The organism is Bradyrhizobium sp. LTSP885 (genome assembly GCF_000938305.1).
Classification (GTDB): domain Bacteria; phylum Pseudomonadota; class Alphaproteobacteria; order Rhizobiales; family Xanthobacteraceae; genus Bradyrhizobium.
In genome coordinates, this window is the sequence record NZ_JYMT01000042.1 from 109850 (window position 1) to 167520 (window position 57671).

General features: G+C 64.5%; 44 protein-coding genes. 25 read left to right on the forward strand and 19 right to left on the reverse strand.

The annotated features are described in order from the left end of the window. The first annotated feature begins 220 nt into the window (after positions 1-220). The 3 genes from UP09_RS29580 (at position 221) to UP09_RS29590 (ending at position 3483) form a co-directional block, all read left to right on the forward strand. A complete protein-coding gene (locus UP09_RS29580) occupies positions 221-1408 on the forward strand; it encodes a pyridoxal phosphate-dependent aminotransferase (RefSeq protein WP_044541895.1) in 1188 nt (395 codons plus the stop codon). 93 nt (positions 1409-1501) lie between these two features. Continuing rightward, positions 1502-2062: a biotin transporter BioY gene (locus UP09_RS29585; protein WP_245302323.1), complete on the forward strand. Its 561-nt coding sequence runs from the start codon at positions 1502-1504 to the stop codon at positions 2060-2062. Between the two features lie 86 nt (positions 2063-2148). Then, positions 2149-3483, forward strand: coding sequence for a dicarboxylate/amino acid:cation symporter (locus UP09_RS29590; RefSeq protein ID WP_044541896.1), 1335 nt, complete (start codon positions 2149-2151; stop codon positions 3481-3483). 12 nt (positions 3484-3495) lie between these two features. On the opposite strand, the gene UP09_RS29595 is transcribed toward UP09_RS29590, so the two are convergent. Genes UP09_RS29595 through UP09_RS29605 form a run of 3 tightly spaced genes read right to left on the reverse strand, consistent with a single transcriptional unit; the run spans position 3496 to position 7516 of the window. Next, positions 3496-4728 carry an NAD(P)/FAD-dependent oxidoreductase gene (locus tag UP09_RS29595; protein ID WP_044541897.1) on the reverse strand — a complete coding sequence of 411 codons (1233 nt, stop codon included), beginning with the start codon at positions 4726-4728 and terminating at the stop codon, positions 3496-3498. Between the two features lie 16 nt (positions 4729-4744). Then, positions 4745-5965 carry an MFS transporter gene (locus UP09_RS29600; protein ID WP_082070394.1) on the reverse strand — a complete coding sequence of 407 codons (1221 nt, stop codon included), beginning with the start codon at positions 5963-5965 and terminating at the stop codon, positions 4745-4747. A gap of 54 nt (positions 5966-6019) precedes the next feature. Then, positions 6020-7516 (reverse strand): amidase, encoded by a 1497-nt coding sequence (locus UP09_RS29605; RefSeq protein ID WP_156164838.1) that lies wholly within the window; start codon positions 7514-7516, stop codon positions 6020-6022. Between the two features lie 215 nt (positions 7517-7731). Between UP09_RS29605 and UP09_RS29610 the strand changes: the two genes are divergently transcribed. Next, on the forward strand, positions 7732-8400 hold the full coding sequence (locus UP09_RS29610) for a helix-turn-helix domain-containing protein (protein ID WP_044541898.1): 669 nt from the start codon (positions 7732-7734) through the stop codon (positions 8398-8400). Between the two features lie 172 nt (positions 8401-8572). Here UP09_RS29610 and UP09_RS29615 read toward each other — a convergent pair whose 3' ends face one another. Beyond that, entirely contained in the window at positions 8573-11686 is a 3114-nt protein-coding gene (locus UP09_RS29615; RefSeq protein WP_044542636.1) for an Rne/Rng family ribonuclease, read from the reverse strand. Between the two features lie 707 nt (positions 11687-12393). Between UP09_RS29615 and UP09_RS29620 the strand changes: the two genes are divergently transcribed. From UP09_RS29620 to UP09_RS29640, 5 genes are all read left to right on the forward strand, one after another. Beyond that, positions 12394-13740, forward strand: coding sequence for an N-acetylmuramoyl-L-alanine amidase (locus UP09_RS29620; protein ID WP_044542637.1), 1347 nt, complete (start codon positions 12394-12396; stop codon positions 13738-13740). Between the two features lie 240 nt (positions 13741-13980). Further along, positions 13981-16464 carry a penicillin-binding protein 1A gene (locus tag UP09_RS29625; protein ID WP_044541899.1) on the forward strand — a complete coding sequence of 828 codons (2484 nt, stop codon included), beginning with the start codon at positions 13981-13983 and terminating at the stop codon, positions 16462-16464. Between the two features lie 118 nt (positions 16465-16582). After that, positions 16583-17714 (forward strand): peptide chain release factor 2 gene (gene prfB / locus UP09_RS29630; RefSeq protein ID WP_156164839.1). Its coding sequence is split into 2 segments (ribosomal slippage): positions 16583-16651 and positions 16653-17714, totalling 1131 coding nucleotides; the frame shifts between segments, so codons are not numbered across the junction. Between the two features lie 3 nt (positions 17715-17717). Beyond that, a complete protein-coding gene (locus UP09_RS29635) occupies positions 17718-18587 on the forward strand; it encodes an NAD(P)-dependent oxidoreductase (protein ID WP_044541902.1) in 870 nt (289 codons plus the stop codon). Positions 18588-18668: 81 nt separating this feature from the next. Then, positions 18669-19604 (forward strand): DMT family transporter, encoded by a 936-nt coding sequence (locus UP09_RS29640; protein ID WP_044541903.1) that lies wholly within the window; start codon positions 18669-18671, stop codon positions 19602-19604. On the opposite strand, the gene UP09_RS29645 is transcribed toward UP09_RS29640, so the two are convergent. Continuing rightward, a complete protein-coding gene (locus tag UP09_RS29645) occupies positions 19564-21717 on the reverse strand; it encodes a carbamoyltransferase C-terminal domain-containing protein (protein ID WP_044541904.1) in 2154 nt (717 codons plus the stop codon). The genes UP09_RS29640 and UP09_RS29645 overlap by 41 nt on opposite strands. A 160-nt stretch (positions 21718-21877) precedes the next feature. Between UP09_RS29645 and UP09_RS29650 the strand changes: the two genes are divergently transcribed. After that, on the forward strand, positions 21878-23113 hold the full coding sequence (locus UP09_RS29650) for an ABC transporter substrate-binding protein (protein ID WP_044542638.1): 1236 nt from the start codon (positions 21878-21880) through the stop codon (positions 23111-23113). 696 nt (positions 23114-23809) lie between these two features. Here the strand turns inward: UP09_RS29650 and UP09_RS29655 are convergent. The 6 genes from UP09_RS29655 to UP09_RS29680 form a co-directional block, all read right to left on the reverse strand. Beyond that, complete coding sequence (locus tag UP09_RS29655) at positions 23810-25210, reverse strand: O-antigen ligase family protein (protein WP_082070338.1); 1401 nt, start codon at positions 25208-25210, stop codon at positions 23810-23812. Between the two features lie 10 nt (positions 25211-25220). Further along, positions 25221-26645: a glycosyltransferase family 4 protein gene (locus tag UP09_RS29660; RefSeq protein WP_044541905.1), complete on the reverse strand. Its 1425-nt coding sequence runs from the start codon at positions 26643-26645 to the stop codon at positions 25221-25223. Beyond that, positions 26642-27382 carry an ABC transporter ATP-binding protein gene (locus UP09_RS29665; RefSeq protein WP_044541906.1) on the reverse strand — a complete coding sequence of 247 codons (741 nt, stop codon included), beginning with the start codon at positions 27380-27382 and terminating at the stop codon, positions 26642-26644. Before UP09_RS29665 ends, UP09_RS29660 begins: the two co-directional genes overlap by 4 nt. Positions 27383-27385: 3 nt before the next feature. Beyond that, positions 27386-29332, reverse strand: coding sequence for a glycosyltransferase (locus UP09_RS29670; RefSeq protein ID WP_044541907.1), 1947 nt, complete (start codon positions 29330-29332; stop codon positions 27386-27388). Positions 29333-29349: 17 nt separating this feature from the next. Continuing rightward, entirely contained in the window at positions 29350-29520 is a 171-nt protein-coding gene (locus tag UP09_RS29675; RefSeq protein ID WP_156164840.1) for a hypothetical protein, read from the reverse strand. A gap of 195 nt (positions 29521-29715) precedes the next feature. Further along, the gene (locus UP09_RS29680; protein ID WP_044541909.1) at positions 29716-30150 is read right to left on the reverse strand and encodes a hypothetical protein; all 435 of its coding nucleotides are present in this window, start codon (positions 30148-30150) and stop codon (positions 29716-29718) included. Between the two features lie 181 nt (positions 30151-30331). On the opposite strand from UP09_RS29680, the gene UP09_RS29685 reads away from it, so the two are divergent. Beyond that, positions 30332-31207, forward strand: coding sequence for a DUF6502 family protein (locus tag UP09_RS29685; protein ID WP_044541910.1), 876 nt, complete (start codon positions 30332-30334; stop codon positions 31205-31207). Beyond that, on the forward strand, positions 31204-32397 hold the full coding sequence (locus tag UP09_RS29690) for a DUF5666 domain-containing protein (RefSeq protein ID WP_044541911.1): 1194 nt from the start codon (positions 31204-31206) through the stop codon (positions 32395-32397). Before UP09_RS29685 ends, UP09_RS29690 begins: the two co-directional genes overlap by 4 nt. A gap of 81 nt (positions 32398-32478) precedes the next feature. Here the strand turns inward: UP09_RS29690 and UP09_RS29695 are convergent, their stop codons facing one another. Both UP09_RS29695 and UP09_RS37190 read right to left on the reverse strand, forming a co-directional pair. Beyond that, the gene (locus UP09_RS29695) at positions 32479-33834 is read right to left on the reverse strand and encodes a M23 family metallopeptidase (RefSeq protein ID WP_052833251.1); all 1356 of its coding nucleotides are present in this window, start codon (positions 33832-33834) and stop codon (positions 32479-32481) included. A 100-nt stretch (positions 33835-33934) separates the two neighbouring features. Then, entirely contained in the window at positions 33935-34627 is a 693-nt protein-coding gene (locus tag UP09_RS37190) for a peroxiredoxin (RefSeq protein WP_082070339.1), read from the reverse strand. Between the two features lie 228 nt (positions 34628-34855). Here UP09_RS37190 and UP09_RS29705 point away from each other — a divergent pair, with 228 nt between their 5' ends. After that, positions 34856-38539 (forward strand): YhdP family protein, encoded by a 3684-nt coding sequence (locus tag UP09_RS29705; RefSeq protein WP_044541912.1) that lies wholly within the window; start codon positions 34856-34858, stop codon positions 38537-38539. 427 nt (positions 38540-38966) lie between these two features. Next, complete coding sequence (locus UP09_RS29710) at positions 38967-39815, forward strand: amino acid ABC transporter substrate-binding protein (protein ID WP_245302327.1); 849 nt, start codon at positions 38967-38969, stop codon at positions 39813-39815. Between the two features lie 247 nt (positions 39816-40062). Here the strand turns inward: UP09_RS29710 and UP09_RS29715 are convergent, their stop codons facing one another. After that, complete coding sequence (locus tag UP09_RS29715; RefSeq protein WP_044541914.1) at positions 40063-41310, reverse strand: MFS transporter; 1248 nt, start codon at positions 41308-41310, stop codon at positions 40063-40065. A gap of 113 nt (positions 41311-41423) precedes the next feature. Then, positions 41424-42689, reverse strand: coding sequence for a tyrosine--tRNA ligase (gene tyrS / locus UP09_RS29720; protein WP_044541915.1), 1266 nt, complete (start codon positions 42687-42689; stop codon positions 41424-41426). Between the two features lie 151 nt (positions 42690-42840). On the opposite strand from tyrS, the gene UP09_RS29725 reads away from it, so the two are divergent. Together UP09_RS29725 and UP09_RS29730 are read left to right on the forward strand one after the other, a co-directional pair. Further along, positions 42841-43944, forward strand: a complete 1104-nt coding sequence (locus tag UP09_RS29725) for an anhydro-N-acetylmuramic acid kinase (RefSeq protein WP_044541916.1) — start codon at positions 42841-42843, stop codon at positions 43942-43944. Between the two features lie 82 nt (positions 43945-44026). Beyond that, positions 44027-44704, forward strand: coding sequence for a glutathione S-transferase family protein (locus UP09_RS29730; protein WP_044541917.1), 678 nt, complete (start codon positions 44027-44029; stop codon positions 44702-44704). Between the two features lie 104 nt (positions 44705-44808). On the opposite strand, the gene UP09_RS29735 is transcribed toward UP09_RS29730, so the two are convergent. Next, on the reverse strand, positions 44809-45456 hold the full coding sequence (locus UP09_RS29735; protein WP_016843213.1) for an alpha/beta hydrolase: 648 nt from the start codon (positions 45454-45456) through the stop codon (positions 44809-44811). 298 nt (positions 45457-45754) lie between these two features. On the opposite strand from UP09_RS29735, the gene UP09_RS29740 reads away from it, so the two are divergent. The 9 genes from UP09_RS29740 (at position 45755) to UP09_RS29780 (ending at position 53610) form a co-directional block, all read left to right on the forward strand. Next, positions 45755-46153 carry an acyltransferase family protein gene (locus UP09_RS29740; RefSeq protein ID WP_156164841.1) on the forward strand — a complete coding sequence of 133 codons (399 nt, stop codon included), beginning with the start codon at positions 45755-45757 and terminating at the stop codon, positions 46151-46153. 34 nt (positions 46154-46187) lie between these two features. After that, a complete protein-coding gene (locus UP09_RS29745) occupies positions 46188-47345 on the forward strand; it encodes a cysteine desulfurase family protein (protein ID WP_044541919.1) in 1158 nt (385 codons plus the stop codon). A gap of 92 nt (positions 47346-47437) precedes the next feature. Next, on the forward strand, positions 47438-48919 hold the full coding sequence (gene sufB / locus UP09_RS29750) for a Fe-S cluster assembly protein SufB (protein WP_044541920.1): 1482 nt from the start codon (positions 47438-47440) through the stop codon (positions 48917-48919). Between the two features lie 59 nt (positions 48920-48978). Next, positions 48979-49731, forward strand: coding sequence for a Fe-S cluster assembly ATPase SufC (gene sufC / locus UP09_RS29755; RefSeq protein WP_044542643.1), 753 nt, complete (start codon positions 48979-48981; stop codon positions 49729-49731). Positions 49732-49748: 17 nt separating this feature from the next. Then, positions 49749-51071 (forward strand): Fe-S cluster assembly protein SufD, encoded by a 1323-nt coding sequence (gene sufD, locus UP09_RS29760; RefSeq protein ID WP_044541921.1) that lies wholly within the window; start codon positions 49749-49751, stop codon positions 51069-51071. Further along, a complete protein-coding gene (locus UP09_RS29765; protein ID WP_156164842.1) occupies positions 51068-52315 on the forward strand; it encodes a cysteine desulfurase in 1248 nt (415 codons plus the stop codon). The genes sufD and UP09_RS29765 overlap by 4 nt, the downstream gene beginning before the upstream one ends. Then, the gene (locus UP09_RS29770; protein ID WP_044541922.1) at positions 52312-52683 is read left to right on the forward strand and encodes an SUF system Fe-S cluster assembly protein; all 372 of its coding nucleotides are present in this window, start codon (positions 52312-52314) and stop codon (positions 52681-52683) included. Before UP09_RS29765 ends, UP09_RS29770 begins: the two co-directional genes overlap by 4 nt. A 77-nt stretch (positions 52684-52760) precedes the next feature. Next, complete coding sequence (locus tag UP09_RS29775; RefSeq protein WP_044542645.1) at positions 52761-53153, forward strand: HesB/IscA family protein; 393 nt, start codon at positions 52761-52763, stop codon at positions 53151-53153. Positions 53154-53190: 37 nt separating this feature from the next. After that, a complete protein-coding gene (locus UP09_RS29780) occupies positions 53191-53610 on the forward strand; it encodes a TfoX/Sxy family protein (RefSeq protein WP_044541923.1) in 420 nt (139 codons plus the stop codon). A 121-nt stretch (positions 53611-53731) separates the two neighbouring features. On the opposite strand, the gene UP09_RS29785 is transcribed toward UP09_RS29780, so the two are convergent. The 3 genes from UP09_RS29785 to UP09_RS29795 form a co-directional block, all read right to left on the reverse strand. Further along, entirely contained in the window at positions 53732-54799 is a 1068-nt protein-coding gene (locus tag UP09_RS29785; protein WP_044541924.1) for a GGDEF domain-containing protein, read from the reverse strand. A 408-nt stretch (positions 54800-55207) separates the two neighbouring features. Next, a complete protein-coding gene (locus tag UP09_RS29790) occupies positions 55208-56695 on the reverse strand; it encodes a DEAD/DEAH box helicase (protein WP_044541925.1) in 1488 nt (495 codons plus the stop codon). A 249-nt stretch (positions 56696-56944) separates the two neighbouring features. Next, positions 56945-57556 (reverse strand): helix-turn-helix transcriptional regulator, encoded by a 612-nt coding sequence (locus tag UP09_RS29795; RefSeq protein ID WP_245302267.1) that lies wholly within the window; start codon positions 57554-57556, stop codon positions 56945-56947. Positions 57557-57671: the final 115 nt, after the last annotated feature.

Consider the following 57671-nt stretch of genomic DNA (forward strand, 5'->3'; position numbering starts at 1 on the left):
CTACTGGCAGTGGCGGGCCCGCGAAAAGGCAAAACCCGATTCCGGCCCTGATTAGATCAGAAGCGCGGCTCCGTCTGTTGTTTTTGCGGTCTTTTGTCACGCGAACCGGTATTCACTCAGTCTGAAAACGCTATAAGAAGCTACCGAATACGGCCAGTCTTGGGCGGTAACCGGTGCGGGAACCCCAATTCGGCTGCGGCCGCCCAAATAGCAGATATCCATGCTCGATGCGACAGTGAGAGACCGTGTAGCCAGCCTGTTGACGGCATCCACGCGGAGCAACGTTCCGCCGTTCATGGTGATGGACGTGATGGCCGCAGCGGCTCGAATCGAGGCCACCGGCGGCCGCGTCATCCACATGGAGGTCGGTCAGCCTGCCGCGTCGGCACCGAAACCGGCGATCGCGGCTGCCCAGGCCGCACTGCAGGACGGGCGGATCGACTATACGTCAGCGCTCGGAATTCCGACCCTGCGCGCGCGCATCGCCCGTCATTACCGCGACACGTATGGCTGCGCGGTGGAGCCTGACAGGATCATCGTGACCACGGGCTCGTCGGGCGGCTTCATCCTGGCGTTCCTGGCGATGTTCGAGCCGGGTGACCGGGTGGCGGTCACCGTTCCCGGCTATCCGCCTTACCGGCACATCCTGACCGCGCTCGGCTGCGAACCGGTGCTGATCGAAACCTCACATGAGACGCGCCATGCGCTGACCGGCGAGGCGCTGCTCGCGGCCCATCGCAAGGCGCCGCTGAAGGGCGTGCTGGTCGGCAGCCCAGCCAACCCGACCGGCACGATGATGTCGCGCGAGGCACTGTCGAGCCTGATGGCCGCCGCCGACGGCGCCGGTATCCGCTTCATCTCCGACGAAATCTATCACGGGCTCGACTACGCATTCCCGGCAGTGACCGCGGCCGAGCTGTCGCCGCAGGCGCTCGTGATCAACTCGTTCTCGAAATACTTCTGCATGACCGGCTGGCGCGTCGGCTGGATGGTGGTGCCGGACGTGCTGGTGCGGCCGATCGAGCGGCTGCAGCAGAATCTCTCGATCTCGGTGCCGACGCTGTCGCAGATCGCGGCTGAAGCCGCATTCGACGGCCGTGACGAGATGGAAGCGATCAAGCGCGGCTATCGGGAGAACCGCCGCATCCTGATCGAGGGCTTGCCGAAGGCGGGCCTGACAAAATTCCTGCCGGCGGATGGCGCATTCTATCTCTACGCCGACGTATCCGATTTCACCGCCGACAGCTTCGCGTTCGCCAGCCAGATGCTCGAGAAGACGCATGTCGCGGCGACCCCGGGCGTCGATTTCGATCCGATCCACGGCCGTGCCTTCATCCGCTTTTCCTATGCGCGCTCGGCAGCCGAGATGCAGGAAGCGGTTGCGCGGATCGCGCATTGGCTTAAATAGCCCGCAATCTTCAAGAGCCATCCCGGAGTTTCCCCCTTGTCAGTCAAATCGGTTTCGCAGCCCGCCGTCGCGCGGCATTTCCCACTCGCGTCGGTGCTGTGGCCTGCGCAGGCCGGAGATGGGTCCGGGATCGCACGCGCGGTCGTGCTGGTGCTGCTGGGCACTGCGCTGCTCGCCCTGTCGGCGAAGGTCAATCTGCCGCTGCCCTACGTGCCGATGACGCTGCAGACGCTGGTCGTGCTGATGATCGGTGCGACCTATGGATGGCGCCTGGGGAGCGCGACGATGGTTGCGTATCTCGCCGAGGGCGCGATCGGGATGCCGGTCTTTGCCGGCCCTGTCGGCGGCCTCGTGCCGCTGCTCGGCCCGACCGCCGGATACCTGTTCGGATTCGTTGCAGCGGCGTTCGTGACCGGCTTGCTGAGCGAGCGGGGCTGGGATCAGAGCGTGATCTGGCTGTTTGCGGCGATGGCGATCGGCCATGTCGTCATCCTCGCCACGGGCTTCTGCTGGCTCGCCTTCGGCGCCGGGCTCGGCGTTGAGAAGGCATGGCTGGTCGGCATCGTGCCGTTCATTGCCGCGACATTGGTCAAGAATGCGTTGGGGGCTGCACTGGTGCCGGCCGCGCGGCGCGTGGCAGATCGCCGCGGATAAGACCGCAAGGCGCGACCGGTTCCATTTGACTCGACCGGCCAAGTTGTTCTTGGCTGGCACTGCCGTCTCTGAGGGGGGAACGACATATGGCAACGACAAACGTTGCCACGGGCGCGCCGGCGACTGCCGGCACCAAGCCGTGGTATAAGATTCTCTATGTCCAGGTTCTGATCGCGATCGTGCTCGGCGCAATCGTGGGGGCGATATGGCCTCAGCTTGCGACCAACGACTGGATCAAGGCGCTCGGCGACGGCTTCATCAAGCTGATCAAGATGGTGATCGCGCCGATCATATTCTGCACCGTCGTCTCCGGCATCGCGCACATCCAGGATGCCAAGAAGGTCGGCCGCATCGGCATCAAGGCGCTGGTCTATTTCGAGATCGTCTCGACCTTTGCGCTGGTGATCGGGCTCGTCGTCGGCAATGTGCTCCGTCCCGGCGCCGGCTTCGGTGGCGCCGCGGCGAACGCCCAGGCGGTCGCCGGCTACGCCAAGCAGGCCGAGGCGCAAAAGAGCGTCGACTTCTTCCTGCACATTATTCCGGATACCGTGGTCGGCGCGTTCGCGCAGGGCGAGATCCTGCAGGTGCTGCTGTTCTCGGTGCTGTTCGGCTTTGCCATCATGGGCCTCGGCGAGCGCGGCCACACCATCCGAAACTTCATCGACGATGCCGCGCATGCGGTGTTCGGCGTGATCTCCATCGTGATGCGCGCGGCGCCGATTGGCGCCTTCGGCGCGATGGCCTACACGATCGGCAAGTTCGGCACTGGCGCGATCCTCAATCTGGTGGGCCTGATCGCGACGTTCTACCTGACCGCGGCGCTGTTCGTGCTCGTGGTGCTGGGCATCATCGCGCGGATCGCGGGGTTCTCGATCTTCAAGTTCCTGGCTTATATCAAGGACGAATTGCTGATCGTGCTCGGCACCTCGTCCTCCGAGAGCGCGCTGCCATCCCTGATGGAGAAGCTCGAACGGCTCGGCTGCTCGAAATCGGTGGTCGGCCTCGTGGTGCCCACCGGCTATTCGTTCAACCTGGACGGCACCAACATCTATATGACGCTGGCGACGCTGTTCATCGCCCAGGCGCTCAACTTCGATCTCTCCTTCAGCCAGCAGCTCACGATCCTGGTCGTGGCGATGCTGACCTCGAAGGGCGCATCGGGCATCACCGGCGCGGGCTTCATCACGCTGGCGGCGACGCTTGCAGTGGTCGATCCGCGGCTGGTGCCCGGGATGGCGATCGTGCTCGGCATCGACAAGTTCATGAGCGAATGCCGCGCGCTGACCAATCTCTGCGGCAACGGCGTCGCCTGCGTGATCGTCGCCTGGTGGGAGGGCGAGCTCGATCGCGACAAGCTCAACGCCAATCTCGCGCGGCAGATCGATCCGACCGACATGGAGACCGCCGTCACGACCGATTAATCGCGTCCGGGGTCAGAACCGATCCGGCCGATACGGCGAGGCGTCCACGGAGGGCGCCTCGCCGTTCATCATTTCGGCGAGCAGCCGCGCTGTGGCGGGGCCGAGCGTGAAGCCTTGATGGCCATGGCCGAAATTGGTCCATAGCCCGCGATGGCGTGGCGCAGGCCCGAGCACCGGCAGCATGTCGGGCGTGCAGGGGCGCGTGCCGAACCACGGCTCGGGTTCGACCCTGGTCCCGATCTCGAGCAGGCCTCGCGCGGCGGCTTCTGCATGGCCGAGTTGAATCGGCGTCGCGGGAGCGTCGGGGCTGGTTAGTTCCGCACCGGTGGTGATGCGGATTCCCTTGGCCATCGGCGCCATCGCATAGCCCATCGCGGTGTCGACCAACGGCAGATCGAGCGAGCGGCCGCCCTGATAATGCATGTGGTAGCCACGCTTGCGCACCAGCGGAATCCGGTAGCCGAACTTACGCAGCAATTGGGGCGACCAGGGCCCGAGCGCGACCACCACGTTGGCGGCGTCGATGCGGCCTGCGGCGGTATCGAGCGACCAGCCGGATGAGGTCTCCGTCAGCGTCTGCGCGTCGCCGCGCGAGAGCGTGCCGCCGAGGCGCTCGAACAGGCCGGCATAGGCCGAGACGAGCCCACCGGGATCCGACACGGTCCAGGGTTCGAGCCAGTGGATGGCGCCGGGCAGGTCGTCACGCAGGATCGGTTCGGCCCTGGCGAGCTCGGTGCCATCAAGGACGCGAAACGTCACGCCATAGTCGCGCTGGTTCTCCTCCGCGGCAGCAATCGCTTGCTCCAGCGCTGCGGGATCGCGGTGAAGGATGCGAAAGCCGGCGCGACGGATCAGATTGTCGGCGTGGGCCTCGCGGATCAGCGTGTCGTGCTCCGCCGTGGCGTGGGCGATCAGGCGCGCCCAGGCGACGGTGGCCTTGCGGTGCCGCTCGGGCGTGGAGTGCCACCAATAGCGCAGCAGCGGGCCGGCGTGTTGCGGCAGCGAGGCGAGCCGATAACGCACGTCATTGGTGCGGCCCATCGCGATCCTTGCAAGCGTCGCGAGATCGCGCGGCATCGGATAGGGCCGGACCGCCTCGCTCTGGATGATCCCGGCATTGCCGTAGCTGGTCTCCCGGCCGGGCTCTTTGCGGTCGACAAGCGTGACCGACCAGCCGCGGCGCTGCAAATGCAGCGCCGTACTGACGCCGACCATGCCGCCGCCAAGAACGATCGCACTTTTCATTGATACCTGTTCTCCGTCAGGCGGGGCTCGACACAAGCCGGGGCCGGGTCGTGCCGATGGTTGAAGCGACGACGACGGACATCGCCGTCATGACGATGAGGAAGCCGAAGGCTGCGTCAAAGGATCCCGTGCCGCTCACGATGAAACCCATCACAGCGGGGGCGACGAAGCCCGCGCTCTGGCCGCCGAGATTGACCATGCCGACACCCGATCCGATCTGGTCGTCCCGGAGCAGTTTTGTGGGAAGCGCTATCACCGAGGCCAGCACGAAGCTTTTGAAGAAGTAGACCAGCGACTGGTACACGATCAACGCCGTGATCGTCTCCGACTTGTACATCGCGTAGAGGAAAACGCCAGTCAGGGCGGAGCTGCCGATCAGGAGGTATTTCTCGCGCTCGTCAAAGAAGGTCGTCATGACCCAGCCGCCGATCGCGGTCGCGATCGTCGCCAGCACGAATGGAATCGGCGTCAGCATGCCGACGGCCTTCAGATCGAGCCCGCGCTGCTGCAGCAAATAAAGCGGCATCCAGGAATCCAGCCCCTTGTTGACGCAGCTCAGGCCGAACCACACCACCATCAACTGCCAGAGCAGCGGATTTTTCATCAGCTCGCGCATCGGCGTGCGGCTGGCGGTTGACTTTGTCACACCGGTATCGGCAGCGCGGCCGATATGAGGCACGACGACGAAATAGACCAGCGCAAACAGGATGCCGGCGAAGCCGATCGCGTTGAAGGCATGGCGCCAGCCGAGCCAGAGGATGAGCGGCGCCATGATCAGCGGTGCGATCATGCTGCCGGCATAGTTCGATGACAGCAGCAGTGCCGACATCTTCGGCCGGCTGTCGCGCTTGAACAGCTCGGCGACAGCCCGGATGCTGGCCGGCGGAAAGCCGCCCTCGGCGATGCCGAAGATGAAACGGATCGCCAGCAGCGAGCCGAGCGACCACGCGATGCTCGTGAAGGCGGTGAACAGCGACCACATCGCGATCGTGATGATGACCACGTATTTCGAGCCGAAGCGATCGGACAGCCAGCCGCCCGGGACCTGCATCACCGCGTAGCCCAGGAAGAACGCGCTGATGACGATGCCGAGATCGGCGGCCTGCAGATCGAAGTCCTTGCCGATCTGCGCCAGTGCCAGCGAGATCGCCGCGCGGTCGATGTAGGAAATGCAGAACGCGAGGTAGAGCAGGACGAACCCGACGACACCAGTGTTCCGCTTCGGCAGGGCAGGCATCATCATCTCCGATCACGCACCGCGCGCCGCGGTGCAGCTAGCGTTGGTGTCGGTCTAGTCCCATGCGAGGAAGCCTGGTGCCGCCGACAGCGGCGGCGCCGCGGCGAGCCGCGCGAGATCGGGGACCGGGCGGCGCAGGTCGGGAGTAGCCGCGAAGGCGGCCTCGAGCGCGGCCGCGACCGCCAGCACGATGGCGTCGCCGCCGCGTGGACCGACAATCTGCAGGCCGAACGGCATGCCGGCCTCGTCGATTCCGACCGGCAGACTTAAGGCCGGGTGTCCCGCGAGCGTTACGCCATAGGCAAGCGCAAGCCAGTGGAAATAGGACTTCGTGGGTTCGCCGTCGATCTCGGTGGGGTAGAGTTCGGACCAGGGACGCGGACTGAGCGTGATCGTCGGGCTGATCAGGACATCGCACCGTTCGAAGAAGGCCTGAAACGCACGGTAGATCCGCGTCTGCGTGGCTGCGGCACGCGCATAGTCCTGGAGATCGTAGCCGAGGCCTTCTTCGATATTGGCCCGTACATTCGGGCCGAGCATTTTAGGGCGTTCCTGGTAGGTCTTGCCATGCGTCGCCAGGAACAGCGCCGCGCGCAGCACGGCAAAAGCGTCGTCGGCGCCGGAGCAATCCGGCGTGGCCTCACGGCATTCGGCAACCATCGGCGCAAGTTGCGCGACGCGATGACGGAAGACGCGCCGGATCGCGCGCTCGGTCGGCGCAAAGTCGAAATCTTCGGTGAAGGTGACGCGCAGCTTGGCGAGCTCCGAAGGGCGGGGTGTGTTCCAGCGCTCGGGACGTCCGCGCAAGGGCTCACCCGGCAGCGTGTAGGCGAGGGGGTCGCGCACATCGTCGCTCGCCATCACTGACAGCATCAGCGCGACGTCGGCGACATTGCGCGCCATCGGGCCGTCGGTCGACAAATTGGACCAGCCGAACGCGCGCCGCTCGCTGGCCACGAGGCCGTAGGAGGGGCGCATGCCGACGATGCCGGCATACGCTGCGGGGTTGCGCAGGCTGCCGCCGGTGTCGGAGCCGGAGGCGAGCGGGGACATCCCGCATGCCAGCGCCACGGCGGAGCCGCCCGACGAGCCCGCGGCCGAACGCAACGGATCGAACGGATTGCCGGTGGCGCCGTGCACGGGATTGCGGGTGTTGCCGCCGGCCGCCCATTCCGGCGTGTTGGTCTTGCCGATGATGATCGCGCCCGCCGCGCGCAGCCGTGCGACCGAGGCCTGGTCGGTGGCCGGAACATGATTGGCGAACAGCGGGCTGCCATAGGTCGTGCGCAGCCCGGCGGTGTCCTGGGTATCCTTGATGAGCAGCGGAAGCCCGTGCAGCGCACCGACATCGTCACCGCGGAGGATCGCGGCCGCGGCCGACTTGGCGGCCGCGCGCGCACCCGCCTCATCGAGGGTCACGACGGCGTTGACCGCGGGGTTCGTTGCAGCGATGCGCGCCAGGCAGCCGTCGAGCAGCTCGACAGGCGAGACTTCGCGCTTGGCCATCAGCCGTGTCAGCTCGACGGCGCTCGAATCGCAGAGTTCTGCCAAGTGTGATCCCTTTCCGTTTGTGAAAATTATTTAGCACATCGGAAATTAAACTCGAGGCTTCAATATTGGCCAGGACGGCCATTTTTGTGCATATTTGATAGGAATTCTGCTTGAACGATCGTCATCTGCCTTCCAACCGACGATCCGGAGCCCAGAAGAATTAGACCGATCGAACAACAATTTTTCTGGCCGCTGATACGTGATGGAGATCGAACATGAGCGACATCACCACGCCCGAGGGGACCAACTCCCAGCTCGGCCAGTGCCTGAAGGCCGCCCGCCAGGTGCGGGGCCTGACGCTGAAGCAGGTTGCTGAGCGGACCGGAATGGCGTTGTCGACCTTGTCGAAGGTCGAGAATGGGCTGATGTCGCTGACCTACGACAAGCTGCTGCAACTCACCTCGGGCCTGCAGATGGAGATCGCCGAGCTATTCAATCCCGCGGCCGGCCGGCCCGGGCGGGATCGACCCGTTACGGCCCGCCGCAGCATCAGCCGGGCCGGGCAGGGGCAGGTGATCACCACCAAATTTTATACCTACAGCTATCAATGCACCGACCTGATCGGCAAACGCATGGTGCCGATCATGGCCGAGGTGCGGGCCCGCTCGCTGGAGGAGTTCGGCCCGCTGCTGCGCCACGCCGGCGAGGAGTATTTTCTGGTGACGAGCGGGCGGGTCGCGGTTCACACCGAATTCTATGCCCCAGAAATCCTGAACGCGGGCGATGGCATCTATCTCGACAGCACGATGGGGCACGCCTACCTCAACGCCGGCGACGAGCCGGCCACGGGTGTCTGCCTGTGCACGAGCGAGGCGCCGGATCTCTATGATCAGCTACGCCAGATCGCGACCCGCGACGCGGCTTCGCTCAACGAAGGCGGCTGACGTTCGGCGCGCCTGTCCCAATAAAAAACGCCCGGTTTGAACCGGGCGTTTTCGTTTGCGATGGGTCCTACTAGAGCGTTTTCAAGCGAAGTGGATACCGGTTCGCGTGAAGAAAACGCGTCAAAACAAGAATCTAGAGCCCCGTTCCGATTCCATCGGAACGGAAAAGGCTCTAGTCGCCGCCGCCGAAGCGCCGCGACCACCATCCCTTGCGGGTCGGAGCCTCGGTGGTGGCAGCCGGTCCGGCCTCTGCAGCGGGGGCAGAGTGCGACGATTCCGCGGGGCTCTGGACCAGCTCGGGCGCTTGAGCTTCCTGCGCCGGACTCGAGGCGAAGCTGACCTTTTCACGCACGGTCGAACGTCGCCGTGCGGCACGCTCGGCCTCGGCCGGGTTTTCGTCGGGTACGACGGACGCCTCGGCAGGTGCCGGCTCGGTCGGCTGGAACTCCGGCGGAGGTGCAATCGGCTCGGGCTCGACCAGCGATGGGGCGGGCTCGGTCGAATGGCCATCGAAGTCAGCGACCGCGTCAGTGACTTCCGGTGCCGACGTCGGGCCCAGCTCGTCGGCGATCGATCCCGCGAGACCGTCTTCCGGACCACCGGTGCCACGCCGGCGGCGGCCGCCACGACGTCCACGGCGGCGCGGGCGGCGCTCGCCATTGGCGCCCTGATCGCCGCGCGCAAAACCCGGTTGCTCCTCGCCTTCCTCCTCGTCGCCTTCGGCATCCTCGGCCGCGACCGCTTCAGTGGCCTCAGGCGCCACATGCATGAGGGCGTCAGCGTCCTCGCGCGGCGCCGGGCCGCCCTCGCGCGTTTCGCCGCTGGCGCGACCGCGCCGCCGGCGACGCCGCTTGTTGCGGCGCTGACCATCACCTTCGCCCTCGGCACTGGCTTCCTCGCCGGCTGCCGGGTCGTCGGCAAGGCTCTCGGTCTCTTCGGTTTCGACCTCGACCTCGGCCTCGTATTCAAACGGTTCCTCGTCGTCATCGGCCTCTTCAGGCTGCCCCGGCGTTGCAGCGGCCTGCGCCACCAGCAGCGCCTTGGCCGCTTCGAGCGTATGCACCTGTTCGCCGCGATCGATGATGTAGGACTGCTGGGCGCTCACCGTGGCGTCGGCGACCACCGCCAGCGACACCTTGAAGGCGTTCTCGAGATCGCGCAGATGGCCACGCTTGTGGTTGAGCACATAGAGCGCGACGTCGGTGCGGGTGCGCACCACCAGATTGTGGGTTGCGCCCTTCATCAGGATTTCTTCGATGCCGCGCAACAGCTGCAGCGCCACCGACGAGACCGAGCGGACGTGACCCGAACCGCCGCATTGCGGGCAGGGCTCGGTCGAACTCTCCAGCACGCTGGCGCGGATGCGTTGGCGCGACATCTCCAGCAGGCCGAAATGCGAGATCCGGCCGACCTGGATCCGTGCACGGTCTTGCCGCAGGCAATCGGACATCTTGCGCTCGACCGAACGGTTGTTGCGCTTCTCGTCCATGTCGATGAAATCGATGACGATCAAGCCGGCGAGGTCGCGCAAGCGCAGCTGCCGCGCGACTTCCTCTGCCGCCTCCAGATTGGTCTTGAGCGCAGTGTCCTCGATGTGGTGCTCGCGCGTCGCCCGTCCCGAGTTGACGTCGATCGAGACCAGCGCCTCGGTCTGGTTGATGACGATGTAGCCGCCTGAGCGCAACTGCACGGTCGGCGAGAACATCGCATCCAACTGGCTCTCGACGCCCATGCGCGAGAACAGCGGCTGGCCGTCGCCGTACAGCTTCACCGCGCGCACATTCGCCGGCATCAGCATCTTCATGAAATCACGCGCTTCGCGGTAGCCGGGTTCGCCCGCCACCTGGATCTCGTCGATCTCCTTGTTGTAGAGGTCGCGCAGCGAGCGCTTGATCAGCGAGCCTTCCTCGTAGACGAGGCTTGGGGCCTGCGACTTCAGCGTCAGGTCGCGCACGGTCTCCCACATCCGGATCAGATATTCGAAGTCGCGCTTGATCTCCGGCTTGCTGCGGGCAGCGCCGGCGGTGCGCAGGATGATGCCCATGCCCTCGGGCACGTCGAGGTCCTGGACCACTTCCTTCAGCCGCGAGCGGTCCTGGGCCGAGGTGATCTTGCGGCTGATTCCGCCGCCACGTGCGGTGTTGGGCATCAGCACGGCGTAGCGGCCGGCGAGCGACAAATAGGTGGTGAGCGCGGCGCCCTTGTTGCCACGTTCTTCCTTGACGACCTGGACCAGCATCACCTGGCGGCGCTTGATGACTTCCTGGATCTTGTACTGGCGGCGCGGCCGGAACGCGCGTTCCGGAACTTCCTCGAGCACGTCGTCGCCGCCGACGGACTCGACGACTTCCTCTTCCTCGCCGTCTTCGTCGTCGTCCTCATCGTCGTTGGCTTCGTCGGCATGCTCGCCCTGGGATGCGGCAGCGTCGCCGCCATGCTCGGCTGCGACGTGGTCGTCGCCGGTCGCATGAATCTCGTCACCATGGGGCGCGTCGTCAGCGTGGGCCGCGTTTTCCTCGGCCTGCTCCTCATGCGCCCGCTCAGGCTCATGATTGTTTTCGACGACGGTGTCCGGCACCGCTGACGCAGCGGATGCCTCGACCACGGCAGCGACGGGATCGGGCTGCGCGTCACCAGCCAGCGCCTCGCTCACCGTGGGGGCGTGGTCGTGCTCATGCGCGTGGTGATGATCGTGGTCGTGATGATGGTCATGGTCGTGATGGTCGTGATCATGATGATCATGGCCGTGATCGTCATGGCCGTGGTCGTGTGCCTCGTGCTCATGACCTTCGTGGGCAACCACGTCGTGCTCATGATGTTCGGCATCGACGGGATGTTCGTGCCCGTCGTGGGGCTGCGGCGCCTGCGGATCGACAGCGGCGCCTTCGATCACCTCGCTCTGCACGCGATCGCCATGGCCGCGGCGGCGGGCGTTGCGATGGCGCGACTTGCGGCGGTGGTGGCCGCGGTTCTCGTGCTCTTCCTCGGCCTCGCGGTGGGCGCGCTCGTCGGCCTCGATCAGCGCCAGACGGTCGGCGACCGGGATTTGGTAGTAGTCGGGATGGATTTCGCTGAAGGCAAGGAAGCCGTGACGATTGCCGCCATACTCGATGAAGGCGGCCTGCAGCGACGGCTCTACGCGTGTGACCTTGGCGAGGTATATATTGCCGCGCAGTTGTTTGCGCTGGGCAGTCTCGAAATCAAACTCTTCGACGCGATTGCCACGGACTACGACGACCCGGGTTTCTTCCGGGTGGGTGGCATCGATCAACATCTTGTTGGGCATTTTGGGGCTCTTGACGGCGGCGGGCGCGGTGCATGGCGCGCGCAAGCTGCGCGGCCCGGTGACGCGACGGTCCACCTGATTCGGGGGTGAGGGGAAGGCCAAAACGCGTCTTGAGGCGCAGAGCCGATCGGGAGCCCACCGTTACGATGCGACGGGCGGAGCTTTCGCCTCGCGTCAACGCGATCGTCTCGGGGATCCTGGTCGGCAATACAGTCTGGCGCATTAAGCGTCGGCCCGTCTAAACATGGTGGCGGCGAGAAATACCGCCGTATCTTTTGCTGAAAGCCCAGCGCGGCGCCGAAGCGCCTGCCGGCCATCGCATATCGAGGCCCCGTGAGGAGCCGGATAATCAGTTGTGCCGTGTCTCAAAACCGTCCCTCTGGCGAGAGTGTGCCTGGGACCGGACGCCGCTCGGGCTCGAAACCGCCCCTCCTTGTCAGCCGCGCGCTGCGCTGGCTGCGGAGGGGATCGGAAAAACACGTTAGACCTTTCGGGACCGAAAGTTCCACCGCTGCACCGGGAGGCTGAACGCGACACAACCGGGAGTACTAGCCGTCAGCATTCCGTACATACGTGGATTGGCAGTCAGGCGCAAGAGAAGCGTCGCGGCAGGGCAACACTCGATCCTTTTCGCTCTGGCGTCATTAAGGCACGATTAACCGTGTGGTTTTAATCGGGTAAGACGCTGCTTGGGAGGCACCGAGTCGGTGGCGAACCGCGCAAATCACCTTGTTTTGCTGGGATGCGGGCTGTTGTGCGCCGCAGCATTGGTGTGTGCCGAGCCGACCGGTCCGAGCGCCGCCGAGGGGCCGAAGGCCATCGAAGCTACTCCGGTCAAAGCTACTGCCGCCAAAGCCGCTCCTGTCGAGGCTACCCCAAGCTTCCCAATCGCGTCCGACGCGCGACTCGCCGGCGACGGCAAGCAGACCCGCTTCATCCTCGACCTCGACCGGAAAGTCGAGTTTCGCGCCTTTCCGCTGGCCGACCCCTATCGGGTGGTGGTCGACGTCCCGCAGGTCACCTTCCAGCTTGCGGCCGGCACCGGCGCTGCCGGCCGGGGGCTGGTGAAGGCATTCCGCTACGGCCTGGTAATGCCCGGCGGATCCCGAATCGTGTTCGACCTCACGGGGCCGGCGAAGATCGCCAATTCTTATGTGCTCGACGCCGCCAACGGCCAGCCGCCGCGACTGGTGCTGGAGTTCGAAGAGGTCGACCGCACCACCTTCGTGCAGTCGCTCGCCCCGGAGAACCGGCCCGATCTCAAGCCCGCGATCTCCGACGCCAATGCCAATGCCGCGGTCGTCCCTCCGGCCACGACGGCGGCGCTGACGCCGGCCGCGATACCGGACGCGCGCCCGCTGATCGTGATCGATCCTGGCCATGGCGGCATCGACAACGGCACCCAGTCCGGTGGCGAGATGGAGAAGACCCTGGTCCTGGGATTCGGCCTCGCTTTGCGCGACCGGATCGAGAAGTCGGGCAAGTACCGGGTCGTCATGACCCGGACCGACGACACGTTCATTCCGCTCAATGACCGCGTCAAGGTCGCGCGCACCCAGTCGGCCGCGCTGTTCGTGTCGATCCACGCCGACGCCTTGCCGCGCCGCGAGGGCGATGCCCAGGGCGCCACGATCTATACCCTGTCGGACAAGGCCTCCGACGTCGAAGCCGAGCGGCTGGCTGACGCCGAGAACAAGGCCGACTCCATCGGCGGCGTGAACCTGACCGATGAGCCGACCGAGGTCGCCGACATCCTGATCGACCTCGCGCAGCGGGAAACCAAGACCTTCTCCAACCGCTTTGCCCATCTCCTGATGACCGAGATGAAGACCACGGCAAGGATGCACAAAAATCCGCTCAAATCGGCGGGTTTCCGGGTGCTCAAGGCGCCCGATGTTCCGTCCGTTCTGGTCGAACTGGGCTATGTCTCCAACAAGGATGATCTTGAGCACCTGGTCTCGGAGAGTTGGCGGAACAAGACCGTCGGCTCGATGGCCCAGGCGATCGACGCGTTTTTCGCCAAACGGCTGGCAACTGCCGGACCGGCCAAATGAAATCAGCTGCGTGAAAAGGCCGTTGCGCAACAGAAGCCCTAGTTTGGCCACAGCCGCGACGGTATAGAAAACGGACCGCAGAGCCGTCAGAATCGACCATATTGTCTGACGGCTCTTGTATATTGGCCATGCGCAACGATCGTTTGTTGCGCCCAGGCTTCGCCGCGTGAGACGCTTTCGCACGTTAGGACCGGCGCTTCCGAGAACCGAGCGCCGACGGGTAGGGACGGAACTTCGATAATGCGCCTGCTTGTGCGGTTCATGGGATTCTTGTTCGCCGCCGGAACCGTCGTGTTCCTGGTCGGCATCGCCGCCGTCGCCGGTGCGATCTGGCATTTCTCCAAGGACCTGCCGGACTATTCGCAGCTGCAGGATTATGAGCCGCCGGTGATGACGCGGGTGCATGCCGCTGACGGCGCGCTGCTCGGCGAATACTCCAAGGAGCGGCGGCTCTATCTGCCGATCCAGGCGGTGCCGAAGCTCGTGATCAACGCGTTCCTCGCCGCCGAAGACAAGAACTTCTACGAGCACGGCGGCATCGACTATTCCGGCATGGCACGCGCCGCGATCCTCTATGCACAGAACTACGGCTCCAACCGCCGTCCGCAGGGGGCCTCGACGATCACCCAGCAGGTTGCGAAGAACTTCCTGTTGACCAACGAAGTCTCGTTCGCGCGCAAGATCAAGGAAGCCTTGCTCGCGATGCGCATCGAGCGCGCCTATTCCAAGGACCGAATCCTCGAGCTTTATCTGAACGAAATCTATCTCGGGCTCGGCGCCTACGGAATCGCAGCCGCGTCGCTGGTCTACTTCGACAAGTCGGTCAACGAGCTGACGATCGCGGAGGCGTCCTATCTCGCGTCGCTGCCGAAGGCGCCCGCGGCGCTGCATCCGGTGCGCAACCGCGACCGCGCGATCGAGCGGCGCAACTATGTGATCGACCGTCTCCTGGAAAACGGCTGGATCAAGCAGGCCGACGCCGACAAGGCACGCAAGGATCCCCTCGTCGTCACCAGCCGCAGCAACGGTGCTCACATATTCGCCGGCGAATATTTTGCCGAGGAAGTCCGTCGCGACATCTTCGAACGCTATGGCGAAAAGAAACTCTATGAGGGCGGCCTGTCGGTCCGCACCACGCTCGATCCGAAAATCCAGGTGATGGCGCGCAAGACCATGGCGGCCGGTCTCGTCAACTATGACGAGGCGCAGGGCTGGCGCGGCGCGATGCAGAAGCTCGACATTTCCGGTGATTGGGGTGTCAAGCTCGCCGACGTCAAATCGCTCTCCGACGTCGCGCCGTGGCGGTTGGCTGTTGTGCTTGATACCAGCGACCAGTCGGCCCGGATCGGCTTCCAGCCGGGCCGTGAGCTCGGCGGCGCAGTCAGCAAGGAACGGCAGACCGGCATCATCACGATGGATGGTGCGCGTTGGGCGCGGAGCAAGGGCAAGACGCCGACGGCCGTCTCGCAGGTGCTGCAGCCCGGCGACGTCATCTATGCCGATCCGCTGGTGAACAAGGACGGCAACGCGGTCGAAGGCCAGTATCGCCTGCGGCAACTGCCGGAGATCTCCGGCGCCATGGTTGCGATGGATCCATGGACCGGCCGCGTGGTTGCGATGGTCGGCGGCTTCTCGTTCGATCAGAGCCAGTTCAACCGGGCGACCCAGGCCTACCGGCAGCCCGGTTCGTCGTTCAAGCCGATCGTGTATTCCTCGGCGCTGGACAATGGCTACACGCCGTCGAGCATCGTGGTCGACGGGCCGATCGAGATCGACCAGGGGCAGGGGGGCGGCGTCTGGCGTCCGGAAAATTTCTCGACCGGTCACTATTACGGCCCGACCACGCTGCGCAACGCGCTGACGCATTCGCTCAACACGGTGACGGTGCGGCTTGCACAGGATGTCGGCATGCCGCTGATCGGCGAATATGCCAAGCGCTTCGGCGTCTATGACGAACTGCCGAATTTCCTTTCTTATGCGCTCGGCGCCGGCGAAACCACCGTGATGCGAATGGTCACGGCCTATTCGATGTTCGCCAATGGCGGCCGCCGCGTGAAGCCGACCTTGATCGACCGCATTCAGGATCGCTACGGCCACACCATCTTCAAGCACGATGCCCGCGAATGCCGCGGCTGCGACGCGCCTGGTGGCTGGAAGAACCAGCCTGAGCCGCAATTGATCGACCGCCGCGAACAGGTGCTCGATCCGATGACGGCCTATCAGATCACCTCGATGATGGAGGGCGTGGTTCAGCGCGGCACCGCGATGGTCATGCGCGACGTCGGCAAGCCAATCGCCGGCAAGACCGGCACCACCAACGACGCCAAGGACCTCTGGTTCGTCGGCTTTTCCCCGGACCTCGTGATCGGTCTCTATCTGGGCTACGACAAGCCGCGCTCCCTCGGCCGGAACGCGCAAGCGGGTCATACCGCGGCACCGATCGCCCGCGATTTCATGAAGCTCGCGCTCGCCGACAAGCCGGCGACGCCGTTCAAGATCCCGGCCGGCATCAAGCTGATACGCGTCGATTCCAAGACCGGCACGCGGGCCGGTCCGGGTGGCGGTGGCAATACCATTCTGGAGGCGTTCAAGCCCGGGACGGCGCCGCCTGAGGGGTATTCCCCCAGCGTTGCCGACGCCGACGGCCGCGCGCCTCAGCCGTCGCAGGGGCAGCAGCCTGATACGGGTCTGTTCATGCGCCCGGGAACCGGCGGGCTGTATTAGCGCGCCTTCAGGGCAAATCACCGGGCAAATCACCGGGACAGCGCGGCCAAGCCGATTGCGCTTTGCCGCGCCGCTCGCTACATCCCTCGGAGCTATTGCACCGAACAGTCGAAGAGCCATGCGCGCCGAAATCGAACGCCTTGTTGAAGAGATCAAGCAGTCAGTCGGGCTGCTGAGGAGGCATCTTTGACGTCGATCAATCGACGGCACGCCTCGCTGAGCTGAACAAGCTCGCTGAAGATCCCAATCTCTGGAACGATCCCCAGAAGGCCCAGAAGCTGATGCAGGAGCGTACCTCATTGGAGGACGCGCTTTCCGGTATCGGCAAGGTCGAGCGCGAACTCGACGACAATGTCGGGATGATCGAGCTCGGCGATGCCGAGAACGATTTGGGCGTGGTGGCGGAAGCCGAGGCCGCGCTCAAGGCGCTCAAGAAGGAAGTCGCCCGCCGCGAGCTCGAGGCGCTGCTGTCGGGCGAGGCCGACCGGTTCGATTCCTATCTCGAGGTTCACGCCGGCGCCGGCGGCACCGAAAGCCAGGATTGGGCCGAGATGCTGCTGCGCATGTACACGCGCTGGGCCGAGAAGCACGGTTTCAAGATCGAATACCTTGAAGAGACCCAGGGCGAAGAAGCCGGCATCAAATCCGCGACCATCCAGATCAGCGGCCACAACGCCTATGGCTGGTTGAAGACGGAGGCCGGCGTGCACCGCCTGGTGCGGATCTCGCCGTATGATTCCAACGCGCGCCGGCACACGTCGTTTTCCAGCGTGGCGATCTTCCCCGTGGTCGACAACAGTATCAAGATTGATATCGCCGAGTCCGACGTCCGCACCGACACCATGCGTTCGGGCGGCGCCGGCGGCCAGCACGTCAACAAGACCGAGTCGGCAGTGCGGCTGACGCATATTCCGACCGGCGTGGCGGTGGTCTGCCAGGCCGGGCGCTCGCAGCACAAGAACAAGGCCCAAGCGTGGGACATGTTGCGTGCGCGGCTCTACGAAATCGAGTTGAAGAAACGCGAAGAGCAGGCCGCCGCCGACCAGGCCGCCAAGACCGACATCGGCTGGGGCCACCAGATCCGCTCCTACGTGCTGCAGCCCTATCAGATGGTCAAGGATTTGCGCACCGGCGTGCAGACGTCTGATACGTCGGGCGTGCTCGACGGCGATCTCGACGAATTCATGGCCGCGACGCTGGCGCAGCGCGCCTTCGGCACTGGGCCCGGCGCGGTCGAGGATGTGGATTAGCCCATGCAACGCGTTGCCTTCATCGGGTTGGGACGGATGGGCCACGGAATGGCCGGGCGCTACCTCGATGCCGGCTTCACGGTCTCCGTGTGGAATCGCAGCAAGGCCAAGGCGGAAGACCTGATCGCGCGCGGCGCGCTCTGGGCGACCTCGCCGGAGGATGCCGCGATCGACGCCGATGCTGTTGTCACCATGGTGGCCGACGACGACGCCTCGCGTGCGGTGTGGCTGACCAAAGACGGCGCCGCCGCGACCATGAAGGCGGGCACGCTTGCGATCGAGTGCTCCACGGTGTCGTATCAGCACACGCTCGACATGGCGCATGAGCTGCGCGGCCGGGGGCTGGTCTACATCGATTGCCCGGTCACCGGCCTCCCCGAGGCGGCCGCCGCGGGCAAGCTGACGCTTTTGGTCGGCGCTGATCCTGCCGATCTCGACAAGGCGCGGCCGTATCTGGCGCCGATCGGCAGCACCGTCCGTCATTTCGGCGCGGTCGGCACCGGCACGGTGTTCAAGCTGATCAACAATCTGATCGGCGCGGTGCAGATCGCAAGCCTCGCCGAGGGCGTTGCGATGGCCGAGCAGGCCGGTCTCAACATGCAACTGGTGGCCGAGGCACTCGGAACCGGCGCGATCGCCAGCCCGCAGGTGATCCGGCATTCCAAGCGGATGGTCGCCCGCGACTTCTCCGGCGCCTCCTTCACCGCGGCGCTGCGCCACAAGGATGCCGCCTACGCGGTCCGGCTTGCCGAGACGTTGTTGCCCGATGTCCCCGTCAGCCGCGCGGCGCTCGCTGCCTACGACCGCGCGAAGGCCCACGCGCCCGACGCCGACGAAGGCCAGATGATCGAGATCGTGTCGCGGCCGAAATAGCTCGGCCGGCGGTTGTCGGAAATCGGGTGGGAATATCAGCTGCGACTGACTAGTCATCTGCAGCGCAGATGAGAGCCGGACATGCCTTCCACTGACAACAGGATCGACAGCCGCGACTGGGTGCTGCTTGGCGTGCTCTCGGTGCTGTGGGGCGGCTCGTTCTTCTTCAACGGCGTCATCGTGCGGGAATTGCCGCCGCTGACCCTGGTGCTGCTGCGGGTGGCGCTGGGGTCCGCGATCCTGCTGCCGCTGCTGCGATTCCGTAAGATCGACTTTCCGAGCGGCTGGTCGGGATGGGCGCCGTTCTTCGCGATGGGCCTGTTCAACAACGTCCTGCCGTTCTCGCTGATCGTGTTCGGGCAGACCTATATTTCGAGCGGGCTGGCCTCCATCCTCAATGCCACAACGCCGCTGTTTGCCGTGGTCGTGATGGCGGTGGCCGGTGAAGAGAGGTTGCAGGCGCGCCGCGTTGCCGGTGTCGTCGCGGGCCTGATCGGGGTCGCGATCCTGCATGGCGATGCGCTTGGCTTCGAGACCAGGCAGGGCATCGGCATCCTGCTGTGCCTGGCGGGCGCCTTCAGCTACGGCCTCGCGGCGCTGGTGGCGCGGCGGCTGCCATCGCGGGTGCCGCCGCTGGGAACGGCGACGTTCCAGATGCTGGCCTCGGCCGCGATGATGGTTGTCGTCGCCGGCATCGTGGACCGGCCCTGGCAATTGCCGATGCCTCATATGACGACGTGGCTGGCGGTGCTTGGTCTTGCAACATTGTCGACGGCACTGGCCTATATCGTGTTCTTTCAAATCCTGCAGCGCTCCGGGGCGACCAATGTGATGCTTGTGACGCTGCTCGTTCCCGTCACCGCGATCCTGCTCGGCTATCTCGTGCTCGGCGAGCCGATCTCGCTCCGCGAGGTGATCGGCGCGCTTGTGATATCAAGCGCGCTGCTGCTGATCGACGGGCGTGTGTTGACATGGATCAGCCGCGCGCCTTCTTCCACGCCTCATACCACCCCGTGAAACGTCCGCTGTCGCGCGCGCCGCCGTGCCAGGCGGCGGTGGCGGTGCCATCGTCGGCGACCAGCACCACCGCATCGAGCCCCTTGGAGCGGCGCAGCGTGTCCATCGCCTGATCAGGTGTCTGCGCGATCGGCCCTGCGACATTGAACGATGTGTTGACCGACATCTCGACGCCGATGTGGCGTCCCAGCGCCTTCAGATAGGCGTAGGTGAGGGGGTCGTCCTTGGCGCGCACGATCTGGATCCGGCCGGTGCCGTCGGCATGCACCACCGCCGGAATTTTTTCGCGCGCCTGCGGCTTCGAATGTGCCGTCAGCACCATGTAATTATAGGCATTGTAGCCGTCGTCGGACGCACCGTCCTCCAACACGAAATAATCGCGCGCGGCTTCCAGTGTCGCCATCGGCGCCAGCGGGCGAATTGCTTCGCGGTATTTGACGCGCTCATTGAGCCGCTCGCGCACATCGGGATCGCATGGGTTTGCCAGGATCGAGCGGTGCCCGAGCGCACGCGGACCGGTTTCCGCGGCGCCCTGATAGATCGCGATCACGCCGCCTTGCGCGACCATGAAGGCCATCAGGTCGGCGATCGCGTCGCGCCCGTCAGGCGTCGCGACACTGCCGATCTCGGTGGACGCGACATCGTCGGCTTGCAACGCCGCTGTGATATCGGCATGCGACGGCGGCAGGCCGCAATAGAATGCGTGCGACAGCGGCGCGCCGCGCGCAGCACCGGCCATATGCGCGAACAGCCACGCGGCGCCGATCGGCACGCCGGGATCGCCGGGCACCGGCGGCACCCACAGATGCAGCCGCGTCTTGCGCTGTTGCGCCTGCGAAAACCAGGCCTCGTTGAAATGCTCGAGCAGCCGCATGTTGGCGAGCGCATTGAGCGCCACGCCGCCGGTCAGCACCAGGCGGTCGGTGCCGGTGATGCGCAGCAGATGATCGACAACGTGGATCATCGCGTCCTCGAACACCATTTGCGTTGCGGCGGCCTTGTCGAGCCGATCCTTGGTGTCGGGACGGTGATGGATGTCCTCCACCCGCAGCATCGCGTCGGGATTCCAGAGCTGGTCCGATCGCAGCGGCGGCCCGAGGATATCGATCAGCGACGCCTTGTAGGGATTGTCGACCGGATCGCTATACCAGTTTGCCATCGCTCGATTGAGGCGCACCTCGCCGTCAGGACCGAGCTGCAGCACTTCTTTCAGCCGCTGGTAATACGGATTGGTGGCGCGATTCATGTCGCCCCAGGCGGCGGCGCCCATGTAGCGTCCTTCGCTGGACAGCCAGGTCCAGCCGCCCTGGCTCGACGAGATCACGCTGTAGAAAGCGCCGAGCGAGTCGAACAGGCTGTCGTTGCAATAGAGCTGCTTCATCTCGCCGTTCTCGGCGACGTAGAGCGAGATCGAGCCGGCATCGCCGGTGCCGTCGAGCACGGCGATCGCGACCGGCTCGTGGTGGTCGGCGAACGGCGAGGCCGCGAACGAGAACCAGGCGTGGTTGTCGTGATGCGGCATGCAGATCAGCGGCAAGGGTTCCGCCAGCCCGAGTTTGCGGCCGAGCTTGGGCGACAGGCGCCGCACCTGGTCCAACTGGCGCAGGTTGATCGCAGCCGCGAAGGGCGTGCGCAGCAGCTTCAGGCTGGCGGGCGCCTCCTCGAACGAGGTGCGAACCAGCATCGACGTCAGCGCCGGGTAATCCCACGTCGTGACAAAGGCCGCGATATCGCCGATGTCGCGGCCCATCCGCCGCAGTACCTCGCGCATGTCGTCCAGCGCGGCTTCGGGATATTCGGTGGTGTGCTTGTTGCCGGAGAAGCGCTCTTCCTCGTTGTTGACGATCAGGCGCGGCCCGCCGCTCTGCGTGACCTCGACCAGCGCGACACCGGTGTTGTGTGTCCCGGGACAGGCCAGCCCCGCGATGTACACAGTTTCGCCACGTTGCAGCCTTTCCCGGATCGAGGCGAGGGTGCGTTTGGCGGTGTCGCTGTTTGCCTTGTGCAGGCCGAGCCGCGCCATCGCCGGCTCGCTGATCCGGCGCGTCAGTTCGTAGCCGGCCGCCGCGAGGCGCGGATGGCGCGGACCGATACGTATTTTCGGCTTAGGCAATCAGACCGCCCCGACTTGTGAGTCCCCGATAAATCTTCAAACACAAATAGCACCACGCAACAACGCCGTTTCGTCCGGCGAAAAAACCGGGTGCTTGCAAGCACATGCACGACTTGCGAGACTTGCCCTCAAAGCCAACGACAGAAATCGGGAGGACATGATGCCGGCTCGTCCTGGATATAGTGTTGCGATTGCGGCCTTCGCAAGTGCGGCATTGATCGCGACCGCCGCGTTCGCGCAGAAGACATATGATCCCGGCGCGACCGACACGGAGATCAAGATCGGCAACATCATGCCGTATAGCGGCCCGGCGTCGTCCTACGGCGTGATCGACAAGACCGAGGCCGCGTTCTTTGCGATGATCAACGACCAGGGCGGGATCAACGGCCGCAAGATCAACTTCATCAGCTACGACGATTCCTATTCGCCGCCGAAGGCGATCGAGCAGGCGCGCAAGCTCGTCGAGGGCGACGAGGTGCTCTTGATCTTCCAGTCGCTGGGCACGCCGTCGAACGCGGCGATCATGAAATACATGAATGCCAGGAAGGTGCCGCAGCTGTTCGTCGCTTCCGGCGGCACCAAGTTCGGCGACCCGAAGAACTTCCCGTGGACGATGGGCTTCCAGCCCAATTACCAGAGCGAAGGGCGGATCTACGCCAAGTACATCAGAGACAATTTCCCCAACAGCAAGATCGCGGTGTTCTGGCAGAACGACGACGCTGGCAAGGATCAGTTCAAGGGTCTGAAGGACGGGCTCGGCGACAAGGCAAATATGATCATCGCCGACAAATCCTATGAGGTCAGCGATCCCTCGATCGACTCCCAGATCGTCGCGCTGCACGATTCCGGCGCCGACATCTTCTTCTCCTGGGCCGCGCCGAAGGGTTCGGCGCAGGCGATCCGCAAGGTCGGCGAGCTCGGCTGGAAACCAAAGTTCTTCCTCGCCAACACAGCGACCTCGGTCGCCTCGGTGCTGAAGCCGGCGGGGCTCGAATATTCCAAGGGCATCATCTCAACGGCGTATCTGAAGGACCCGACCGATCCGACCTGGGACAAGGATCCGCCGGTGCAGCACTGGCGCGTCTTCATGGACAAGTATTATCCCGACGGCGACAAGACCAATGCCAACAATCTCTATGGTTACGTGCAGGCGGAGGCGATGGTGCAGGTGCTGAAGCAGTGCGGCGACAATCTCACGCGCGAGAACGTCATGAAGCAGGCGGCCAATCTGAAGAATTTCCACTCAGACCTGATGCTGCCTGGCGTCATGGTCAATACCGGGCCGGACGACTACTATCCGATCGAGCAGATGCAGCTCCAGAGATTCAATGGTGAGGCATGGGAGCTGTTCGGCGATGTGATCACGGGCGAGGTCGGGCATGAGGCGACAAGGTAGGTGTTTGCCAGTCATGCGAGCCCGGCTCGCGCCAACTCACCGCGGTCGTCCCGGCGAAGGCCGGGACCCATAACCACCGAATTGGGTTATGAGAGAAGCCGACGCCGCTTGTGCCCTTTCCGCGGGCGGCGGCGTATGGGTCCCGGCCTTCGCCGGGACGACAGGGAGTTTGTTGCGCGGCGTGTGAATCATACGTCCGCATTCTCGCGACATGAATTGTCCGAGCTTTGCATTTCGTTCGCCCTCTTCTTGAGTAGAGGGCGCAGGGAAAGCCGGGTGCCGATCGCACCCATGGGCCCCGTGCAACAAAAAGCACGGGGGTAGGACCACAGGTGTAACCGGGAACTCCGGCTTTCCCTGCGCGATGGTTTACGGCTTATACGTGCTCTCCCCGGCGAAACCGGGCTTTTTTGTCACCGTCGCCAGTAAGAAGCGGGTGCCTCAAACTGACTTTCAACCTACCACTGGGGCTCGGGACCACACGATTTCACCGTCCGCTTCACGCGCTCTCGTCAGTCGCACGCTCGGCGTCCACCGCATCCCACCGCGCGTTCGTGACGTGCGCTCGCCCCTCATTCGGGTGGGACGGGCATATCTATACACTGAGTTACGATTCGGATAAAGCGAAATATTTTTGCACGGAGGGCTTGCGCCGTCGGGCAACTCAGTGCCAGGGGCGATGCCTGTCCTTTGCCATCACACCCATGGTTCCCGCGTAATGATGGGCGTCCGAGGCAGGATCACGGGTGAATCCGAGTCTGAAACAGTGTGATCCTTCACGCGGATGCGCGAGGGCTCGGCCGCGGCGAGCCCTGTGAGCATCTTCTCGGGCCGGCGGTTGCGCAGCGCCATGCCGCCGGCGACGCCGACGCCGATCACGTAGATCCAGCCCTCGTGAAAATCTGTGAGATGCGAGTTGAGCAGCGAGCTCGTGATGTTCTGCACGACCACGACGAGCCCGATCCAGGCCACCAGATCGCGGCCAGCGAACAGCCTGACATGGCTGATCCACATCGCGTAGAGCAGAAAGACGCCGATGAGCCCCCATTGAATGGCGACATTCAGGGTCTGGTTGTGCGGGTTGTTGACCACTTCGGCCTGTAGCCCGGTCTGCCCGGCCGCATCGCGCGTGAACAAATACTTGATCGAACCGGTACCGTGCCCGAGGATCGGCGCCTCGGCGATGAACTTCAGCGACTTCTGCCAATAGGTCAGCCGCTGCGCCGTCGAGGCGATCCCCGAAATATCCTGCGCGTGATATTCAACGGTGACGTCCGCGATGCGCTGGCGGAGGTAGGGCGACGTGGTCCAGATCACGAGGCTTACCAGCGCAACGCCGGCGAACAGCGCCCTTGTGGCCTGCCTGCTGAGATGCAGCGACGCGAACAGGATCAGCAGCACCGGCATGTAGACCAGCGCGGTTCGGGCCGAGACGACATAGAGCATGTTGGCGACGAACAGCAGGATCAGCGCCAGATAGAAGGTTGCCGCCGCCCATTGCCGTGCCCGCAGCGCCGTCAGCGCGGGCAGTGCCAGCGCGAAGGCGCACAGCGCGAACTCCTGGCTCTGGTCGAGATAGTTCTTCACCGGGACGCCGGCAGACGCCGTGTGGGCGAGCTTGAGCTGCGGCAGCGCCAGCACGATCCAGGACAGGATCATCATCAGCGTGCACGAGATCAGGAAAGCGGCAAACACCCATAGCCCGCGCTGCGAACGCTGGAAGTATGCCAGCAGGAACGGCAGCGCGAGAAGCTTGCCGAGCGGCTTGATGCCGTGCAGCCGCTCGGCCCAGCTCGCTTCCGACCACACCATGCCGACAAGCGCGAGCGCGACGAGTGCAAGCGTCAGCGCGCAGGCCGGGGTGGCGAGATCGAGGACGAACTGCTCCCAGTCGATGGTCGGGATGACAGCGACAAGCCAGAGCACCATGAAGATGGCCGGCGCCGAGGTCGACCACGGCAGGGAGGCCGCGGCGAGCGCAATCAGGGCGTCGGTCGTGCGGGCATAGGCGGCCGAGCGGCACAGGTCCCGGCATCGCTCCCGCAACGACGGCTCGGGTTCGGGGTCGAAGTCGACAATATCGAGGTCGGTGGTCACGATCGGGGCCTTACGTGCCGTGCGTCGCGAGACTGTCGAAGGCGGGTGCCGCAGGAGAGGCGAGTGCAGCGGGGATCACAGTTGCGGCGACCACACGATGGGACAGCAGGTCGCGCGCCTGGGTCTGATGGCCGAAGCGCTCGGCGAGTTCGGTCCGGCGCTCCCGGATGCTGTCGCGCAATGCGTCCTGCCGCGCCATCACGCGGGTGACCGAGGCCCTGATATCGTCGATCGAGAACGGATCGAAATAGTCGGCGAGCTCGCCGGCGACCTCGCGGAACACCGGGATGTCGGAGCACAGCACCGGCGTATTCGCCGCCAGCGCCTCGATGATCGGCACGCCGAATCCTTCGGCGAGGCTCGGCATGATCAGCCCGTGCGCTTCGGCGATCAGCGCTGCCTTCTCGGCTTCATCGACGTAACCGGAGAATTTGACGTTCGGCGGCAGGTTGCGCGAAAGGCTGGGGTCACCGGTATAGCCGATCACGATGAGGTCGGCCTGGGGCAGCTTGCGGAAGGCGCGGATCACGGCGGCGAGGTTCTTGCGCGGCTCGGCCGAGACGATCACGACGAAGGACGGCCGGACGGTCCGCGCGGCCGCTGGTACAGGCAGATTCGGCACCGCGAAGCGCGTGCGCGGGTAAACCACGCGCGCCGGCAGGTTTGCAAACTGCGGCAGCAGGGCACGGAAGCGGTTCATGCTGTAGTTCGAGACGAACGCCAACTCGTCGGCCTGCTGCAGGCTGGTGAACAGGCGGGACAGGAATAGTCTTGTGGCGACGTCAGAGAGCTTGAGGTCGGTGAGCGGCAGCAAATCGTGCACCACGCAGATCACCTTGGCGCCGCGATCGCGCCGGATCGCGACCCGCGTCGGGGTGTCGACGAGAATGACGTCGTAGCCGCGCGCGTCGATCCGCGGCGGCGGCAGTCGCAGCAGTGCCGAGGTGTCCTGATAGGTGTAGAATCCGGATTCGAGCTGGAACTCACCGAACAGCTGCAGGTGCCGCAGGTCGGTCGGGATGTATTCGAGCCCGGCCGCGCGGTTCTCGATCAGCTTGACGCTCGTTGGCAACAGGCGGACCGCGCGCAGGAAGCTGACGGCGAATTCCAGCGAGGTCGCGGCGCGGAGTTTGTTGCGGAGCCAGTCGACGGTGCGGCGCAGACCGCCGCTGCGCATCATCGGCGCGTTCATGTCGGCCTCGTCGAGGAAGCGATAGAGCGCGAGCAGTTCGATCAGCCGTGAATCGTCGGGCAGCAGCCGGGCCCGCTGCTGGCGGCGGCGCAGCTTGCGATAGCGGCGCGTCGTCTCGACCAAGAGCGTCAGCTCGTGGCCGTCGGCGGCCAGCGAGCGGACCAGCTCGCGGGTGAAGTGGAAGATGCCGCGCTTGTGGTTGGGCTCACCGAGCGCCTCGCTGACGACCAGGATCTTGTTCATGCGCGCTTTTCTCTGAGCTCGAGGGGATGCAGGCTGGGCGCATCCAGCGAAACCGTGCTGGCGATGCGGCCATGGTCGAGATTGATGATGGTGTTGCAGGTGCGGCGCAGCAGCCCGTGATCGTGCGAGGCGATGATCACGATTGCCGCGGTCTCGACCATCTTCTGCAGGCGCTGCTCCGCCTTGGCGGAGAAATTCTCGTCGACCACGCTGAGCCATTCGTCGAGCAGCAGGATGTCGGCCGGGAACGCGGTCGCGGTGGCGAACAGCACCCGCATCAGCATGCCCGAGGAGAACATCCGCAGCGGCAGCCGCTGCATGCGCTCCTCGAGCTCGGTGAACGCCCAGATATCGTCCAGCATCGCCTGCGTCGGCTTCCGCCCGCTGATCCGCAGCAGCAGGCTGATGTTGTCGGCGGCCGTGAAATCCAGGTTGGCGCCGGCGCCGAGGCCGAGCAGCGGCACGATATTGCCGGAAATCTCGAGCTCGCCGCTGGTCGCCGGGAAGACGCCGGCGATCAGCCGCAGCAGGGTTGACTTGCCGGAGCCGTTCGGTCCGGCAAGCCCGATGCGCGCCCCGGGCTTCGCATCGATCGTGATGCTGTCGACCGCGCGGATGGTGCGCATCTCGCCCGGCTGGCGGAACAGCCGCCCGAGCAGTCGGCGCTTCAGCGAGAAGTCGTAGGCGCCATAGAGCGGATAATCGAGACAGACGTCGCGGAGCTGAATGCTGGCCATGCCCTAGATCCAGAACGCGGCTTTGCGCAGATGGGCGACGGTCACGACCGAGGCGACCGCGAGCGCGGCGAGGCAGGTCAGCACGTAGGCGACGCTGCCCATCGGGACATGGCCGGTGGCGAGCGGGTCGCGCCAGATCGCGAACAGATGCGTCAGCGGATTGAACCGCATCACCCTTGAGCCGCGGTCGATCATCTCCGGCGTCCAGATGATCGGCGAGGAGAGGAAGGCCAGCGTCAGCGAGGACTCGATGATCGGCTTGATGTCGCGGTAGCGCGTCGCCAGCGCGCCGAGCACGAGGCTGAGCGCGAGCGTGCAGACGATGAAGAGGACGAGCCCGGGAAGGGCGACGAGTGCGCCGCTGATGTCCCGTGGCGTCAACGCGAGCCACAGGATCAGCGGCACGACCGCGTTGTGAAGCGCGAACAGCGCCTGGCGGAACGTGCATTGCAGCAGGAAGATCACCGGCGGCAGCGCGCGATCCTTGATCAGGCTGGCCGAGTTCTGCAGCGCCGTGGTGGCGTCGAGCACCACGCTGTTGAGGAAGGTCCAGGCGGTGAGGCTCGCAGCCAACATCGGCAGCCGCGCCACCGCGCTGGCGTTGGAGAAATGACCGATCACGGAGCCGAGCACGGCGACCATGATCGCCATCTGGATCGACATCCAGAAGGGTCCAAGGAGGGAGCGGACGTAGCGGTGACGCATGTCTGACCAGGCCAGCGCCGCCGCAATTTGGATCGCGCTGACGAGACCCCCCGCCGTGTGGGGACGCGAGGCTGGGGCTGGTGAACCAGCGTCCTTCGCGGCTATGGCTTCTTCAGCAACGACCATACGATACACCGTCTCGACTCTCTCCTTGAAAGCTGTGGTTGAGTATTTCGTCATGGCGCGGTGGCGCCCGGCCTGTCCCATGCGCTGGCGCCGTTCCGGATCGTCGATCAGGGTCTCGATCGCCTCGGCCAGCGCGTTGGGATCGCCTGCTGGCACCGTGATCGCCTCGATCCCGTTGCGCGCGACATAGGGCACGCCGGTGTCGAGCGCGGTGTTGATGACGGGGCGGCCTGCGGCCATCGCCTCGAGCTGCACCAGCCCGAAGGTCTCCGCATTGGTCACCGACGGCATCACGAAGACGTCGGCGATCCGCATCAGCTTGACGCGCTCGCTCTCGGGGACCGAGCCGAGCAGGCGGACGCGGTCCTGCAGGCCGTAGTCGCGGATCAGCTGTTCGAGCTGGTCGCGCTCGCGGCCCTCGCCGACGATCCAGACCTCGAAATTCCTGCTATGGGCGGCGCGGATCAGGACGTCGAAGCCCTTGTAGGGCACCAGCCGACCGCAGGCGAGGACGAGACGGCCGCGGCTGTTGACGTCGGCTGGCCGGAGCACCGGCCGGTCATACTTCGCAACGTCGACCCCGAACGGAACGGCGTGGCACTTGTCGGCGAATTCGCGCAGCAGCGGCGTATTCTCGACCAGCACCGGATCCGAGACGATGATCGCGGCGGCGCGCCGCAACGTTCGCCGCATCATCGGCTCGACGAACCAGCGCAAGGCCGCATGCGAGACGATGTCGGCGTGCCAGTGCACGACCAGCGGACGTCTGCGGCCGAACCCGAACGCGAACACCAGGTCGGCAAGCGGAAATGGCGCATGCAGCGCCAGCAGATCGTGCTCGGCGATGCGGCGCCACAGCCGCCATGGATAGGTTGGCGCCGCCGGCAGCGACAGCACATCGCCGAACGAGTGCACGCGCTCGACCGCGACGTCGTTGACGACGATCCGTCGCTCACCGCCGGACTGCGAGCAGACCAGGACCGCAGCGGCGAAGCTGTCCTTCAGCCCGACGCAGATGTCGCGAATCACCGACAGCGTGCCGCCGAACAAATCGGGGTAGTAGACCTTGAAGATGTGGAGCACCGACGGACGGCGCGCCAGCTCGTTGACCATGGTCATGGGCTGATCGGCTCCGCTCAGGCCGCGAACAGCGCGACGACGAACGGCATCGCCAGCGCAGCGAAGAACACCACCGAGCGCAACAGCGCCGGCAGAACGGGCTCGATCGGGCCGCAGGCGCTGCGCGGCGGGAAACGAAGTGTGGGAGCGCCGAACCGTCCGGGGGCGCGGACCGAATGAAGAGACATGGCGTCGAATCCCTTGCTCAATGGATGTCAAATACGTGGGAAAATTTCACACGTCAATTGAGTGGGACTAAAATGTGGGATTATGTCCCACGTATGGCGGTGATGATTTTAGTTGGGCCCGGGGAAATACGGATGCTGACGGCACGGCCACGCGCGGCGTTCGCGGAGAGGCGATTCGGGAGAGGCTGGAAGGTGTCAGGCCGGCTCGGCGGTCCTGCCTTCGATCGATCGCTGCAGCAATTGCCTGATGGCGCCGATGTCGAACTGGATTTTCTCAGGCAGCTTGGCCGGCGGCGGCAGCGATGATTCCTGTTCGACCACGACGCGCTTGCCGCCATCCGCCGTCAGCGCAATCGAGACCGATTCGGCCTGCGCCTGCGATTTCAACACGGCATGCGCGCGGCAGGCATACTCACCGGCGCGCAAGGCCCCGAAGCCGAAGGCGAGGAGGCGGCCATAGATGTACAGCGCAAGCAGGTCGGTGTCGTCGAAGCGGCGGGAGGAGCCGGGCGCGACGCCCGGCAGGCAGGGATAGCTTCCCGCCATGACCGTCGACACGAAATCCTCGTACGGGACCTGCGCGGTCTTGCAGGCTTCCGCGATCTCAAGGTCGAATCGGATGGACGTCATGTGGCTTTCCGTGCCCGGCGCGCACCATCGCGGGAGACCGGGAGAATCGGCAGCCCGCCGCAAGCGTACTATGTTTCCAATCGTGACTTTGTTTCTTATAAGTGGGAAAAGTTCACACGTCAATGGCCGTCGGTCAAGAGGTGGGATTGTATCCCACGGCATCTGCGGTTAAAATTTGGGCATGAATGCCAAAGTCCCGAAACCGAAGCCGGCATCGGCGCCGCCGATCGCCGCGGCGAAGCTGCATTCGCCACTGGCGCGGATGCTGCGGCCGCTGGTCCGGCTTTGCATTCGCGGCGGCATGACGTTTCCGGCTCTGACCCAGCTGTTGCGCGAACTCTACGTCAACGTTGCCGAGCATGATTTTGCGCTCGAAGGCAAGGAGCAGACCGACAGCCGCGTCAGCCTCCTGACCGGCATCCATCGCAAGGAGGTCGCACGGCTGCGCGGCGCCGGCGCGCCGGTCAACGAGGTGCCGGCAACGCTATCGCGGACCAGCGCGATCATTGCGCGCTGGCTGGCCGCGCCGGAATTCACCGATGCGAAGGGCGACCCGCTGCCGCTGCCGCGCACCGCCGAGCGCGCCGCGCCGTCGTTCGAGGCGCTGGTCGAATCGATCACCAAGGATGTGCGGCCGCGCGCGGTGCTGGACGAATGGCTCGACCGCAAGCTCGTCACCATCAATGCCGACGACGAGATCGTGCTGGTCGAGGAAGCCTTCGTGCCGCATGGCGACGACGATCGCAAATGGCACTATCTCGGCCGCAATCTGCATGACCATGTCGCGGCCGCCGAGGCCAATGTGTCGTCGGCTGTGCCGCGCTTCCTCGAGCGCGCCGTGCATTATGACGGGCTGTCGGCCAAGCTCGCCAAGCGGCTTGAAGGACGCTCGCGCGAGCTCGCGATGGAGGCGCTGAAGGTCGCCAACCGCGAAGCCAACCGTGCATTGGCCAAAGACAAGGGCGGCGATTACCGCTGGAATTTCGGCATCTACATCTACCGCGAGGGTCCCGACGGCCCGGTCGATGATGATGCCGACGAAGGCGGCGCGTCGTGAAGGGCCCGCCGGTCATATCCCGCCGCGTGCTGCTGGCGGCGTTCTGGCTTGCCGGCACGTCGCTCGCCAGCGCGCAGGTGAGGAAGCGCGGCACCGATCAGGGCATCGGCGGCACCGGGATCACCGGATCCGACCAGGGCATCGGGGGCACCGGCATCGTCGGCGTGATCCAGCGGTTCGGCAGCATCTTCGTCAATGGCGAGCGCATCGCCTACGGGGCCGACGTGCCGGTGCACATCGATGGCGAACCGGCGACGGCGAAATCGCTGCGGATCGGGCAGGTCGCGCGCGTGGTGGCGCAGCGCGGCGCCAACGGCACGCTGTCGACCACGCGGATCAACGCGGTCAGCGAGGTGGTCGGGCCGATCGAGCACGTCAAGTCCGGCGAGATGGCGGTGCTCGGCCAGAAGGTCGTGTGGGCGGGCCAGGAAAGCTGGCTGAAGCCGGGGACGCATGTCGCGGTGTTCGGCCTGCGGCGCACCGACGGCGTCATCGTCGCGAGCCTGGTGCAGGAGCGCCACGATGCCGCGACGCGCGTCACCGGTCCGCTCGAGCGCGACCGCAGCGGAAGCTTGCGGATCGGCGATCTCAGGCTCACGGGTGTCGACCCGGCGCTCGCCGGGCAGCGCGTGCAGGTCGACGGCCGCGTCACGCAGGGGGTGATGCAAGCGGCGCGCAGCCGGGCCGACGACTTCTCCGATCTCGCTGGCGCGAACCGGGTGCTGATCGAGGCCTATGTGCGGCGGGTCGGCAGCGAGCTGCAGCTCGGCTCCGGCTTTGTCGCGCGCGACAATTCGCGCTTCTCGCCGTCGGCCGATACCCGCGTGGTCGTCAATGCCACGCTCGAAGGCGCGCGGGGCTTGCGGGTCGAGTCGGTGCAGTCGGTCAACAAATTCCCGGGCTCGTCGGTGCGAGGACCTGCTGCGCCCGCGCATCAGCCCGGTGCGGCGCCCGGGCACGGCGGCGGTGCGCCGCACGGCGGTCCCGGCGGCGCGCCATCGGGGCCATCAGTTGGCCCCGCTGGCGGTGGTCCTGCTCCTGCTCCCGGCCCTGGTTCAGAACCAGGCGTTGGTGGCGGCATGTCGCCGCCTGGCGGCTTCAGTCCGCCATCCGGCGGTGGCGGTCCCTTTGGGCCTGGCGGCGGCTTCGGCGGTGGCCCGCCTGGCGGCATGGGCGGCGGCCGGCGCTGATCGTCACATGCAAAAGCACCGGCGCAGGCGGGCCGCCTGCGCCGTGGATCTGTCATTATTGAATGAGGAGAGCTTGAGGTCTCAGCCGGCGCTCAAGCGGACACCGGCACGCAGGAATTTCTGCGGATCGACCGCTTCGCCGTCGATGCGGGTTTCATAGTGCAGATGCGGTCCCGTCGAACGGCCGGTCGAACCGACCGCGCCGATCACCTGGCCGATCTTGACGACCTCGCCGACCTTGACGCCGATCTCGGAGAGATGGCCATAGCGGGTCGCAAGGCCGTTGCCGTGATCGACCTCGATCATGCGGCCATAGCCGCCGGCCCAACCCGCCGACGTGACCTTTCCGTTGGCGGTGACACGCACCGGATCGCCGGCGGAGGCGCGGAAGTCGAGGCCGGTGTGCATCGCCGGGCGACCGAGGAAAGGATCGGTCCGCACGCCGAAGCCGCTGGTGAACTCGACCTCGCCGACAACAGGCTTGCGATAGGGCACCAGCGCCAGCGTCTGATTCAGCCGCTGCATCTGGGCGCGGTTGATGTTGATCCGATAGAGCTGGCGCTCGAACGGACCGGCGTCGGACGGAAGCTTGACGGGGACGAACGGGCCGCCCATGCCGGCGCGCGGCGTTGCCGCCTCGAGCTGGGCCATGTTGAGGCCGAGATCGCTGATCACGCCGCGCATCCGCCGCACCCGCGAATCGATGCCGTCCTCGACCGATGAGAGCGCGGCGAGCTGGCGCCGCTCGACCTGGTCGAGCGAGGTCTGCAGGCGGACCAGCGCGCTGTCGACGCCCTGGGCCTTGGCGAACTGGCTCGGTTGCGTCTTGGCGATCAACGGGGCGCGGGATTCCAGACGGGCTTCGCGATCCGGCGGCGCGACGAAGATCACGGTGTCGCTGATCGGGGACGGTTTTGGCGTGCCGGACGACGGCGCAGCGTCTGCGCGGCCCTGCGGCTTAATTGATCCGGTAACCGCGGCGTCGGGAATCGTGCCGAGCGCGGTGGCGCGCGATTCCAGCGCCGACTGGCGGCGCATGATCTGGTCGAGCTTCTGGTCGAACTGCTCCTGGTCGAGGAGCTGGCGGCCGGTGGTGCGATCGACCTTGGCGCGGAGGTCAGCGATGCGGTCTTCATAGGCGTATTGCATTTCGGCCTGGCGGGCGATCAGCCGGGTCAGGACGTCGTCGCGGAAGGCGAAATAGGTCGCGGTTGCGGCCGACCACATCCCGAGCAGGACCACGGTCCCGACCGCAATCCAGAATACGACCGGCCCGAACCGGACCTGCTTGCCGGCATGCACGATGGTATAGCCGGCCCCCGAGGCTGCCGCGGCCGACGCGAGTTGGGCGGCCGGTCGGCGCGCCGGGGCCCGGCCGTGGTCCTGCGGATGATGGTGGTTGGCATATTCGAGATGATGACCGGACCGGCTCGACATCGGTACTCCCGCGGCCGGTCGGACCAAGTTCCGTACGGCTAATTTGCGGGGGCGATTTGACCCTCCCATGGTTAATTTTCAGGAAACGGAGCCGCTCCAGTTAGAGCGACCGGACCGCCTCGAGCACCTGGTCGGCATGGCCGTCGACCTTCACATGGCGCCAGATTCGGGCGGCCTTTCCTTTCGAATCGATCAGAACTGTCGTGCGAATAATCCCCAGGAAGGTCTTGCCATACATGGATTTTTCGCCCCAAGCCCCGTAGGCCTCCAGCATCTGATGGGTCTCATCGGAGATCAGAGGAACCGACAGCTTGTGTTTGTTTCGAAACGACTCCTGCGCCTTAACCGTATCTGCGGAAACGCCGAGCACCGCGGCGCCGGCGTCCGCGAAGGCCTGGTTCAGCCGGGTGAAGTCGATCGCCTCCCGGGTGCAGCCCGGCGTATTGGCGCGAGGATAGAAGAACAGCACCAGTTTGCGATCAGCGAAGTCCTTGAGCGAGACGCTGCCGCCGCCGTCGCGCGGCAGCGTGAAGGAGGGGGCCTTGGCGCCTTCGGCGAGAACCCCTGCGGCAGATTTGGTCGCGGCCGCCGGCTTCGGCTTTAACGGTTTCGAGGCGGCCTTGTGCGAGGCTTTGGCTTGAACGGTCCCGGCGGTCTTGTGTGATGTCTTCACAGCCGCCGTGCGGATTTTCGCCGCGGACCTCCCCGTGCTGGTGCCTGCGCCGCGCGCAATCGTTGTTGCCGCGCGCTTTCCGGTTGTGTTGGAGGATTTCTTGCGCGTTTTCTTGGACATACGCCTTCCTTTCGTCGCTTTCCGCGGCTCAACCATTGGGGTATTGCGGGTCTCATTCGCAGCGGCCGGATTCGCATCCGCCGCTGGGCAAGTTTGATGGCCTCGGAGTATGGTTACAAGGAATTCGACGCGTTATCGGTCCGCTCGTTGAGCAGGCTTCTGATTGGTTGGTTTCGTCCTTTCTTGGGTCGGCTTGCGAACAACACGATTAACCAAGGACACGCCGCGATGCCGGCACAGGAGCGCTCGATACCAATCGACGGGCGCCCCGATGGCGGCAATCAAACTCACCGCCAGCACCGAGAGGCAATGGCAAGGAATACGCCGCCGCAGGGGCCGAATCCGCGCGCCGAGGCCGAATTCTCGCAATGGGAAGACGACGCCGCGTGGGACGAGCAGGATGAAGCGGCGGGTCACCGCGCGCGGCGGCTGCTTGCGCGCTCCAATACCAACCTGCATCGCTTCAGCGACTTCTGCACCGGCCTGCAGCGCTGGCTGAACGGCGGGCGCTGGCTGCGGCGCATCGGACTGGTGCTCGCGGTGCTGGTGGTGATTTTCGCGACCAGTTTTGGCGCGCTGTGGTGGCGGCTCGGCGCCGGTCCGATCAATCTCGACGTCGCGACGCCGTGGCTCGCGGCCGCAATCGAGCAAAACATCGGTCATGGCAATACCGTCGAGGTCGGTGGGACCCAGATCGAGCGCGCTGGCCGCATCAGGGTCGCGGTGCGCATTCGCGATATCATCGTCCGCGACCGCGACCACGCAATCGTCGCGAGCGCGCCGAAGGCCGAAGTGCGGCTGTCGGGAACGGCGCTGCTGATGGGGCAATTGCGGGCGGAAAGCCTCAATCTGGTCGACGCGGAACTGTCGGTGCGGATCACACCGGATGGCTATGTGACGGTCTCCGCCGGCGATACCGCAAAGCCGCTTGCCACCGGCGTGGCGTCCAAGAAGGAAGCGGGATTGGCGCCGACCTTCCCGCGTCCGGGACCTGCTGCACCGCCGGCGGCCGCGCCCGACACCGCGGCGACCGCACCACCCGAGCCAACCCAGAACGGCCTGCTCGCAGGTCTCGACTGGCTCGACAGCCTCAGTATGACCGGCCTCGACGGCCAGAACCTCAACGAGATCGGCCTGAAGAACGGCAATCTGGTTGTCGACGACCAGCAGCGCGGCAACAAATGGAGCTTTGAGAATATCAGCCTGAGCCTGCGGCGGCCGAGCAGCGGCGGCGTCGCGCTCAGCTTCGGCGAAGAGGGCGCCAAGCCCTGGTCGGTGCGCATGGTGATCGGGCCGCAGACGAATGGCGTGCGCTCGGTCGACATCAAGGCCGACAAGGTCTCCGCCAGCGACATTCTGCTCGCGCTCAGGACCAAGGACCTCACCTATACGGCCGACCTGCCGCTATCGGGCGAACTGAAGGGCGAACTCGGCCGCGACGGCCTGCCGACCTATTTCCGCGGCAAGATCACCACGGGCGCCGGCAACATCATCGACACCGACACGCCGAGCTATCCGATGGCGATCGATTCCGCCGAGATGAGCCTCGAATGGGATTCGGGACGGCGCGTGCTGCTGGCGCCGATCAAGATCGTCTCCGGTGCCAACCGGATCACGACGCTCGGCCATCTCGAACCGCCGAATGACAACGTCACCGAATGGCAGGCAGGCCTGTCGGGCGGCACCATCGTGTTGGCCGGCATCGATAACGAGCCGCCGCTGATCTTCAACCGCATCAACGTGGCCTTTCGCTTCGACACCGAAAAGAAGCGTGTGATGCTGACCCAGGCCGACATCAGCAACGGCGAGATCGGCGTCGCCGGTACCGGCAGTATCGACTATTCCGGCGAGGCGCGGCTGCAGCTCGGGTTCGCGGGCACGCCGATGTCGGCCTCCGCCTTGAAGCGGATGTGGCCGACCATCATCGTACCCGAAGTGCGCGAATGGGTGATTGAGCGGATCGACCGCGGCACGCTCCAGCGCATCGATGTCGGCGTCAATTCGCCGGTGCACAATCTGTCCCGCAAGGGGCCGCCGATCCCCGATGACGGTCTCTCCGTCAACATCGTGGCATCCGGCGTGACGGTGCGCCCGGTGGACAAGATGCCCGCGGTGCATGATGCCGACCTGAAGGCCAGGGTGACCGGCCGTACCGCGACCGTGACCATCGGCCAGGGCATTGCCGACACGCCGTCGGGCCGCAAGATCGCGCTGTCGGACTTCACCTTCGAGGTGCCTGACATGGCGCCAAAACCGTCGCCCTCGAGGGTCAAGTTCCGGGTCGACTGCCCGGTGCCGGCCGCCGCGGAGATCCTCGCCTCCGACCGGCTCAGCGATGTCTCCGGTCCGCCGATCGATCCCAACGCCAGCAAGGGCAACGTCTCAGCGGTGTTCAATCTCTCCATGCCGGTCAAGGGCGAGCTGACCAAGGCCGATACGATCTATTCCGTCACGGCTGACGTCGCCGGCGTGGCCGTCGACAAGCTGGTGATGAACCAGAAGCTCGAGGCCAACACGCTGAAGGTGATTGCCAACAACGCCGGCTATCAGGTCAAGGGCGACGTCAAGATCAACGGCCAGCCGGCCTCGCTCGACTACCGCAAGCCGGCCGAGGGCGATGCCGATGTCAAGCTGCAGGCGACGCTTGATGACGCGAGCCGCGCGCGGCTCGGGCTGGATCTCGGCCCGGCCGTCTCAGGCGCGATCCCGATCAAGCTGATAGGCAAGATCGGCAGCGGCGACAACAACACCAAGATGGGTATCGAGGCCGACCTGACCGCGCTGAAGCTCGACAACATCCTGCCGGGCTGGGTCAAGGCATCGGGCAAGGCGGCCAAGGCGACCTTCAACGTGGTGCCGAAACCGCAGTCGACCCGGTTCGAGGACATTGTGGTCGAAGGCGGCGGCGTCTCGATCAAGGGCGCGCTTGAGGTCGACCTCAACGGCGACCTGATGAACGCGAACTTCCCGGTCTATGCGCCTTCGGAAGGCGACAAGACGTCGCTGCGGGCCGATCGCGGGCCCGACGGCGTGATGAAGGTGACGATGCGCGGCGATGTCTTCGATGGCCGCGGCTTCCTGAAATCGGCGATCTCCGGCCGTGAAACCGACGCCAAGAGCAAGACCAAGAACGTCGACTTCGACATCGACGTGAAGCTCGGCGCGGTGGCAGGCTTCAACGGCGAGGCGATCCGCAGCATCGACGCCAAGATGTCGCGCCGCAACGGTTTCATCAAGGCGTTCACGCTGAACGGCAAGGTCGGGCGCGATACGCCCGTCACCGCCGACATGCGCGGCCGTCAGCAGGGACGCGAGGTGATCTACCTGCAGACCAGCGACGCCGGCGCGTTCCTGCGCTTTATCGACACCTATTCGAAGGTGGCCGGCGGCCAGTTGACGCTTGCGATGGAGCCGCCGACGCCCGATCCGAGCCCCAGGGAAGGCCTCATCAATATCCAGGGCTTTTCGGTGAAGGGCGAAGCCCAGCTCGACCGCGCCGTCGCCGGCGGGCCGGTCAGCACGCAGAACGGCATCGGGTTCGACGCGCTGCGCGCCGAGTTCACGCGTCAGAGCGGTCAGCTCGCGATCCGCAACGGCGTCGTCAAGGGGCCGAGCATCGGCGCGACCATCGAAGGCAGCATCGACTATGTCGGCAACCAGGTCCGGATGACCGGCACCTTCATTCCGATGTACGGGCTGAACAACATGTTCGGCCAGATTCCGTTCTTCGGGATATTCCTCGGCGCCGGCAGCAATGAAGGCCTGATCGGCGTGACCTATGAGGTCGTCGGCACGCCGAGCCAGCCGGTGCTGCGCGTCAACCCGATCTCTGCGCTGGCGCCCGGCCTGACGCGGAAGATCTTCGATTTCAAGCAGTACAATCCGACCGACCTGCCTTCGACGAACAACTGAAGCGTCTTCGAGCGAAGTGGTACCGCCGACTTTGACCGACTACCGCAGCACATTGTCGGCTGTCGACTAAACGCGCAGACACTTCATCTTGGCCATCGTTCCCTGAGTTGCACTGCACCGCACTTCTATGCCCGCATAGGAAGCGTCTAGGTCCGAATGGATCAAAAGCGCCGATCTGGTGCTCAGCTAATGATTTCCGGTCCACTCTGATCAGCGAACTTCCTCAGAGCTGGGGGCTGGTCCGGTTCTTGCTACAAGCGGGCTCCAACGCACCTATTCGATACCGCCGCCGATCCTTTCGACGACCAAACTATCCAATATTGCGAAGCATTGCTGTGAACAGCAATTGACGATGGAGAATCCCGTGCGGAAAGACCTCTTCTTGGCGCTGACGCTGGCAACGCTTCTTTCGGGCCAGGCAACCGCAATGGCGGACGAACTCACGGGCACGCTCGCGAAGGTGAAGGAACTCGGATATATCACCATCGGACACCGCGAGGCGTCGGTGCCGTTCTCCTACTTCGACGACAAACGGCAGCCGGTCGGCTTCGCCATTGACATCTGCGCCAAGATCGTCGACGCGGTGAAACGCGAATTGAAGTTGGACAAACTCGAAGTGCGGTATCAGCTGGTGACCGCTTCGGCGCGCATTCCGCTATTGGCCAACGGCACGATCGACCTCGAATGCGGCAACACCACCAACAACGCCGAGCGGCAACAGCAGGTCTGGTACACCAATACGCATTTTTTGACGGCAAGCCGTTTCGTCTCAAAGGTCGAATCGAAGATCAGCTCGATCAGCGACCTCAAGGGCAAGACGATCGTCTCACCGGCCGGCTCGACCAACATCAAGCAGGCGCTCGAATTCAATAGCAGATTGAATCTGGGGATGAGGATCATCCCGGCTCAGGATCAAGCCGAAGCGTTCCTTATGGTCGAGACCGACAGGGCGGTGGCCTTTGTCCAGGACGACATCGTGCTCGCGGGCCTGATTGCCAACGCGAAGGATCCAAAGGCTTACGTGATCTCGGAGGACGCGTTCTCCAAGCCCGAGCCGTATGGAATCATGCTGCGTAAGGATGATACGGCGTTCAAGGCTGTTGCCGATGCCGCGACCGCAAGCCTTTATCAGAGTCCCGAGATTGCGGCGCTCTACGACAAATGGTTCACCCAGCCGATCCCGCCCAAGAGCGTCAATCTGGATATCCCGATGAGCCCGGCGATGAAGCGGGCCTTCGCGAAGCCAACGGATTCACCGGATCCGTCGACCTACTGATCGGTAACGCCCGTTTGATCTGAGGCTCACTTCTCGGAATTTGGTCCATCGCGGTCAGGCTCGCTCTCGTCGTCGAGTGGTTAATCTGATTGCAAGGGCGGTGCGAGCGCGAATTGAAGAAGCCGAGGTGGCCTATCGGAATTCAACTATTCCGCAAATTGCCGTTTGAAGGCATCGGTTTAGACGTGGTTCAAGCGCCCAAACTTGGGCCTCAAATCGTGCGGTATGAACTGACTCTTTGAATCCTCTACCGCCGCAGCGCCGGCACCACCAGGAACGGGATCATTCCGAGCACCACGTTGACAAGCGCGAACGCCATCAGCGGATTGTAGCTGTGGGTCCAGTCGTGGAGCAGGCCGCCGCCCCAGGAGCCGAGCGCCGAGCCCAACCCACTGCCGATCGAGATCGTGCCGTAGATCGTGCCGACGCGTTCGCCGCGGAAGATCTTCAGCGCGGTCGCGGTGATTAGCGGACCGCGTGAGCCGATCATGCTGCCGAAGCAGATGACGAAGCCGGTGAGCAGCCAGTAGTTTGGATGCCATTGCAGCAGCCACAGCAGGATGATGCCGGCGATCGAGACACCGTAGCTGAACAGCACCGACGGCCGGCGGCCGATGATGCCGTCGAGCGTGGTCACGCCGAGCATGCCGATGATCGTGGCGATGCCGGAAAATCCCCACGCGGTCGCTGCCGTCAGCGGCGAGAAGCCGGCGTCGATCAGGTAGGCCACGATCTGCGCGGTAAGCGCGTACATTGCGACCGCCGTGAAGAAAAAGGTGCAGAAAAGCGCCCAGAAGGTGTGGTGGCGCATCGCGCCGAGCAGCGTCCATTCCGTCTCGATCGCCGTCGTATTGGTTTTCCTGACGACATGCGGCGAGCCGTTGGCGAGCCGCCGCCAGGGCAACAGCAGCAGAGGCGGCAAGAGGCAGAGCGCGACCGCGCCGAACGAGAAATAGGCGTTGCGCCAACCGAAGCGGTCGATCAGCACTTGCGACATCGGCAGCAGCACCAGGACGCCGGTGCCCGCGGCCGAATAGATCACCGCCATCGCGGTCGGCAGCCGTGGCCCAAACCAGCGGCCGAGCAGGATCGAATTCGGCACATTGCCGATCAGCGCAGTGCCGAGACCGACGCAAAGACCGATGCTGAGCTGGAATTGCCACAGCGCTTGCGCATGCGCTGCGACCAGGAATGCGCCGCCGAGCAACGACAATCCAAGCGCAAAGACGATGCGTGGCCCGGAACGATCGAACAGGCGGCCGACAAATGGCGCGGTCAGGCCGCTCGCAAGCCAGGTCAAGGAATAGACCGAAACAACTTGTGCCCGATCCCAGCCGAAATTTTCCGAGATCGGCTTGAGGAAGACAGTAAAGCTGTCGCTGAGGCCGCGGCCGATCACCGCGAGCGCGAAGCAAAGCGCCAGCACGCTCAACGCGACGTGCACTGGCTCGCGCGGTGTCGTGAACGCTTCGTCCCGTGGTGTGTTCTGATCCATCGACGCTTATTCTTGAGCGCGATCGGACGCAAAACCGGAAGGCCACTTTTGCTGATCGCGCTCGTAGGGAGCGCGTTTTCGGCGCGCCCTACAACCGACAAATGCGAATGCGCCTATGCAGGCTTGAGCAGGACGTGGCGCTTCTTGCCGAGGGACACTTTGATTGCGCCATCCCTCAGGTCTTCCGGGGTGAGCATATGCATGATGCTAACCACCGGCTCATCATTAATTTTCACGCCGCGGGATTCGATCAGACGTCGAGCCTCGCCGTTGGACCGAACAAGCTTGGTCAGTTGCACAGCAATAATGACAGAAAGCCCCTCGGATCCGTAGAAGAACTTTTGCTCGTGCTCCGGTATGAGCTCCGTCGGTAGCGTCTCCGCTGCTGCGCCTTCCTCAAACGTGCGGCGCGCGGTCTCGGCGGCTTCATTGGCCGCATCGCGGCCGTGGAGCAGGGCGGTCGCCTCTGTCGCCAGCACCTTCTTGGCCTCGTTGATCTCGCTGCCCCCGAGCGCCGCAAGCTTGTTGATTTCGCCGATCGGCAGGATCGTGAACAGCTTGAGGAATTTGACGACGTCGGCGTCCTCGGCGTTGCGCCAATATTGCCAGAAATCGTAGGGCGAGAACTGGTCGGCGTTGAGCCACACCGCGCCCTTCGCCGTCTTGCCCATCTTGTCGCCGGAGGCGGTGGTGAGCAGCGGCGTGGTCAGCGCGAACAATTGCGGCGTGCCCATGCGGCGGCCGAGATCGACGCCGTTGACGATATTGCCCCACTGGTCGGAGCCGCCCATCTGCAGCCGGCAGCCGACGCGGCGCGACAGCTCGACGTAGTCGTACGCCTGGCAGACCATGTAGTTGAACTCGATGAAGCTCATCTCCTGCTCGCGCTCGAGCCGGAGCCGCACCGAATCCATCGTCAGCATGCGGTTGACCGAGAAGTGCCGGCCGATATCGCGCAGCATCTCGATCCAGTTCAATTTCGTCAGCCATTCGGCATTGTCGAGCATCACCGCATCGGAATGCCCGTCGCCGTAACGCAGCACCTTGGCGAACACGCCGCGGATCGACGCCTTGTTGGCTTCGATTTCCGCCACGGTGCGGATCGCGCGCGTCTCGTCCTTGCCTGAGGGATCGCCGACCATGGTGGTGCCGCCGCCCATCAGGGTGATCGGCTTGTTGCCGCTCTGCTGCAGCCAGTACAGCATCATCATGGAGAGGAAGTTGCCGATGTGCAGCGACGGCGCGGTGCAGTCGTAGCCAACATAGGCGGTCGCTTCGCCCTTCGCGGCAAGCGCGTCGAGCCCCTCGAAATCGGAGCACTGGTGAATGAAGCCGCGTTCCTGTAAAGTATTCAGGAAATCCGATTTAAATGCCGTCATTTCTCTGCGACTCAGATCATTCTTGTTTTACGGTTTTTGCATCTATTTGCGGAACCTTGGCGCAAAGGCTGCCGCAGCCGGACGCGCTGTGGCATTATAGGATGTACTTGTTTGATACAAGCCGGCGGTTCCGGCCGGAGCTTGACCTTCAATGATGCTGACGGCACTTGGACTCATGAGCGGGACCTCGCTCGACGGGGTCGACGTCGCGCTGATCGAGACCGATGGGCGCCAGGTCAAGGCGTTCGGGCCGTCGGGTTACCGGCCCTATACCGATGGCGAGCGCAGCCTGCTGCGGCAAGCACTCACCGAGGCCGTTCATCTGCCGCAACGCGACGCGCGTCCGGGAATCCTGCGGCAGGCCGAGCATGTCGTCACCATCGCCCATGCCGAGGCGGTCGCCAACTTCATCGTCCAGCACCGGATCTCCTGCCAGGATATCGATATCGTCGGGTTCCACGGCCAGACCGTGCTGCACCGCCCGGAGCGGAAGCTCACGGTACAGATCGGAGATGGTCCGGCGCTTGCGAAGGCGATCCACATTCCGGTGATGCATGATTTCCGTGCTGCCGACGTCGACGCCGGCGGGCAGGGCGCGCCGTTCGTGCCGGTCTATCACCGCGCGCTGGCGCAATCGCTGCATCGCGAAGGGCCGATCGTCGTGGTCAATATCGGCGGCGTCTCCAACATCACCTATATCGACGGCACGGACACGCTGATCGCCTGCGACACCGGACCCGGCAATGCGCTGCTCGACGACTTCATGTTCCGCGAGATGCATCAGCCATTCGACACCGAGGGCCGCTTCGCAGCCCAAGGCCGGCCGGACGAGGCCTGGATCGCGCAGGCCCTGACGCTGCCGTTCTTTGCGCTGCCGCCGCCGAAATCGCTCGACCGCAATGATTTCGCGAGCCTCAGGCTCGGCGCGATCGCACCAGCCGACGGCGCGGCGACGTTGACCGCCTTCACCGCGTCCGCGATCGCCCGCATCGTGCCGCTGCTGCCGAAACCGCCGAAGAGCTGGATCGTCGCCGGCGGCGGCGCCTCCAATCTCACGATGCTGCGGATGCTGCGCGAGCGGCTGCAGCCTGCGACCGTCGAGCCCGCCGGAACGGTGGGTTGGGCGTCCGATGCGATCGAGGCCCAGGCCTTCGGCTTCCTGGCCGCGCGTGGCCTCAAGGGCCTGCCGCTCAGCTACCCCGCCACCACGGGGGTGCCGATGCCGATGACCGGGGGCGTCATCGCGCGGCCGTGATTGGGATGCAGATGCATCGATCTTGACGATTTAATGCAGTTGCATGTAATTAGATGCAAGTGCATTAAACGTGAGGTTTGCGATGGCCGCCCTGAAGCTGATCAGCCACAAGCTTTGCCCCTACGTGCAACGCGCTGTCATCGCGCTGCTCGAAAAGGGCGTGCCGTTCGAGCGGATCGACATCGATCTCGCCAACAAGCCGGACTGGTTCCTCAAGATCTCGCCGCTCGGCAAGGTGCCGGTGCTGGTCGTGACTGATGATGACGGCAGGGAGGTCGCGCTGTTCGAGAGCAACGTGATCTGTGAATACATCGAGGAGACGCAAGGAGGCGCCCGGCTGCACCCGCAGGATGCACTGGTTCGCGCCGAGCATCGCGCCTGGATGGAGTTCGGCTCGGCCATCCTCGGCGATCTCTGGGGACTCGAAACCACCACCGACGCCGCGATGTTCGAGAGCAAGCGGCAGGCGGTCGCGGCGAAATTCGCGCGGGTCGAGGCGGCGCTGGGCGCAGGCCCGTTCTTCGCCGGCCAGAATTTCAGCCTGGTCGATGCGGTGTTCGCGCCGATCTTCCGTTATTTCGACGTGTTCGACGAACTGACCGATCTCGCTGTCTTCGCCGACACGCCGAAGCTGCGGGCATGGCGCGTGGCGCTGGCGCAGCGGCCGAGCGTGCGCAACGCCGTTTCGCCCGATTACCCGGGCCTGCTGCGTGCGTTCCTCGTGCGATACGACGCGCATCTGCTGAAACTCGCCGCGTAGCGAGCCTTACTTCGTAGCCCGGATGAGCGAAGCGATATCCGGGATCTTACTCGTTGCGACCCGCATGTTGCCTCGCTCATGCGGGCTACGGGACTGTGTCCGCGTCAACGCACGTTGGCGAGGCGCATGTCGAGATAGCCGGTCACGGTTTCCATCAGCGGCTCGAGCTTGCCGTCGAAGAAGTGGTTGGCGCCGGGGATGACCTGCTGATCGATCACGATGCCCTTCTGCGTCTTCAGCTTCTCGACCAGCGTGTTGACGTCCTTGGGCGGCACCACGGCATCCTTGTCGCCATGCACGATCAGGCCCGACGACGGACAGGGCGCGAGGAACGAGAAGTCGTAGAGATTGGCCGGCGGCGCGATCGAGATGAAGCCCTCGACCTCGGGCCGGCGCATCAGCAGCTGCATGCCGATCCAGGCGCCGAACGAGAAGCCCGCGACCCAGCAGGCGCGTGCTTCAGGGTTGATCGCCTGCGCCCAGTCGAGCGCGCTTGCCGCGTCAGACAATTCGCCGGTGCCGTGATCGAACGAGCCCTGGCTGCGGCCGACGCCGCGGAAGTTGAAGCGCAGCACCGAGAAGCCGCGATGCGCGAACGCATAGTAGCACTGGTAGACGATCTGGTGGTTCATCGTGCCGTGGAACTGTGGATGCGGATGCAGGATCATCGCGATCGGCGCGTTCTTCTGCTTGGCCGGATGGTAACGGCCTTCGAGGCGGCCAGCAGGGCCGGTGAAAATGACTTCAGGCATCGTGATCCCTTATTGATCCCTCGATTGATCCATACGCATCAACCGGATGTGGGCTGACTTCATCAGCTTCGGCAGACAAAGCGGCTCATCGAAAGGGTGATCGGCGTCGGTTGGACGATGCCCCGCGGGGCGCAGTCAAACGTTGAGGCCGCCTTCTAACATGAGCGGTGGGGCAAAAATCAAGGATTTTGTGCGCCTGTCAGCTCCCGCAGGCAAATCGCGATGCTGCCATAACTTATTGATAGTCGGGGAGAAAGGCCGGCGATGCGCGACCGACGCGGTGGCGAGGCGCCTCAGCTTGCGGATTGTACCCGATCAAATCTGGCACGGCGGACTGCCGCTGAATATCTATGCCGGCTTCGGCTATGGCTGCTATCAGTGGTTCTGCATCGTGGCCGTGCTCGGCTTCGCCAGACGCTGGCTCACGGCTGACACGGCCCCGCGCTGCTACCTGACCGACGCGATCTTCCCGTACTACATCGTGCATCAGACCGCGATCATCGTGATTGCTCACGCGCTGCGGGGACAGGACCTGCCGGCCTGGCTTGAGGCCTCGATCGTGATTGCGGGGACGGCTGCGACCTGTGCGCTGGCCTATGAGATCATCCGGCGCGTCAATATCCTGCGGCCGCTGTTCGGCCTGAAACTGGCCTCGCGTCCGGTGCTGCTGACCACACGCGATCAGCCCGCCGAGTGATGGGACGTTTCGCGAAAGGTGCTAAGACGGGGGCATGACCGACCGCGTCTATCTCGACTGGAATGCCACCACGCCGCTTCGCCCCGAGGCGAAGGCGGCGATGGTTGCTGCTTGGGAGCTAAGCGGCAACCCGTCATCGGTGCATAGCGAGGGCCGCAAGGCGCGCCGGCTGCTCGAGGACGCCCGTGCTGCGATGGCACAAGCCGTCGGCGCCCGGTCGCAGGATGTGGTGTTTTCATCGGGGGGAACCGAGGCCAATGCGCTGGCGCTGACCCCGGGCCTGCGCCGTGGCACCAGCGCGCCGGTGACACGGCTGCTGGTCTCGGCCGTCGAACATGCCTCCGTGCTGGCAGGCGGACGGTTTACGGCTGACGCGATCGGGACCATCAATGTGACCCGCGCCGGCGTGGTCGATCTCGGCCATCTGCGCGCGCTACTGGCCGACGGTCCGCCCGCGCTGGTGTCGGTGATGCTGGCGAACAACGAGACCGGCGCGATTCAGCCGGTGGCTGAGATTGCCGGGATCGTCCATGCGGCGGGCGGATTGCTGCATATCGACGCCATCCAGGCGTTCGGAAAGATCCCGTTCGATCTCGGCACGACGCAGGCCGACCTGCTGACCCTGTCGGCACACAAGATCGGCGGTCCGAAGGGCGTCGGGGCGCTTGTCCTTGCCGAAGGCGTAGAGGGGCTGGAGGCGCTGTTGCGCGGCGGTGGCCAGGAGCTGGGGCGCCGGGCCGGGACCGAGAACGTCGCCGGGATTTCCGGGTTTGGCGCGGCGGCCAAGGCGGCGATGGCGGTGTTGAAGGCCGATGCCGCCAGGATGCGGGGGTTGCGGGACCGACTGGAGCATGGGCTGCGGCAGACGCCGGGTCTTCTCGTCTTCTCCGACGAGGTGAAGAGGTTACCAAATACCGTTCTTTTCACCACCCCCGGGATGAAGGCCGAGACCGCCGTCATCGGATTCGATCTCAACGGCGTCGCGGTCTCCTCCGGTTCCGCCTGCTCGTCGGGGAAAGTTCAGCCATCTCACGTGCTGGAGGCAATGGGATACCATCAAGAGCTGGCACAGGGAGGGGTGCGGCTCAGTCTTGGCTGGTCTACCACGGAGACAGACGTCGATTTGGCCCTCAAGGCTTGGCTTAAGCTCGCCGATACCCTAGTTAAGGGAGAGCGACGAAACACAGCTTGAACAGTTCTAAGCGCGTGATTTCGTCCCTGAAGCATCGTAATAGACTTTCGGAACATCCACCGCGGTCCTTGAAACCGCGAGCGGAGGATTGAATGCCTGCTGTACAAGAGACGGTCGAGCGCGTCAGGCGCATCGACGTCGACCAGTATCGATATGGGTTTGAGACGCTGATCGAATCCGACAAAGCCCCCAAGGGGCTGTCGGAGGACACGGTCCGGTTCATCTCTGCAAAGAAGAACGAGCCCGCCTGGATGCTGGAATGGCGCCTGGAGGCGTTCCGCCGCTGGCTGACCATGACCGAGCCGAGCTGGGCGCGGGTCCACTATCCGAAGATCGATTACCAGGATCTCTATTACTACTCGGCGCCGAAGCCGAAGAAGACCGTGAACTCGCTTGACGAGATCGATCCGGACATCCTCAAGACCTACGAAAAGCTCGGCATTCCCCTGCGCGAAGTCGAGGTGCTTGAAGGCGTCGTGCGTCCGGAAGGCGAACGCAGAATCGCGGTCGACGCCGTGTTCGACTCGGTCTCGGTTGCGACCACGTTCCAGAAGGAATTGAAGGCCGCCGGCGTGATCTTCATGCCGATCTCCGAAGCGATCCGCGAACATCCCGAGCTGGTGAAGAAATATCTCGGCACGGTGGTGCCGACCACGGACAACTATTTCGCGACGCTGAATTCGGCGGTGTTCTCCGACGGCTCGTTCGTCTACGTGCCGCCGGGTGTGCGCTGCCCGATGGAGCTCTCGACCTATTTCCGCATCAACGAGCGCAACACCGGCCAGTTCGAGCGCACGCTGATCATCGCCGACAAGGGCTCCTACGTCTCCTATCTCGAAGGCTGCACCGCGCCGCAGCGCGATGAGAACCAGCTGCACGCTGCCGTGGTCGAGCTGGTCACGCATGACGACGCCGAGATCAAATATTCGACGGTGCAGAACTGGTACCCGGGCAACTCCGAGGGCAAGGGCGGCATCTACAATTTCGTCACCAAGCGCGGCGACTGCCGCGGCAGGAACTCGAAGATCTCCTGGACCCAGGTCGAGACCGGCTCTGCGATCACCTGGAAATATCCGAGCTGCATCCTGCGCGGTGACAATTCGAGCGGCGAATTCTACTCGATCGCAATCTCGAACGGCTACCAGCAGGTCGACTCCGGCACCAAGATGATCCATCTCGGCAAGAACACGTCGAGCCGGATCATCTCCAAGGGCATCGCCGCCGGCAAATCGCAGAACACCTATCGCGGCCTGGTCAGCGCCCATCGCAAGGCCACTGGCGCCCGCAACTACACCGCCTGCGATTCGCTCTTGATCGGCGACCAATGCGGCGCACACACCGTGCCCTACGTCGAAGCCAAGAATTCGTCGGCGACGTTTGAGCATGAGGCGACGACCTCGAAGATATCCGAGGACGTGCTGTTCTACTGCGTCCAGCGCGGCCTCTCGCAGGAAGAGGCCGTCGGCCTCGTCGTCAACGGCTTCGTTAAGGACGTGCTGCAGCAACTGCCGATGGAGTTCGCGGTGGAAGCGCAGAAGCTGATCTCGATCAGCCTTGAAGGTTCGGTTGGTTAAATCCATCCCGCCAAGGGTCGCGAATGACGCGCCTCGGGATGATGCTCAGGAAGAATGTGATGTCATTGCTTGAAGTGAAAGATCTGCAGGTCCGCGTCGAGGAACGTGAAATCCTCCATGGGCTGTCGCTGACGGTGAATCCGGGCGAGGTGCATGCGATCATGGGACCGAACGGTTCCGGCAAGTCGACGCTCTCCCATGTCATCGCCGGCAAGCCGGGTTATGAAGTCACCGGCGGCCAGGTCCTGTTCAAGGGCGAGGACCTGCTGGCAATGGCGCCCAATGAGCGCGCCGCGAAGGGCGTGTTCCTGGCGTTCCAGTATCCGGTCGAGATTCCCGGCGTCACCACCTGGAACTTCCTGCATGCCGCGCTCAACGCTCAGCGCAAGGCGCGCGGCGAGGACGAGATGTCGTCGCCGGCGTTCCTGAAGAAGGTTCGCGAGGTCGCCAAGTCGCTGAGCATTCCGCAGGACATGCTCAAACGCGGCGTCAACGTCGGTTTCTCCGGTGGCGAGAAGAAGCGCAACGAGATCCTGCAGATGGCGCTGTTCGAGCCGGCTGTCTGCATCCTCGACGAAATGGATTCCGGCCTCGATATCGACGCGCTGCGGATCGCGGCCGACGGCGTCAACGCGCTGCGCTCGCCGGAGCGTGCGATGGTCGTGATCACCCACTATCAGCGGCTGCTCAACTACATCGTGCCCGATGTCGTGCACGTGATGTCGAAGGGCCGGGTCGTCAAAAGCGGCGGCAAGGAACTGGCGCTGGAACTGGAAGAGTCCGGTTACGCGCAGTTCGAAGACGCCGCCTGACAGGTACGGATATTGAGATGAACGTTGTTGCAAAGACCGAGACTGGGCGCGCACTGGGCGATGCATTCGCCCTCGTAAGCGACCGTCTGCCGGGCGGGGGCAAGATCGCCGACCAGCGGCGCCAGGCGTTCGAGGCCTATGAGCGCGCAGGGTTGCCGCATCGCCGGATCGAGGACTGGAAATACACCGATTTGCGCGCGCTGATGCGCGAGGTGCTGCCGCTTGCGCCGGCGCCGGACGTTGCCGCGTTGAACCGAGCAGCGGCCGTCGTGAAGAAGCAGGCGATCGACGGCGTGCGGCGTCTGGTGCTGGTCGATGGCGCCTTCGCGCCTGATCTCTCCGATCTCGGCAATCTCGACAAGGGGCTGAGCATCCGGCCACTGCGCGAGGTGCTGGACGCCGGCGACGGCACGCTCTCGGCGCAGGCCTTCGCGTCGGACAATTCCAATCCCATGATCGCGCTGAACGGCGCGATGGCAACCGATGGCGTCGTCATCGAGATCGCTGACGGGACGGTGCTGACCAAGCCGTTGCATATCGTGCACGTGGCGTCGAGCGCCGCGCCGGCCGCGATGTTCACGCGTTCGCTGCTCCGGCTCGGCCGCGACACCGGCGCGACGCTGGTGGAAAGTTATTTCGCCGCCGAAGGTACCAAGGCCTACCAGGCCCATGACGGGCTGATCGTTGCGATCGGCGACAATGCGCGGCTCGATCATATCAGACTCGTCGAGGACGGCAGCGACGCTTTCAATATTTCCTCAGCCACGATCACGCTTGGCGCGCATGCGCATTTCAACACGTTCGCCATGACCACGGGCGCTCATCTCAGCCGCTACCAGCTCACCGTGACGTGCGCCGGCGAGGGCTCGAAGGTCGAGACCAACGGCGTCAATCTGATCAACGGCAAGCAGCACGCCGACACCACGTTGTTCATGGATCACGCGGTGCCGCATTGCGACAGCCGCGAGATCTTCCGCGCCGTCGTCGATGACCGCGCGCATTCCGTGTTCCAGGGCCGCATCATCGTCCGCCCCGACGCCCAGAAGACCGACGCCAAGATGATGACCCGCGCGCTGCTACTCTCCGACGAGGCGGAAGCCGACAACAAGCCGGAGCTCGAGATTTTCGCCGACGACGTCACCTGCGGCCATGGCGCGACCACCGGCGCGCTCGACGAGAGCCTGCTGTTCTACATGCGCGCCCGCGGGCTGCCGGAGAAGGAGGCCCAGGCGCTCCTGATCCAGGCCTTCGTCGGCGAGGCGATCGAAACGATTGTGAGCGACGCCTTGCGCGAGGTTGCGATCGCGGCGGCGCGGCGCTGGCTGGAGGCGAGGGCGTGAGCATGCATCCGGCAGTCAGCAACGGCGCCTACGATGTCGCCCGCGTGCGGCAGGATTTTCCGGCGCTGGCCATGCAGGTCTACGGCAAGCCGCTGGTCTATCTCGACAATGCCGCCTCGGCGCAGAAGCCGAATGCGGTGCTCGACCGCATGACCGAGGCCTACAAGAGCGAATACGCCAACGTGCATCGCGGCCTGCATTACCTCGCCAATGCCGCGACCGAGGCCTACGAGGGCGCGCGCGACAAGGTGGCGAAATTCATCAACGCGGGCCGTAACGAGGAGATCATCTTCACCCGCAACGTCACCGAGGCGATCAATTTGGTGGCGTCGTCGTTCGGCGGCCCGAACATCAAAGAGGGCGACGAGATTGTGCTCTCGATCATGGAGCACCACTCCAACATCGTGCCTTGGCACTTCCTCAGGGAACGCCATGGCGCTGTCATCAAGTGGGCACCAGTCGACGACGAGGGCAATTTCCTGATCGAGGAGTTCGAGAAGCTCCTGACGTCGCGCACCAAGATCGTCGCGATCACCCAGATGTCGAACGCGCTCGGCACGCTGGTGCCGGTCAAGGAGGTCATCCGAATCGCGCATGCCCGCGGCATTCCGGTGCTGGTCGACGGCGCCCAGGGCGCGGTGCATCTGCCGGTCGACGTGCAGGACCTCGATTGCGATTTCTACGCCTTCACCGGCCACAAGGTCTACGGGCCGACCGGCATCGGCGCGCTCTATGCCAAGCACGAGCATCTGGTGGCGATGCGCCCCTTCAATGGTGGCGGCGAGATGATCCGGGAGGTCGCCAAGGATTGGGTCACCTATGGTGATCCGCCGCACAAATTCGAAGCCGGCACGCCGCCGATCGTCGAGGCGATCGGGCTTGGTGCTGCCATCGACTACGTCAATTCGATCGGCAAGGAGCGCATTGCCGCGCACGAGCACGACCTGCTCACCTACGCCCAGGAGAAGCTCCGCGAGATCAACTCGCTGCGGCTGATCGGCACCGCCCGCAACAAGGGTCCGGTGATCTCGTTCGAGATGAAGGGCGCGCATCCCCACGATGTCGCGACCGTGATCGACCGCCAGGGCATCGCGGTGCGTGCCGGCACGCATTGCGTGATGCCGCTTTTAGAGCGGTTCAATGTCACGGCGACCTGCCGGGCGTCGTTCGGGATGTATAATACCAGGGAAGAAGTCGACCATCTGGTGCAGGCGCTGATCAAGGCGCGGGAATTGTTCGCATGACCGATACGGCCGAAGTCAAAACTGCCAACATGGAAACCACCTCGGCGCTGCCCGCGGAGGAGACCGAGCGCCTGGGCGGCGAGATCGTCGCCGCGCTGAAGACGGTGTTCGACCCGGAAATTCCGGCCGACATCTATGAGCTCGGGCTGATCTACAAGGTCGATCTCAAGGACGATCGTTCCGTCGACGTCCTGATGACGCTGACCACGCCGAACTGCCCGGCCGCCGGCGAGCTGCCGACGATGGTGGAGAACGCGGTGGCGAGCGTTCCCGGCGTCGGCATCGTCAGCGTCAATTTGGTGTGGGACCCGGCCTGGACGCCGGATCGCATGTCGGACGAGGCGCGCCTCGTCCTTAATATGTGGTGATGCGTTAGGGGAACGGGTTTAGGCTTTAGGCAAGAACCGGCAATTGATTTGCCGCTGGGACTGACCACATGAATGACATGACACAAGCTTCTCCGACGCCAGCCAAGCCGAAGCCGCGGCCCCGTCCGCAGGTCATGAGACTGACCGATGCCGCCGCGGAGCGCATCACCGAGCTGACCCAGCGCGCCGATTCCGAAATCGTCGGCCTGCGCGTCGGCATCAAGAATGGCGGCTGCGCCGGGCAGGCCTACACCGTCGAATACGCGCACGATATCCGCCCGACCGACGAAGTGGTCGAGGACAAGGGCGTGAAGATCCTGGTCGAGCCGAAGGCCGTGCTGTTCCTGCTCGGCACCGAAATGGACTACAAGGCCGACAAGATGCAGGCCCAGTTCGTGTTCAACAACCCGAACCAGGTCTCGGCTTGCGGCTGCGGCGAGTCGGTGCAGCTAAAGCCGGCGACGGTTTGACCGCTGCCATGCCGGCCTTGTGCGTGATGGTGGGCGCATGGACCGCGAATTCCTGATCGACCTGTTCGCCGATTTCGGCCCGGTCACGCTGCGCCGGATGTTTTCCGGCTACGGCATCTCCGCTGATGGCACCAACTTTGCGCTGGCCCTGCGCGCCGGCCTCTATTTTCGTGCCGACGACGAGACCATCCCGCAGTTCGAGGCCGAGGGATCGAAGCCGTTCCAGTATCAGACGCGATCGAAGACGGTGATCGTGAACTCGTATTGGGAGTTGCCGGCGCGGCTGTTCGACGATTCCGGGGAGCTTGCGGTCTGGGCACGGTCGGCGCTGGTCGCCGCCCAGCGCGCGACGTTGCGCAAGCGTCCGAAAGCGCGGAAGGCCAAGACTCCCGCGAAGAAGGCTGCGGAAAAGAAGACTGCGCGCAAGAAGGCCGCAGCGAAAAGGTCCTCATCTTGAGGGGCTAAATACCTCCACGTCATTGCGAGGAGCGACAGCGACGAAGCAATCCATCGGCTCCGCATATGCGGATGCATGGATTACTTCGCTTCGCTCGCAATGACGGTGGAGAGAGTAGAGGCTAAGCCACGCGGCTCTGCGTCTCGGCGTTGTATTCCGGATCGGCTTCACAGATCACGCGGTTGCGGCCGGCACGCTTGGCGGCGTAGAGGCAGGCATCGGCGCGCTCGATCAGCGAGTCGGTGTCGTCACCCGGCTTCAGCATCGAGACACCGACCGAGATGGTGACGCGGCCGAGGATCTCGCCGGTGGACTTCTTCTTCAGTTCCTTGGCCATCACGGCGCGGCGGATGTGGTCGGCGACCGTCAGCGCCTGGCGCAGCGCGGTGTTGGGTAGCACGACCGCAAATTCCTCGCCGCCATAACGGGCCGTGATGTCCTGGCCCTTGATGGTCTGTTTCAGCGACTGCGCCACCAGCCGCAGCACCTGGTCGCCGGTGAGGTGGCCGTAGGAGTCATTGAACGACTTGAAGTGGTCGATGTCGAACATCAGCAGCGACAGCGGTTCACCGCTGGCAAGCGCGCTCTGCACCGCCATCTCCATCGATCGGTCGAAGTATTTGCGGTTGCCGAGGCCGGTGAGCGGATCGGTCAGGCTCTCTGCGCGAATCGCCTCCAGGCTGTGCTGCAGATCGCTGATCTCGGACTTCGACAGCGCGAGCCGGTTCTCCAGCGCCATATTGGTCTCGCGCATCTCGTGCGTCGACTTTGCCAGGCTCTCGACGATCGCCTTGATCTGATCGCTGGTTGTTGCGGTCGCAAGCCGGTCGCTGGCGCCGACGAGGCTTGCGTCGTAGGTCGAGGACACGCCAAGCGCGTCGGTAATCAGTTTCATCACGGCGTCGATCTCGCCGATGACGCGGGCGCCGACCTTGTCGATACGGTCGGATGTCTTGATGTGCGACAGGTAGGTTTCGTAGATCTGCTCGAGATCGGATTCACTCAGCTTGCCGCTGCGCGCCAGCGTCTCGTTGATGATCTTGTTGAGGGGAGCGTTGTATCCGGTCGCGTAGACATACCAGATCTCGTAGTTGCGGGGCACGGCGGTCTGACGAAGAGAGCGGATTTGGCCAAGCGCAACTTCGGCAAAAGCCATCGTGCGTTCGTGTTCGTCCAGCAGCTTGACCACTGTTACGTCCCCAATAGCGAGCAGCGCCGGTTGATGTCCGGCAACAATGACTAAATTATCTGCGCAAGGGTAAGGGACGAGAATGAAGGCAAGGTAAACAGTAAAATTACGGAAAACTGGGCTCTATCGCCGCAGAATGCGCTCGATCTCGTACAAATCGGGCGCTGCTTTTCCAAGCTTTCGTTTGATGGATCGTCCTGGCGCGAATCCGCGCTCACTTCTATCGGTCGCGCGCCGCAGATCGGGCACGGCACGTCGTCGACGGCACCGGCTTTGGTCTGAAGTTGATCAGACCAAAGTTCAGGCGTTAGAGCGTTTTCGAGCGAAGTGGATAACGGTTCGAGCTGGGAAAACGCGTCGAACAACAATCTAGAGCCCCGTTCCGATTCCATCGGAACGGAAGCGGCTCTAGACGCGCGCACGCACCGGGCGCAGCAGGAAGGCCGGCAGATGCGAATGATCGGCGGGCTCGTGGTCCGCCTCGCGCTGCGGCCGACGCGGTTCGCTGCGGCCGATCGACGGTACGTGTGGCGCTGCGGCCTGCGGCTGAGCCGGGTTGCGGCCGCCTTGGTGACGAGGCTCGCGTTCGGGGCGGGGCTCGCGTCCTTGGTGCGGCTCCCGTTCGGGGCGTGCCTCCCTGGGCTCCCTGTCCGGACGCGGTTCACGCTCGCGGCGGGGCTTGCGATCGCCGCGGGGTTTGTCGCGCGACCCGTCGCGGCTGCGCGACCTGCGCGGCGCATCGGCCTCGCCGGACGCCTCGCTCTGAACGGTGAAGTCGCCCTCGGCACGCGGGATCTGCTGGCCGATCAGCTTCTCGATCGCGGCCATCGACTTGGTGTCGAGCGAGGTGACGAGGGAGATCGCGGTACCGGTGCGTCCGGCGCGGCCGGTACGGCCGACGCGGTGGACATAATCGTCGGGGTGGTGCGGCACGTCGAAATTGAAGACGTGGCTGACGGCCGGAATATCGAGGCCGCGGGCGGCGACATCGGAGGCGACCAGCAGCGGAATCTCGCCCTTGCGGAATTGATCCAGCGCGGCGGTGCGGGCGGACTGATCCATGTCGCCGTGGAGGGCGCCGACGCTGAAACCGTGCTTCTGCAGCGACTTGTGAAGAATGGCGACTTCGCGCTTGCGATTGCAGAAGATAATCGCGTTGTTGAGATCCTTGGCGTCGCGCAAGAGGCGGCGCAGGATCTCTCGCTTCTCGTGTGACTCGCGACCGGCAGGCACTTGCGACTGCATCACGCCAACGGCTGTCGTCGCGGGCTTTGAAACCTCGATCCGCGCCGGATTGTGCAGGAAGGCTTCGGTGATGCGGCTGATCTCGGGCGGCATCGTCGCGGTGAAGAACAGCGTCTGCCGTGTGAACGGGACCAGCTTGCAGACACGTTCGATGTCGGGAATGAAACCCATGTCGAGCATGCGGTCGGCTTCGTCGATCACCAGAAGCTCGACACCGGTGAGCAGCAATCCGCCGCGTTCGGTGTGGTCGAGCAGCCGGCCGGGCGTTGCGATCAGCACGTCGACGCCGCGCGTCAGCTTGGTGTCCTGGTCGCCGAACGAAACGCCGCCGATCAAAAGCGCGACGTTGAGTTTTTGCCCGGCGCCGTATTTGTCGAACTGTTCCTTGACCTGGGCGGCGAGTTCGCGGGTCGGCTCGAGGATCAGGGTGCGGGGCATGCGGGCCCGGGCACGGCCCTTTTCGAGCATGGTGAGCATCGGAAGAACGAAGGCGGCGGTCTTGCCGGTGCCGGTCTGGGCGATGCCAAGAACGTCACGACGGGCGAGGACGTGAGGGATCGCCTGTTCCTGGATGGGAGTGGGGGTGGTGTAACCGGTGGCCGCGACTGCGGCGAGGACCTTGTCGGACAGGCCTAGATTGGAAAAAGACATTGAGCCTCTGGTCGATACCGCCGTTCGGAATCGAAGGTATAAGGCTGTCGCGTTCGGCCCCGAAACGGCTGGCTTCTAAAAAGCTCGGGGGCTCTGACTGACGCAGACGGGCGGCAAACCTGACGAATCGCGTTTCGATCCGAGGCCGCGTTGAGCCGAAACATAGGGTCGAAACCGGCAAAGTCAATCTTGGAACGGGCCAGACGACGGAAAAAGCTTAATGTTTTCGCACAAATAAGCGTCTTTCCGTCATTTTCCGGTCAAATGACTCACCGCTTCGGGATCGGACGGCGCAGCGCTGGTGAAGGGGCTTGCCCCGGTTTGTGCCCTGAACTCGCCGGGTGTGACGCCTTCGGATACGTTGAAGACCCGGTAGAATGTCGCGAGGCTTCCGAACCCGCAAGCGTCGGCGATCTCGGCGATCGATATCGGCGGTGTCTCGCGCAACAACTGGCGGCTCCGGGCCATGCGCAGCGCAGTGACGGTCTGCGAGAAGCTCGTCCCGGTTGTCTCGAACAGCACGTGGATGTAGCGGACCGATACGCCGAGCAGCGCGGCGACCATGGCCGGCGACAGCGATGGCTTCGACAGATGGCGGCTGATCAGACGGCGCGCCAGGCAGAGGCGGCCGACGCGAAGGGTCTGCTGGGCACGGCGGCTGCCCGGCCTGAGCGCTCCGCGATCGATGAGCGCGAACTCGGCGACGGCCTTGACCAACGGCGGAATGCTCGCCGCGTCGCCGCACTCCATGGCCTCATCGAGCTCGGCGGCGCAGGCATCGCGCAACGGGGCGAAGCTGTGATGGCCTGATGTCGTGTCGAGCGGATGGCTGATAGGTCCAGGCACGGGATCGATGCCCATGTCGAAACGATCCAGGGCTGGGAGCGCGCCGGCCGTGGCCGGATCCAGACTGCTATTGTGCTCGTGCTCACCACGCATGGCGCGTCATACCTCTGCCGGCTTGGACGGTGCCGTT

Bases quoted from the DNA above. Each gene is read 5' to 3' on its own strand.
- UP09_RS29580 (WP_044541895.1), top strand. From the start codon at position 221: ATGCTCGATGCGACAGTGAGAGACCGTGTAGCCAGCCTGTTGACGGCA.
- UP09_RS29590 (WP_044541896.1), top strand. From the start codon at position 2,149: ATGGCAACGACAAACGTTGCCACGGGCGCGCCGGCGACTGCCGGCACC.
- UP09_RS29595 (WP_044541897.1), bottom strand. From the start codon at position 4,728: ATGAAAAGTGCGATCGTTCTTGGCGGCGGCATGGTCGGCGTCAGTACG.
- UP09_RS29600 (WP_082070394.1), bottom strand. From the start codon at position 5,965: ATGCCTGCCCTGCCGAAGCGGAACACTGGTGTCGTCGGGTTCGTCCTG.
- UP09_RS29610 (WP_044541898.1), top strand. From the start codon at position 7,732: ATGAGCGACATCACCACGCCCGAGGGGACCAACTCCCAGCTCGGCCAG.
- UP09_RS29615 (WP_044542636.1), bottom strand. From the start codon at position 11,686: ATGCCCAACAAGATGTTGATCGATGCCACCCACCCGGAAGAAACCCGG.
- UP09_RS29625 (WP_044541899.1), top strand. From the start codon at position 13,981: ATGCGCCTGCTTGTGCGGTTCATGGGATTCTTGTTCGCCGCCGGAACC.
- UP09_RS29635 (WP_044541902.1), top strand. From the start codon at position 17,718: ATGCAACGCGTTGCCTTCATCGGGTTGGGACGGATGGGCCACGGAATG.
- UP09_RS29640 (WP_044541903.1), top strand. From the start codon at position 18,669: ATGCCTTCCACTGACAACAGGATCGACAGCCGCGACTGGGTGCTGCTT.
- UP09_RS29650 (WP_044542638.1), top strand. From the start codon at position 21,878: ATGCCGGCTCGTCCTGGATATAGTGTTGCGATTGCGGCCTTCGCAAGT.
- UP09_RS29660 (WP_044541905.1), bottom strand. From the start codon at position 26,645: ATGAACAAGATCCTGGTCGTCAGCGAGGCGCTCGGTGAGCCCAACCAC.
- UP09_RS29665 (WP_044541906.1), bottom strand. From the start codon at position 27,382: ATGGCCAGCATTCAGCTCCGCGACGTCTGTCTCGATTATCCGCTCTAT.
- UP09_RS29670 (WP_044541907.1), bottom strand. From the start codon at position 29,332: ATGACCATGGTCAACGAGCTGGCGCGCCGTCCGTCGGTGCTCCACATC.
- UP09_RS29675 (WP_156164840.1), bottom strand. From the start codon at position 29,520: ATGTCTCTTCATTCGGTCCGCGCCCCCGGACGGTTCGGCGCTCCCACA.
- UP09_RS29680 (WP_044541909.1), bottom strand. From the start codon at position 30,150: ATGACGTCCATCCGATTCGACCTTGAGATCGCGGAAGCCTGCAAGACC.
- UP09_RS29685 (WP_044541910.1), top strand. From the start codon at position 30,332: ATGAATGCCAAAGTCCCGAAACCGAAGCCGGCATCGGCGCCGCCGATC.
- UP09_RS29695 (WP_052833251.1), bottom strand. From the start codon at position 33,834: ATGTCGAGCCGGTCCGGTCATCATCTCGAATATGCCAACCACCATCAT.
- UP09_RS37190 (WP_082070339.1), bottom strand. From the start codon at position 34,627: ATGTCCAAGAAAACGCGCAAGAAATCCTCCAACACAACCGGAAAGCGC.
- UP09_RS29705 (WP_044541912.1), top strand. From the start codon at position 34,856: ATGCCGGCACAGGAGCGCTCGATACCAATCGACGGGCGCCCCGATGGC.
- UP09_RS29710 (WP_245302327.1), top strand. From the start codon at position 38,967: ATGGCGGACGAACTCACGGGCACGCTCGCGAAGGTGAAGGAACTCGGA.
- UP09_RS29715 (WP_044541914.1), bottom strand. From the start codon at position 41,310: ATGGATCAGAACACACCACGGGACGAAGCGTTCACGACACCGCGCGAG.
- tyrS (WP_044541915.1), bottom strand. From the start codon at position 42,689: ATGACGGCATTTAAATCGGATTTCCTGAATACTTTACAGGAACGCGGC.
- UP09_RS29725 (WP_044541916.1), top strand. From the start codon at position 42,841: ATGATGCTGACGGCACTTGGACTCATGAGCGGGACCTCGCTCGACGGG.
- UP09_RS29730 (WP_044541917.1), top strand. From the start codon at position 44,027: ATGGCCGCCCTGAAGCTGATCAGCCACAAGCTTTGCCCCTACGTGCAA.
- UP09_RS29735 (WP_016843213.1), bottom strand. From the start codon at position 45,456: ATGCCTGAAGTCATTTTCACCGGCCCTGCTGGCCGCCTCGAAGGCCGT.
- UP09_RS29745 (WP_044541919.1), top strand. From the start codon at position 46,188: ATGACCGACCGCGTCTATCTCGACTGGAATGCCACCACGCCGCTTCGC.
- sufB (WP_044541920.1), top strand. From the start codon at position 47,438: ATGCCTGCTGTACAAGAGACGGTCGAGCGCGTCAGGCGCATCGACGTC.
- sufC (WP_044542643.1), top strand. From the start codon at position 48,979: ATGTCATTGCTTGAAGTGAAAGATCTGCAGGTCCGCGTCGAGGAACGT.
- sufD (WP_044541921.1), top strand. From the start codon at position 49,749: ATGAACGTTGTTGCAAAGACCGAGACTGGGCGCGCACTGGGCGATGCA.
- UP09_RS29770 (WP_044541922.1), top strand. From the start codon at position 52,312: ATGACCGATACGGCCGAAGTCAAAACTGCCAACATGGAAACCACCTCG.
- UP09_RS29775 (WP_044542645.1), top strand. From the start codon at position 52,761: ATGACACAAGCTTCTCCGACGCCAGCCAAGCCGAAGCCGCGGCCCCGT.
- UP09_RS29780 (WP_044541923.1), top strand. From the start codon at position 53,191: ATGGACCGCGAATTCCTGATCGACCTGTTCGCCGATTTCGGCCCGGTC.
- UP09_RS29790 (WP_044541925.1), bottom strand. From the start codon at position 56,695: ATGTCTTTTTCCAATCTAGGCCTGTCCGACAAGGTCCTCGCCGCAGTC.
- UP09_RS29795 (WP_245302267.1), bottom strand. From the start codon at position 57,556: ATGGGCATCGATCCCGTGCCTGGACCTATCAGCCATCCGCTCGACACG.